Source organism: Bacillus sp. FDAARGOS_1420, from assembly GCF_019344915.1.
GTDB lineage: Bacteria > Bacillota > Bacilli > Bacillales > Bacillaceae_G > Bacillus_A > Bacillus_A mycoides.
Window position 1 is genome coordinate 115,344 of record NZ_JAHWJB010000005.1, and the last position, 57,671, is coordinate 173,014.

General features: G+C 34.8%; 40 protein-coding genes and 23 pseudogenes (1 of these 63 only partly in view). 50 read left to right on the forward strand and 13 right to left on the reverse strand.

Annotated features, from left to right (window positions below; translation table 11 throughout):
• On the forward strand, positions 1–802 hold the 3' portion of the coding sequence (locus I6L50_RS33005; protein WP_219304627.1) for an Rpn family recombination-promoting nuclease/putative transposase. It extends 92 nt beyond the left edge of the window; the window shows 802 of its 894 coding nt (coding positions 93–894); its start codon lies off the left edge, out of view; its stop codon occupies positions 800–802.
• A gap of 271 nt (positions 803–1,073) precedes the next feature.
• Here I6L50_RS33005 and I6L50_RS33010 read toward each other — a convergent pair whose 3' ends face one another.
• The 3 genes and pseudogenes from I6L50_RS33010 to I6L50_RS33020 all read right to left on the reverse strand — a co-directional run bounded on the left by I6L50_RS33010 (position 1,074) and on the right by I6L50_RS33020 (position 3,311).
• A complete protein-coding gene (locus tag I6L50_RS33010; RefSeq protein WP_374108461.1) occupies positions 1,074–1,430 on the reverse strand; it encodes a hypothetical protein in 357 nt (118 codons plus the stop codon).
• Between the two features lie 148 nt (positions 1,431–1,578).
• On the reverse strand, positions 1,579–1,767 hold the full coding sequence (locus tag I6L50_RS33015; RefSeq protein ID WP_257475539.1) for a hypothetical protein: 189 nt from the start codon (positions 1,765–1,767) through the stop codon (positions 1,579–1,581).
• A gap of 768 nt (positions 1,768–2,535) precedes the next feature.
• A pseudogene (locus I6L50_RS33020) lies at positions 2,536–3,311 on the reverse strand (C39 family peptidase).
• Positions 3,312–3,620: 309 nt separating this feature from the next.
• Between I6L50_RS33020 and I6L50_RS33025 the strand changes: the two are divergent.
• From I6L50_RS33025 to I6L50_RS35360, 6 genes and pseudogenes are all read left to right on the forward strand, one after another.
• Positions 3,621–3,974 (forward strand): ArsR/SmtB family transcription factor, encoded by a 354-nt coding sequence (locus I6L50_RS33025; RefSeq protein ID WP_219304629.1) that lies wholly within the window; start codon positions 3,621–3,623, stop codon positions 3,972–3,974.
• A 1-nt stretch (position 3,975) separates the two neighbouring features.
• Positions 3,976–4,416, forward strand: coding sequence for a DNA mismatch repair protein (locus I6L50_RS33030; RefSeq protein WP_219304096.1), 441 nt, complete (start codon positions 3,976–3,978; stop codon positions 4,414–4,416).
• A gap of 100 nt (positions 4,417–4,516) precedes the next feature.
• Complete coding sequence (locus I6L50_RS33035) at positions 4,517–6,280, forward strand: SulP family inorganic anion transporter (RefSeq protein WP_219304095.1); 1,764 nt, start codon at positions 4,517–4,519, stop codon at positions 6,278–6,280.
• Positions 6,281–6,344: 64 nt separating this feature from the next.
• Positions 6,345–6,866 (forward strand): annotated as a pseudogene (locus I6L50_RS33040) (hypothetical protein).
• Between the two features lie 41 nt (positions 6,867–6,907).
• Positions 6,908–7,051: pseudogene (gene dltC, locus I6L50_RS33045) on the forward strand (D-alanine--poly(phosphoribitol) ligase subunit DltC); the annotation flags it as partial.
• A 23-nt stretch (positions 7,052–7,074) separates the two neighbouring features.
• A pseudogene (locus tag I6L50_RS35360) lies at positions 7,075–7,203 on the forward strand (recombinase family protein); the annotation flags it as partial.
• Positions 7,204–7,483: 280 nt separating this feature from the next.
• Here I6L50_RS35360 and I6L50_RS33050 read toward each other — a convergent pair.
• Both I6L50_RS33050 and I6L50_RS33055 read right to left on the reverse strand, forming a co-directional pair.
• Entirely contained in the window at positions 7,484–7,693 is a 210-nt protein-coding gene (locus tag I6L50_RS33050; protein ID WP_219304630.1) for a YqbF domain-containing protein, read from the reverse strand.
• 596 nt (positions 7,694–8,289) lie between these two features.
• A complete protein-coding gene (locus tag I6L50_RS33055; protein ID WP_219304631.1) occupies positions 8,290–8,583 on the reverse strand; it encodes a hypothetical protein in 294 nt (97 codons plus the stop codon).
• A gap of 669 nt (positions 8,584–9,252) precedes the next feature.
• On the opposite strand from I6L50_RS33055, the pseudogene I6L50_RS33060 reads away from it, so the two are divergent.
• Positions 9,253–9,937: pseudogene (locus I6L50_RS33060) on the forward strand (IS6 family transposase).
• 62 nt (positions 9,938–9,999) lie between these two features.
• Here I6L50_RS33060 and I6L50_RS33065 read toward each other — a convergent pair.
• Positions 10,000–10,440, reverse strand: a complete 441-nt coding sequence (locus tag I6L50_RS33065; protein WP_219304632.1) for a hypothetical protein — start codon at positions 10,438–10,440, stop codon at positions 10,000–10,002.
• Positions 10,441–10,489: 49 nt separating this feature from the next.
• The gene (locus tag I6L50_RS33070) at positions 10,490–11,053 is read right to left on the reverse strand and encodes a hypothetical protein (protein WP_219304634.1); all 564 of its coding nucleotides are present in this window, start codon (positions 11,051–11,053) and stop codon (positions 10,490–10,492) included.
• Positions 11,054–11,390: 337 nt separating this feature from the next.
• On the opposite strand from I6L50_RS33070, the pseudogene I6L50_RS33075 reads away from it, so the two are divergent.
• The 19 genes and pseudogenes from I6L50_RS33075 to I6L50_RS33155 form a co-directional block, all read left to right on the forward strand.
• Positions 11,391–13,049 (forward strand): annotated as a pseudogene (locus I6L50_RS33075) (M4 family metallopeptidase).
• A 366-nt stretch (positions 13,050–13,415) separates the two neighbouring features.
• Positions 13,416–13,724 (forward strand): hypothetical protein, encoded by a 309-nt coding sequence (locus I6L50_RS33080; protein WP_257475508.1) that lies wholly within the window; start codon positions 13,416–13,418, stop codon positions 13,722–13,724.
• A gap of 71 nt (positions 13,725–13,795) precedes the next feature.
• Entirely contained in the window at positions 13,796–14,248 is a 453-nt protein-coding gene (locus tag I6L50_RS35370; protein ID WP_257475507.1) for an SET domain-containing protein, read from the forward strand.
• Between the two features lie 785 nt (positions 14,249–15,033).
• A pseudogene (locus I6L50_RS35920) lies at positions 15,034–15,315 on the forward strand (IS21 family transposase); the annotation flags it as partial.
• A gap of 303 nt (positions 15,316–15,618) precedes the next feature.
• Positions 15,619–19,632, forward strand: coding sequence for a Pls/PosA family non-ribosomal peptide synthetase (locus I6L50_RS33095; RefSeq protein ID WP_219304636.1), 4,014 nt, complete (start codon positions 15,619–15,621; stop codon positions 19,630–19,632).
• 49 nt (positions 19,633–19,681) lie between these two features.
• A pseudogene (locus I6L50_RS33100) lies at positions 19,682–20,416 on the forward strand (Tn3 family transposase); the annotation flags it as partial.
• 100 nt (positions 20,417–20,516) lie between these two features.
• Positions 20,517–20,618, forward strand: a pseudogene (locus I6L50_RS35380) (ATP-binding protein); the annotation flags it as partial.
• Between the two features lie 5 nt (positions 20,619–20,623).
• Complete coding sequence (locus I6L50_RS33105) at positions 20,624–21,133, forward strand: YpiB family protein (RefSeq protein ID WP_219304637.1); 510 nt, start codon at positions 20,624–20,626, stop codon at positions 21,131–21,133.
• 12 nt (positions 21,134–21,145) lie between these two features.
• Positions 21,146–21,577: pseudogene (locus I6L50_RS33110) on the forward strand (DUF1064 domain-containing protein).
• A complete protein-coding gene (locus I6L50_RS33115; protein ID WP_219304639.1) occupies positions 21,577–22,281 on the forward strand; it encodes a 2-methylcitrate dehydratase in 705 nt (234 codons plus the stop codon). Before I6L50_RS33110 ends, I6L50_RS33115 begins: the two are co-directional and overlap by 1 nt.
• Before the next feature lie 182 nt (positions 22,282–22,463).
• Positions 22,464–22,994, forward strand: a complete 531-nt coding sequence (locus I6L50_RS33120) for an antiphagocytic M protein (RefSeq protein WP_219304708.1) — start codon at positions 22,464–22,466, stop codon at positions 22,992–22,994.
• A 9-nt stretch (positions 22,995–23,003) separates the two neighbouring features.
• Positions 23,004–23,426, forward strand: coding sequence for a hypothetical protein (locus I6L50_RS33125; protein WP_219304641.1), 423 nt, complete (start codon positions 23,004–23,006; stop codon positions 23,424–23,426).
• On the forward strand, positions 23,410–24,144 hold the full coding sequence (locus I6L50_RS33130; RefSeq protein WP_219304643.1) for a sigma-70 family RNA polymerase sigma factor: 735 nt from the start codon (positions 23,410–23,412) through the stop codon (positions 24,142–24,144). Before I6L50_RS33125 ends, I6L50_RS33130 begins: the two co-directional genes overlap by 17 nt.
• 159 nt (positions 24,145–24,303) lie before the next feature.
• Entirely contained in the window at positions 24,304–24,432 is a 129-nt protein-coding gene (locus I6L50_RS35385; protein ID WP_257475521.1) for a hypothetical protein, read from the forward strand.
• 214 nt (positions 24,433–24,646) lie between these two features.
• Positions 24,647–24,829, forward strand: coding sequence for a hypothetical protein (locus I6L50_RS33135; protein WP_219304645.1), 183 nt, complete (start codon positions 24,647–24,649; stop codon positions 24,827–24,829).
• A gap of 34 nt (positions 24,830–24,863) precedes the next feature.
• Positions 24,864–25,668 (forward strand): annotated as a pseudogene (locus I6L50_RS33140) (phage antirepressor KilAC domain-containing protein).
• Between the two features lie 809 nt (positions 25,669–26,477).
• Entirely contained in the window at positions 26,478–26,852 is a 375-nt protein-coding gene (locus I6L50_RS33145) for an ArpU family phage packaging/lysis transcriptional regulator (protein WP_219304647.1), read from the forward strand.
• 610 nt (positions 26,853–27,462) lie between these two features.
• Positions 27,463–28,218, forward strand: coding sequence for a C1 family peptidase (locus I6L50_RS33150; RefSeq protein ID WP_219304649.1), 756 nt, complete (start codon positions 27,463–27,465; stop codon positions 28,216–28,218).
• Between the two features lie 160 nt (positions 28,219–28,378).
• Positions 28,379–28,627: pseudogene (locus I6L50_RS33155) on the forward strand (SH3 domain-containing protein); the annotation flags it as partial.
• Between the two features lie 342 nt (positions 28,628–28,969).
• Here I6L50_RS33155 and I6L50_RS33160 read toward each other — a convergent pair.
• The 3 genes and pseudogenes from I6L50_RS33160 to I6L50_RS33170 form a co-directional block, all read right to left on the reverse strand.
• Positions 28,970–30,469: an insecticidal delta-endotoxin Cry8Ea1 family protein gene (locus tag I6L50_RS33160; RefSeq protein ID WP_219304651.1), complete on the reverse strand. Its 1,500-nt coding sequence runs from the start codon at positions 30,467–30,469 to the stop codon at positions 28,970–28,972.
• Positions 30,470–30,862: 393 nt separating this feature from the next.
• Positions 30,863–31,771 (reverse strand): annotated as a pseudogene (locus tag I6L50_RS33165) (cytosolic protein).
• A 787-nt stretch (positions 31,772–32,558) separates the two neighbouring features.
• Positions 32,559–32,774, reverse strand: coding sequence for a YolD-like family protein (locus tag I6L50_RS33170; protein WP_257475522.1), 216 nt, complete (start codon positions 32,772–32,774; stop codon positions 32,559–32,561).
• A gap of 453 nt (positions 32,775–33,227) precedes the next feature.
• On the opposite strand from I6L50_RS33170, the gene I6L50_RS33175 reads away from it, so the two are divergent.
• The 3 genes and pseudogenes from I6L50_RS33175 to I6L50_RS36070 all read left to right on the forward strand — a co-directional run.
• Positions 33,228–33,440 (forward strand): hypothetical protein, encoded by a 213-nt coding sequence (locus I6L50_RS33175; RefSeq protein WP_219304652.1) that lies wholly within the window; start codon positions 33,228–33,230, stop codon positions 33,438–33,440.
• Between the two features lie 22 nt (positions 33,441–33,462).
• On the forward strand, positions 33,463–33,717 hold the full coding sequence (locus I6L50_RS33180; RefSeq protein ID WP_219304653.1) for a YxeA family protein: 255 nt from the start codon (positions 33,463–33,465) through the stop codon (positions 33,715–33,717).
• 83 nt (positions 33,718–33,800) lie between these two features.
• Positions 33,801–34,273, forward strand: a pseudogene (locus I6L50_RS36070) (transposase family protein); the annotation flags it as partial.
• A gap of 6 nt (positions 34,274–34,279) precedes the next feature.
• Here I6L50_RS36070 and I6L50_RS33190 read toward each other — a convergent pair.
• Positions 34,280–35,068 (reverse strand): annotated as a pseudogene (locus tag I6L50_RS33190) (IS5 family transposase).
• Between the two features lie 62 nt (positions 35,069–35,130).
• On the opposite strand from I6L50_RS33190, the pseudogene I6L50_RS33195 reads away from it, so the two are divergent.
• The 3 genes and pseudogenes from I6L50_RS33195 to I6L50_RS33205 form a co-directional block, all read left to right on the forward strand.
• Positions 35,131–35,805, forward strand: a pseudogene (locus tag I6L50_RS33195) (IS3 family transposase); the annotation flags it as partial.
• Between the two features lie 12 nt (positions 35,806–35,817).
• Positions 35,818–35,997: an IS3 family transposase gene (locus I6L50_RS35930; protein WP_219304655.1), complete on the forward strand. Its 180-nt coding sequence runs from the start codon at positions 35,818–35,820 to the stop codon at positions 35,995–35,997.
• A gap of 887 nt (positions 35,998–36,884) precedes the next feature.
• A complete protein-coding gene (locus I6L50_RS33205) occupies positions 36,885–38,036 on the forward strand; it encodes a transglutaminase domain-containing protein (protein WP_219304657.1) in 1,152 nt (383 codons plus the stop codon).
• A gap of 1,859 nt (positions 38,037–39,895) precedes the next feature.
• Here the strand turns inward: I6L50_RS33205 and I6L50_RS33210 are convergent.
• Positions 39,896–40,495, reverse strand: a pseudogene (locus I6L50_RS33210) (helix-turn-helix domain-containing protein); the annotation flags it as partial.
• Between the two features lie 558 nt (positions 40,496–41,053).
• On the opposite strand from I6L50_RS33210, the gene I6L50_RS33215 reads away from it, so the two are divergent.
• From I6L50_RS33215 to fbpA, 17 genes and pseudogenes are all read left to right on the forward strand, one after another.
• Positions 41,054–42,103, forward strand: coding sequence for an ABC transporter substrate-binding protein (locus I6L50_RS33215; RefSeq protein WP_257475523.1), 1,050 nt, complete (start codon positions 41,054–41,056; stop codon positions 42,101–42,103).
• Positions 42,103–42,900 (forward strand): ABC transporter ATP-binding protein, encoded by a 798-nt coding sequence (locus I6L50_RS33220; protein WP_219304659.1) that lies wholly within the window; start codon positions 42,103–42,105, stop codon positions 42,898–42,900. Before I6L50_RS33215 ends, I6L50_RS33220 begins: the two co-directional genes overlap by 1 nt.
• The gene (locus I6L50_RS33225) at positions 42,884–43,714 is read left to right on the forward strand and encodes an ABC transporter permease (RefSeq protein ID WP_257475524.1); all 831 of its coding nucleotides are present in this window, start codon (positions 42,884–42,886) and stop codon (positions 43,712–43,714) included. The genes I6L50_RS33220 and I6L50_RS33225 overlap by 17 nt, the downstream gene beginning before the upstream one ends.
• A gap of 372 nt (positions 43,715–44,086) precedes the next feature.
• Positions 44,087–44,413, forward strand: a complete 327-nt coding sequence (locus I6L50_RS33230) for a hypothetical protein (protein ID WP_219304668.1) — start codon at positions 44,087–44,089, stop codon at positions 44,411–44,413.
• 228 nt (positions 44,414–44,641) lie between these two features.
• Positions 44,642–45,412 (forward strand): ADP-ribosyltransferase, encoded by a 771-nt coding sequence (locus I6L50_RS33235; protein ID WP_219304670.1) that lies wholly within the window; start codon positions 44,642–44,644, stop codon positions 45,410–45,412.
• A gap of 37 nt (positions 45,413–45,449) precedes the next feature.
• Positions 45,450–45,589: pseudogene (locus tag I6L50_RS35395) on the forward strand (IS6 family transposase); the annotation flags it as partial.
• Positions 45,590–46,028: 439 nt separating this feature from the next.
• Positions 46,029–46,717 (forward strand): annotated as a pseudogene (locus I6L50_RS33240) (response regulator transcription factor).
• A 2-nt stretch (positions 46,718–46,719) separates the two neighbouring features.
• Positions 46,720–47,641, forward strand: a pseudogene (locus I6L50_RS33245) (ATP-binding protein).
• Positions 47,642–47,749: 108 nt separating this feature from the next.
• Positions 47,750–48,520: an ABC transporter ATP-binding protein gene (locus I6L50_RS33250; RefSeq protein WP_219304672.1), complete on the forward strand. Its 771-nt coding sequence runs from the start codon at positions 47,750–47,752 to the stop codon at positions 48,518–48,520.
• Positions 48,495–50,429, forward strand: coding sequence for an FtsX-like permease family protein (locus I6L50_RS33255; protein ID WP_219304675.1), 1,935 nt, complete (start codon positions 48,495–48,497; stop codon positions 50,427–50,429). Before I6L50_RS33250 ends, I6L50_RS33255 begins: the two co-directional genes overlap by 26 nt.
• 20 nt (positions 50,430–50,449) lie before the next feature.
• A complete protein-coding gene (locus I6L50_RS33260; protein WP_219304676.1) occupies positions 50,450–51,124 on the forward strand; it encodes a lipoprotein BA_5634 family protein in 675 nt (224 codons plus the stop codon).
• A 93-nt stretch (positions 51,125–51,217) separates the two neighbouring features.
• A pseudogene (locus I6L50_RS33265) lies at positions 51,218–52,306 on the forward strand (efflux RND transporter periplasmic adaptor subunit).
• A pseudogene (locus I6L50_RS33270) lies at positions 52,303–52,955 on the forward strand (ABC transporter ATP-binding protein). Before I6L50_RS33265 ends, I6L50_RS33270 begins: the two co-directional pseudogenes overlap by 4 nt.
• Before the next feature lie 2 nt (positions 52,956–52,957).
• Positions 52,958–54,148 carry an ABC transporter permease gene (locus tag I6L50_RS33275; protein ID WP_219304678.1) on the forward strand — a complete coding sequence of 397 codons (1,191 nt, stop codon included), beginning with the start codon at positions 52,958–52,960 and terminating at the stop codon, positions 54,146–54,148.
• Between the two features lie 283 nt (positions 54,149–54,431).
• Complete coding sequence (locus I6L50_RS33280) at positions 54,432–55,466, forward strand: DUF418 domain-containing protein (protein ID WP_219304680.1); 1,035 nt, start codon at positions 54,432–54,434, stop codon at positions 55,464–55,466.
• 129 nt (positions 55,467–55,595) lie between these two features.
• Positions 55,596–56,232 (forward strand): annotated as a pseudogene (locus tag I6L50_RS33285) (IS6 family transposase).
• Positions 56,233–56,374: 142 nt separating this feature from the next.
• Positions 56,375–56,500, forward strand: coding sequence for a Fur-regulated basic protein FbpA (gene fbpA, locus I6L50_RS33290; protein ID WP_219304682.1), 126 nt, complete (start codon positions 56,375–56,377; stop codon positions 56,498–56,500).
• Between the two features lie 46 nt (positions 56,501–56,546).
• Here fbpA and I6L50_RS33295 read toward each other — a convergent pair.
• Positions 56,547–57,336, reverse strand: a protein-coding gene (locus tag I6L50_RS33295; RefSeq protein WP_374108463.1) for an IS5 family transposase whose coding sequence is annotated in 2 segments (ribosomal slippage) — positions 56,547–57,063 and positions 57,062–57,336 — 792 coding nt in all. Because the reading frame shifts where the segments join, the coding sequence is not laid out codon by codon here.
• Between the last annotated feature and the right edge of the window lie 335 nt (positions 57,337–57,671).

Sequence of the window (57,671 nt, forward strand, 5' to 3'; positions counted from 1 at the left end):
AAATGCAATCTTGCATGAATCCTTATCTATACCGATAGTATCGCTAAAAATTGAAGACCCACACCTCCATAAAGAATACGAAGAAGATAAATTATCCATACTAGATATATTAGCTACACTTCAAGATGGGACGAAGGTAAATGTAGAAATACAGTTACGAAATACACAAGAGATAGTAAAACGTTCCCTGTATTATTGGAGTAAATTGTATACATCTCAATTAGAGCAAGGGATGCCCTATCGTTCTTTACGGAAAACGATTGCGATTAATCTATTAGATTTTGATCTCTTTCCTCAATATGATGACATGCATACAGTCGGACAATTTTGGAGTCAACAACACAAGGAAGTGTTACTCGAAGATTTGGAAATCCATTTCATTGAAATTCCGAAATTGCTACAGCAATGGAGAGAAGAAAAAATTAATCCGTGGGAAAATGAATTTGCTCGTTGGTTACTTTTACTACCAGCGCATGAAGATGAACATTTAACCCACACGTTGGAGGATATAGCCATGAAACAAGACCCGATGTTGCAAAAGGCAATCCACAAATGGGAAAATATGAGTCAGAGCAGCTCTTTCCGTCTCGCATATGAAGCACGTGAAAAAGTGTTATTTGATGAACAAGCGAAATTAGCACATGCTCGTGAGGTTGGGAAAGAAGAAGGGCTTCAAGAGGGTATGGAAAAAGGGAAAGTCCAATTAATCCGTGGCATGCATAAAAATGGCATGGATATCGAAGATATTGCGAAGTTTACGAATATGGAACTGTCGGACATACTCCATATTTTAGACAAGTAAGGTGTATGGTACACTTTTTCAAATGATGAATTGGCCCTGCTAAATCTACTGAACCATGCGAATTAAAAGATTTAATTTTCAGAAATTAAACAGTATAAACTCTTTAGAAATGCTATACTTAGCCTAACCGATACTGTACTACCTTTTACTCCCTAATTTGTATCGTACATTAGGGAGTTTTTCGTATGTAACTTAGATATCTATGTCAAAGGAATTTCTTTAAAAAAACATCTTCCTCATAATATTCCTTCTTTTATGTCGTTTTATCTCATCAATGCGTTCTTTTCAATGTTTTACTCATATGAGAATCCATTACGTTTACTAAGATATCAGCAATACGTTTTCCATTTTCAAAAATAATTTGATTCTTTGTATGTACATCTATATATTGTCCTAATCCTTCGCTTAACATCACTTCTAATTGCCCATTATCCAGTATTTTTCCTGTTAAAATGGTGGGATGCTTACTTAGTGAACGATACAATTGTAACGTATCGGCTAAAGATGCCACTAATGGTCTCAGCTGGGCATCATAGTGCGGAAGCATATCCGCAGCGATTTGCTCATTTAACACAAAATCGATTCCATTATCCTTTAAATCAAACCGATATAAGAAAATCATGTACATAGCACGTCCTTTTGCACTTCATGTGCACTATAGTAGTAGATAATAGAAAGTTGAGGACATGATTATACTTAATTCCTCAACCTTCTCGACTGAATTTCAAAAAGGTGTATGTTTATTATATAACTGTATGGATCAACTTTTCAATTTATTATTTCATTTTGGCTGGATATTTCCAATCTCGCTTATCTTTTTTATCAGAGTTTATATTTGTTTTTTGTTTCTTATGCTTTACTTTGTTCTTCACTTGATTTTGTTGTTCGAATGTATCTAACTTTGTTTGCATTTTCTCCATCTGTTCTTTTACTTCTTTAAGTTCCAACTTGATTTCTGATAACAACCACCTTATTTCGGAAGATGAATATTTTCTCAATATACAATAGAATGAATTTTCTGTTTTATTAAGTGTAATTAAGAAGAATAACTGTCATTATTTCCTTCTCAAAGGACGGACTATGCCAATAGAACCGTTCTTTTTTTATGTTGATCCTTTTTATTATCTAGAAATTTATTATACTATACATTTGAGTAACTTTCATTTCATCTTTTACCTATGGGCAGACTATTTCAATAGTCTGTTCTTTTTTATTTAACAGTTCGTAAAGGTGTACTTTTACAGATATATAGAAGCATAGGGAAAGACACGTCCATAAATAGATAGATATATGACATAATTAATTCGAAGCTGTTGTATTTGTCATGGTTAGCTTGGAAAACTAACAACTTATCGAATTTCATCGATAAAGAAAAGGTGCTCATTTGAGTACCTTTTCTTTATACCAGGGATCAGGAGCAAACCGTTTAGTTGGATAATTAACTTCATAGTAATACATCCATCCCTCCACTAGCAAAACAGGAAAAGCTTATTCTCCCCCCTAATAAAGGTAGAAAAAAAATCTCCATCCACTTAAAATTTTATAGCGCCCCTCCCCCCTAGAACCAAATTTTGTGCTAACTTGCAACAAAAAAGCACATTTTTTCGTTTTAGGGTTGATTTTTTTCTTAACTTAATAAAAAAATCAACTTTTTCATGAGGGAAATCACTTAGCGTACAAAATTCATATTCTTTACTTTGGACTCTTATAGATATTAAACGAATTTGAATTCGTTAACGATACGATAAGGCTTGTTTTCCCAATGCATCCCAAGATTGAATGAAAGGTTCTTGTTTTACCTTATGCGCTTTTTTTCCGCTTAAAGGATCATTAATATAAATGTACCCATCCTCAAAACCTATAAGTACAACAGCGTGTAAATCCAGAGGAGCTGTGATTTGTTTGTTCTCATGTTTCCAAGACTCCCATCTATCCGGAACTTTGTAATCTCCGGTCGTCCAAACCACTACAGGTTTATCCATTTTGATTTGAGCTAGCACATCATTGAAAGCTTTTCCTGTTAAGTTCACTGTGCGATTGGAAGATAACGTTCCATCAATTCTTGTAACGGTTGGACGTAGACAGCATATCCCTTAGTTTTACCCGTTATATCTCCAACGAATCCTTCTTTAGGATCCCCCCATTGAATGATGTCTCTGTTTTTATTCATAGACAGCGGGATAGTATCCTTTTCGATACTGTTAGCTAACTGCATTTTATTCACTTTAATACCAGCGTACTGTAATACCATCGCTAAGCTCGTAACTTCGCATCCGTATTTCAATTCAGGTTTTTGAGATATTAATGGCACGTCTAAAATGACCTTTTCTTGTACTGAAGGAGCTGGGGATTGAAGTGGTTCGTTTTGGGATGGAGGATTTTTTGTGTTTTTGGTTAATTCAATATCTTCATGTCCAACGTTAGACTCATGCTTTTCAACTGGAGATTGTTTTGTAGAACAGCCCGCTAAAATTGAAAACAGGACATACAAAATTAGAAGTCTTTTCACGTCATTCACCTTCTTTATGTATTTCGATACATGTCATAATATCTCATTAAATATCATTTTTTATGAATTGTGTGCTTTAATTTCTCATAAAAATATTCAATACTAATGTAACTGATATTAGGGTATAACCGAAATACGTGTAAAAACGAGGCGTAGTATTACACTATGTACCTAATAATAATTTACCCATATGGGTTCAAATGTTTTTATTGAAAATTGTAAGTTCTAGAAGTATCATATACATATTCAAACATTTGAAGTTGTTTATGCTACTTCTGTGTTTGTAATTAAAAATAAGTGGGTGTTTTAATGGGAAATGAAATGCAACAATTTAAAGCTGATTTTTTTAAAGCCTTATCACATCCTTTGCGAATAGGTATTCTAGAACTATTGTCAGAGGGTGAAAGAAGTGTAAATGAAATTCAAAGCATCCTTAACAAGGAAGGTTCAGCTGTTTCTCAACAGTTAAGTGTACTACGTTCAAAAAACATTGTTGTTGGTACTAAAGATGGAAAACGAGTTTTATATTCTCTACGAGACCCTATGATTGTGGATTTACTGGTAGTTGCACGGAAAATTTTTAACAACCATTTAATCGATACGATTTCAATGTTAGAAGAACTAGATGAAACAGAACTTGAAACGATAGTTAAGGAGGATTAGGTTGAGCATTGAAGTTAAGAAAGAAGATATCATCCAACATGGGATTGAAATTTTCCACTCAATAGGAGCTCATCATGTTTGTAAAGTTTGTATTAAAAGTGGGAATTCTTGTTGTTTTTCATGCCAGCATTTACAAGATGGCGTTGGATGTCAAAAAAGAAATACAGCTTGTACAGCTTGGCTATGTGGGATTCAAGATTTTTTATGCGATCAAATCGGATTATTAGATGAATGGAATCGTTTTTGGAGTGAAATCCCAGGACAGATGTTTCGTAGAGATATTACTCCAGATAAGGTAAGGATTACATCATTTATTGATACGAAGAAGCTAGATAGTCGAGCCGGAGAACTTCTAGCGGAAAGGTTGAAATCCTACGTACAACAAGGTGGAGATGTAGGTAAATTAGATCGTCATTTAAGAAAAATGTATAGTAAATATTAGGATAATGTTTTCTCTTGTGAAAATGAAAATCTCCTCTATAAAGGAACGAGAAATACATTTGTAATCCAGATTTATTATAAATAGAAAAGAAGGGTTTGTAATGAGAGGGTTATTTACGGGAAGGTTTGAAGGATATTCATTGGGACATTTTCAAAAGGATCTTCTGTCAGGAATGATTGTCGGAGTTGTTGCGATACCGCTTGCTATGTCTTTTGCAATAGCCTCTGGTGTTAAGCCAGAGTATGGAATTTATACAACATGTATTGCTGGAATACTCATTTCGCTATTTGGTGGTTCAAAGTATCAAATTGGAGGACCTACAGGTGCCTTTGTTCCAATTCTTTTAGGAATTGTCATTACCTATGGATATGAAGATTTACTACTTGCTGGTTTATTAGCTGGAATTATTTTATGTCTTATGGGAGTTTTCAAACTAGGATCTTTAATTAAATTTATTCCACGTCCTGTAACAATTGGTTTTACGTCAGGTATTGCTGTCATTATCTTTACGGGACAAATTGCTAGTTTTTTAGGGCTAACAGGTATAAAAAAGCATGAGGAATTTATAGCAAACCTGCAGGAGATCTTTACTCATATTAGTACCACCAATTTTTATAGTGTTATAACTGCTTTGATTTGCTTTTTCGTTATGCTCATCACACCAAAAATTTTACCCAAAGTACCTGGTTCATTAGTAGGGGTTGTAATTTCAACTGTCATTGCAACTGTATTTTTCTCAGGTTATGTTCCTACTATTGGCACAGCATATGGCACGATTCCAAATACACTTCCTCAATTTGATATACCAGAAATCACAGTAGAGCGTATCAAACAATTGATTGGCCCTGCATTTGTTATTGCAATGTTGGGTGGTATTGAATCTCTTTTATCCGCTGTCGTGGCAGATGGTATGACAAATAGTAAGCACAACAGTAATAAAGAGCTGATTGGTCAGGGCATTGCCAATATTGTTACCCCATTATTTGGAGGGATTCCGGCAACTGGAGCGATCGCTCGAACAGCAACCAATATTAAGAGTGGAGCTACATCTTCGATGTCAGGAGTTATTCACGGGGTATTTGTGTTATTCACACTTCTACTATTAGCTCCATATGCATCACATATTCCACTTGCTAGTATGGCTCCCATTTTAATGGTGGTAGCGTGGAATATGAGTGAACGAAAACATTTTGTTCATATACTTAAAATGAAGACAGGAGATTCCCTTGTATTATTGGTAACATTTTTGCTTACTGTATTTACTAGTTTGACAACAGCTGTGGAAATCGGTCTTATTTTAGCTATTATTTTGTTTACAAAACGTATGAGTAATATGCTTATCATATCGAAAGTACTTCCTGATCATACAAAAAAGAATGAAAAATTGTTACCCCATGTGGTAAATAAATCTCATGATTGCCCACAAATTAGTATTTACACAATAGAAGGTCCGTTATTCTTTGGGGCTGCCCAAACATTTGAACAAAATATTTTAGCGACCATTCATTATAAACCCAGAGTTTTAATTTTACGTATGGGCAAGGTTCCATTTATTGATACAACAGGAGAGTCTTACTTTAGGAATATTGTTCAGCATTTTAAAAAGCAAGGTGGCATACTTCTCATTTCAGGAATTCAATCCGAGTTAAAGACAACTCTAGATAAGAATGGATTGTACGCTGAGATTGGGGGAAAAAACTTTTTTGATCATACCGGGGAAGCTATTAACTATGCTTTAGGACATCTGAATACAAAAAAATGTATAGGGTGTAAGCATTTCGCTTTTCATGAATGTATCGAGCTTTCTCAGCAATCTCAGGAAGCAAATACAATAAAGAATAAAGTAAATGCATTAGATTTATAAAAAATTCACTTCACATACAAAGTTTGTTTGATTTGATCTACTCTTTTAATTATTTTATTAAAAAATAAAGAAGGAGAAGATTTTTACAAGGTGTGAACAAGAAGGTTTTTCATACATCCAACAAATGATCATCAAACAGTAAGAAGAGAATATCTTCCTTACATTTCAATGTAAAACAAATTGTACGAGTAGTGTTCTTTCCAAAGAGGATAAAGAGAATTATGAAGAAAGCGTGTCATTTTTTTCTTGTGTTTCTGGTGGTGTAATTGTATGGGGAATAGATTCAAGTAAAAACAAAGATGGTGTGAACAGGGCTGAGAAAATACAACCTATCTCTAATGGAAAGACGTTTTTAACGAAATTAAATGGTTTGTTTTCGAAAGACATTCCAGCTATACAGCCAGATGTTAAAAATATTTACATTCCATTCCCTAAAGAAAAGAACAAAGGGTTTGTAATCACATATATTCCAGGGAACGATTATTTGTTAAACCGGAATAACTATTATACAAAAACTAGGGGTAGCTTTGTAATGATGATGGTACAGATTCTTTTAAATGATGTGTTAAAAAATAGAAAACTATGAAAAAATTAATGATAAATCATGGATATAGAGGAGCATAAATAATGTCTGGATTTAAAGATCAAGTATTAACTGTTTTAGAAGAAGTATGTGAAGATGATATCGTAAAAGATAACCCAGATGTGCAATTATTTGAAGAAGGGATTCTAGATTCTTTTGCTACAGTATCTTTATTAGTAGAATTTCAATAACGTTTAAATATTGTCGAGAATGGAAATCTGGAAAAATTACAGCCGTCGGAGCAATGAGAAAATATGATATAAAACGTTCTTCTTTTTATAAACTAGTAAACGAATATGAAGCACAGGGAAAAATGAAATATACAGCTGAAATTGAATGATATTTAAAAAGAAGGCAATCGAGTTTCTTCCTATTATACAAGAAGTGTAATTGAAACTATAGCGCACACCTAATATTCTAAATTCTGTCTTGCAAAATTTGGCGAAGACGTGAACCCTATCAAGGGAATTCCCTTGATAGGGTTCATCTTTAAGTAACACAGGTATTTTATTTCAGCAGATGAGTACCACTTGTTAACAGTAAGTGCATAGGATGAGAATTGTTTCATGCCTTTAACTTGAATTGTAAATTACAAAAAAATACAGGGATACTAATTGTCTCTATTTTCCTAATTTTCTAAAGGAAATTGCCTCCTGTTTTTCTATGCCTTGAGAGAAAGGAAGAATGGTATCTTCTTCATGTACCTGAAACCAATCGTTCTTTCGTAGATATTGATATTCCCGTTTTGTAATCTTACATTCTTTGTGTAACAGAAAACGATGACCGAATGCATAATAAGATGCACCCTTTATCAAAGTTGCGTAATACATACATTAACAGTCCTTTTCACTGCAAAGATAGATTGTACAGCCTACCCTCTTTCTATCAGGATAACTGATTAATTGGTTTTTTATACCAATTTAATGTAGAATGCAAGACAATGTTTTTATACACGCCTTGTTTAACTGCTCTTTTTATATGACAGACAAAAAGGGGGGCTTGAATAAAGGGCACCTTTTGGTTACGAAATACTATAAAATATTAGGTGTCTTTCAAGTCAATATAGGGTTGTTTCTCTAATTTATTGTAGTCTCGATAGAACAGCTCTTAGGGTTGACCTAAGACCACCTGAATCGATTGCAAACCCGTTATTAAATTTTACGAAGTATGACACGATGGAAACATTATAGCAGTGGGAGCCGGATGAAAAATATGAAATTAAGCGTTCCTAGTGAGAGACTATGAGGTACAACCAGTAAAATAATGAATAGCAGCTGACGGATGTGCGGCTGGACTCTTTACAAATGAAAAAAGGCAACCCTCATTTCCAGATGTTGAATGACGTTGCCTTTTTTTGCAATCAGGATGGAATATTTTATGGATTCCAACTGATAAGGAGTACCTACATCGTATCACATATAAGTATTTATTCCATTGCAATCGCAACCATACCGGTAGCAGAACAGCCTGTGGAAGACCCCTTATTACATTTTAAAACCAATAAATATTCGCCTTTACCCGATTTAGGTAACATTCCATTTATGCTCGTACCCTTTGGGACCATTCCGCTTTTCAATATTGTTCCATCTTTAATAATCTCATATTGTACGAGATACTGACTATTTTTTTGATTGGATACTTCCCATCCAAAATAAGAATAGTTATCTAAATAATAAGATTCTGAAAATATAGTTCGATCTGTGGGGGTTACATTTTCCAATCCTTGTGCGGATCCTGTGTTAGCCATCATAAAAAAAGATATTGAAAACAGGGAAATCCATTTTATCATTTTTTCATCGATAGGTACTCCTCTTGTATTTAGAATTGATGTGAAAAATTAGGAACCTCTATTTAATACGGTACTAGTCTCGGGTGTTCGCACTGGAAAGACTTATAGCTAATAGAATCATTGTCCCATTCTATTTACACTTTTTTAACTTTGTAACCGAAACCATACAGGATTTTTGTATTAATTTGCTTTTACAATAGCAGAAGAAGCTTGATCATTCCATGTTCTTGCTCCATCTCCCATGCTATAATCCGTTAAGTTCAAATAATTCCCATTGTTCGCTATCACCAATGCACGACCTTGTGCATTACTATGCTAATAAATAGTTGTATAATTACCGAATTTATGTGTACGTATGGAAGGCACCTTATCATTACTAGCCGCATTAAAATTAGTTAAGATGACTGGATTTCTACCTGCATTTACATGAAATTGAGCACCTTTTAAATTGATGTCATGATAAAAGGTAGAATAAATTTGTGAAGAGGATTGTAATACTTTCGAAAAATTAGGTGCAATGAGATGTTCCTTTACAGGTTCTGTTGCAAAGTTTTTGAAAGTAAGCTAAACTTTTACAAAACAGAGTGAGGAGCATCGAAAATGAGATATTTTAAAGGGAAACAATTCAAGAAAGATATTATTTTGGTAGCCGTCGGCTACTACTGTCGCTTTTCTTTAAGTTATCGCGATGTATCTGAACTTTTGAGAGAACGCGGCATATCTGTGTTCATCCGACAACTATCATGCGTTGGGTGCATGAATATGGAAATTTAATCTACCAAATGTGGAAGAAGAATAAATCCGCACATTTCGTATGGCATTTAGATGAAACTTATATCAAAGTCAAGGGAGAGTGGCGTTATCTTTATCGTGCAATTGATAAGGAAGGTCACACATTGGATATTCAACTTCGCAAAAAGTGAAATCATCAAGCTGCCTATATGTTATGAAAAGGTTAGTGAAAGCTTTTGGAGAACCAACAATTCTCATAACAGATAAGGCTCTCGCTCTACTTTATGCACTCAAAAAACTGAAACATAATGGACTTTATGTGCATACGAAACATTGTACTGTTAAGCATTTCAATAATTTTATCGAACAAGATCATAGACATATCAAGAGACGTTTTGTTAAATCCGCAGGATTTCAAAATCTCCGCCATGCTTCACGTACATGGGAAGGAATCGAAACGATTCATGCCATATACAAACAAAAGAGAAGTCAGATTCCAGACTTCTCTTTTTCGACATACAACGAATTACAGCAATTATTCAAAATTTCTTAAACGATAACCATAGTTTATAAACAGGCGTAGCTTTTTTCAAACTTTGCAACAGAAACATTTTATTAATACTCTACATAATAGGATTGAACGGGCCATTTCTCACCATTTATTTCAGCGTATGCTGTAACATATGTTCCAGAAGGCATAAATTCTCTGACTGCTGATAAGTTCCGTTCTGCTTTTGCATAGTGTTCAGTCGCACTTGTTTTTTGATTGAATCCATCGGTTGGATATGCAACTGATAATATTTTCCCATTTTCACTTTGCCAAAAAATTGAAGTGTAACTGGAAAAATAATGTTGTAACCCATCAACAGAAAAATAAGCTTTATCTCCCAAAATGGTAACCGTTGTATACGCCATAGACTCTTGCATATTTTGCTGAATGAGGTTAGCGGATATACTGTAATGACTATCAGCTTTAGTTTCTGCGGCCATTACACCTGTTGCTCCTGAAACCAAAATGCCACTTACCGTTGCCCCAACTACTAATTTTTTTAACATGATTCATCCTCCTTTTCAAAATTCGTAATTAATAATGTCGTATTACATGTTATGAAGGTAAACGGAATTGAATAGAAGATGTTGTATCAGACTCTGTAGCCCATCCTCTATATGCCCAAGACCATGGCTTATTTACGATTAAAGCATCTTTATAAAATTCTCCCTTTTCGAACACATATAAATCATATTCGTTTCCTCTAAAGTTAAGTCTTGCATAGAATTTTTTACCTTGTAAACTATGTTGATAATTAGAGTGTGCAGTAAACATCATTACGTTATAGCGATTACTTACAATATCAAACGTAGAATCAGTGAGCTCTCTTGTGATATTTTGAAACACTGTATTTTGAAGCACGGCATTCACTTGCTTCTTTATCTGTAATGTGTCCGTAAAAACAGTCAACTCCCATTTGTTTACTGGCGATTCTGGATTGTTTATACCTAATTGGGGAGAATCACCACCATTAAATGAAACCAGCTGCATATCTTTTTGTATTCGCTCACTTTTTGTTGTTTCTTGTGCAGCGTGAGTTTGTAGAGGGAGGATACCAAGAGAACTTCCCCCAATTAAACTTACCAACATAATATTTTGGATGTTTTTGAATATAGCCAATATACTTCCTCCTTTGTTCAGTTTTGTTATAAACATGGGCCTAGTATATAACGAAAAGAATGTGGTGACTACAGAGAGCATATTGAGAAAAATATAAATTTGTCCTTCTTTATATTTTTGAGTATATTAGTTTTCCATCTTTATAAATGAATGTTCGAAAATATAAATATGAATAAAGTTTTCACTTACCTTTCACCCACCCCTACCTTTATTGACGAATTTTACAATTTATTCTATGAAAAGAACTATTATCGACAAATATACCTGTATCCGAAAGGTTCGAAAAATGATAATATTCTGAATGTATTGTATTCCAAATTTGTAGGAGGTATTAAGTATGAAAAATACTCAACTAGGAATTGGTTTGTCTCTAGGGCTTGTATTCACTAGCCTTTCTTCTATTTCTGTATTAGCTGAGCAAAATGTATTATCCACCGAAAAATTTAATGAGGAAGTAGATTCACCAGAGTTTATATCTGGGCAACTTACATCGCCACATGCTAATCAAGATGAAAAGATCATTTTTTCCTATCTGAATGCAAATAAAGACAAATATAAATTAGGAGATACATCAGCAGAAAAATCTTTCATTGTTATATCGAAGTAAAAGGATTCTTTAGGATCTATAATTATTCGATTGCAGCAAGTATATAATGGTATTCCAGTATGGGGATCTACCCAGGTCGCACATATTAAAAACAATGGCATTCTAACCGTTTTTTCGGGAACAGTACAACCTAATCTTCACCAGCAACAATCTATACAGACTGTGCCCTCTATTTCTCAAAATCAAGCCATCTCTATCGCCGAAAAAGATTTAGGATTCATCCCCAAATATGAAAAAAAGCCAACTGCTGATCATGTCATATATACAAATAATAATCACGCAGCAAATACGTATGTAGTAAAATTAAATTTTCTTTCTCCACAACCTGGAAATTACTTTTATTTTATAGACACGAAAACTGGCGATATTGTCCATAAATTTAATACGATAGACAATATTCATAGTGAACAACAGGTTGGAAGGGGTCCTGAAATTGAGAAAGATGTAAAGCAAGTGGGAACAGGAATTGGTGTGCTGGGGGATACGAAATCCTTACATACGGTATTAGCCGGCTCTAATTACTACTTAAAAGATATGACACGTGGGAAGGGAATCTTTACGTATGATGCAAAAGATGCTGACAATATTCCTGGTACACTCTGGTATAATTCCACCGGCTCATTTATAAATCCTTACGATGCCCCTGCAGTAGATGCACACTACTATGCCGGAAAAACATACGACTATTATAAGTCTAACTTTAATCGAAATTCCTATGACAATATAGGATCATCTATTACATCCTCTGTACACTATGGTACAAATTATAACAATGCATTTTGGAATGGACAACAAATGGTTTATGGAGACGGGGATGGCCAGATGTTTCTCCCGTTATCTGGTGCTATTGATGTAGTTGGACATGAATTAACACATGCTGTAACGGAATTTTCTTCTAGTTTACTATATCAAGGCGAGTCTGGAGCCTTGAACGAATCTATTTCTGATATTTTTGGTATATTAATTCGGTTTTATGATAATCGTAACCCTAATTATGAAATTGGAGAAGGGATTTATAAACCAGGCACACCTGGCAGTGCTCTTCGCTCTATGGATCACCCTGAAAAATTAGGATATCCAGACCACTATTCAAAACGGTATATAGGACCGAGTGATAGGGGAGGTGTACATAAAAATAGCTCTATCATTAATAAAGCGGCTTATTTATTGGCAGAAGGTGGCTTGCATTATGGAATAACAGTTCCCGGAATAGGCCGAGATAAGATGGGTGCTATCTATTATCGTGCAAATACATCATACTTCACACAATCTACTACCTTTAGTCAGGCACGTGCAGCGCTGGAACAAGCTGCAGCTGATTTATATGGTACAGACTCCGAAGCGGTAGATGCTGTAAGTAAATCATTCGATGCAGTTGGCATTCATTAATTATAAAATGAGATACTCCTATTTTTTCAGTTTGGGAGTATTTCATTTTTATGAATGTAATGACGATATTTCCTAACTTTTTTAATATCATTTTACAAAAGGTGGAATATTTTACGTCATGATTTTTATTTATCAAGATATTTTACAATTTTTAAATAAAAAATATTTATACATTACATAAATGGCAGTATGTTCTTATATTTCACAAGACAAGTTTTAAAAACTATAAATATTAGGATGGGGTACATTTTTATGCAAATAGCCAAAGAGGTGTCGAATCCTGTCTTGTAGTAGTTGTTTCCCTTTTCAATCTGTTCATATATCCTTTAAAAGGTAACTATTAAAACATATATGGAGGGTCTTACAATGAAAATAATAATGGGATTAGTTTTCGCTAGTACAATTGGAGTAGGGGGGATGTTTTCCTCCACACCTTCTGTGAGTGCTGCCGATTTACAGCCAGTGCATACGGAACACGTTGATTCTTTTCATTTACAACTTAATTTAACAGAAGAATTTCCTCTGAGTGGCAGGAGTATTGATGTTCTTTTTGGCGATACATCTGCAGTCACGTTAAAACGACATATTATTAGTTTTACTAAACCGGGAACTTACGTTGTAAAAGTTAACGGCTGTATTTCAGACGAATATTATACATTTGTAGTAGGAAATTAAAATCAATTCACCTTTAAAATTAGGAATCAAATACATCTAAATTCAAAAACCAAGAAATGAAGGTGGTATTTATGAATCCAGAAAATGGAAAGACGAAAAATCGCTTTTATCCTAAAGAAATTCCGATATTTTATAACGAGCCAAGTACGGAAATGTTTGAAATAGTTATAACTCCTATTTTTAATAAAGGTGTCATTTCAAAAAAGGGCTTTACGCAAGGGGATTGTTTATTTAAATTTGCTGGAAAGGTTCAAGACTATCAGACATTATATACTTTACAACTAAAAGAAAATATATATATAGAAGATCCTTATTTTATGGGAATGTTACTCCATTCTTGCGAACCTAATGCAATTGTTAATATGGATGCGCAGGAGGTTTATGCGCTTCAAGAAATAAATGTTGGAGATTATATTACGATTGATTATTTAAAAACAGAGGATATGTTGTTTCAATCATTTCAGTGTGCCTGTGGGTTACCTAATTGTAAAGGATATCTAGTAGGGCGTAATATAAAAAAATAATGGTATAAAAAATAGGGCTCAGGTGCGAATGAATAAAAGAAAAGATAGAGACCTAAATTCCTAACGGAATCATCCCTTATATTATAATTCCAAACACATGGCAGATGAACGGATTCTGATTTTATAAAATATCTTGTCGAATGTTGCTTGTGTGTAAAGATTCCATGTCACTCAATATAAAAATTGGCTTGTTTTGATGCCTTTGGGCATCTTTTTTCCCTTTTAGTTGTTTAACGCGATTAGATAAGCTGGATTCTTATCAATCGCACTAACACAAGATTTCACAACACGAAAAGACCACAAAGATTTATTAAAAAATTACTTTGCAGTCTTGTGATTTCTCGTTTTATTCAGATAATACTCAATCGAGGTATGGCAACCAAAAGCGAACTATGGGGCCACATACCCTTTTAATTAATTGGCCATTTGGTAAATTGGCATACCAAACTGTAAATGCGGAGGCTGTCTATTTGGATAAATTCCATATTTTCCAAAACGATTCACATGAGCTGTGATATATGGACTCAACTCACTTAATACTTTTTCGTGTTTAGTGCAAAATGAAAGAACCATGAAAGTACAGAGTCGAACAACGAGTTTGTACTTAAATAAAATGCAAAAAATAGGCCTGTCAGCTCTTAATAAATCCCTTACTGTTTTCGTTACCAAGCGAAACAGGAGGACCTAGACAGGATGCTGACAATGCCCGAAATTCATTATATCAAACATTTGAGAGAAACAGAGGATTTTAAGCATATCGGAAATTGCAAGAAAAGTAGGAAAAGAAAATAGAGAAGTCTACACCATATGAAAGATTAGAACATCCAGCAGGAGAAGCACAAGTGGATTTCGGGAATATAACAGTTGTAAAAGACGGTGTATACAAAGCATTAAAATACTTTTACTGAACTTCCCGTACAGTAATGCAGCATTTTGTATACCCATTACCATCTGAGAATACAGAATGCTTTTTAGGAGGCTTAAAACAATTATTTCATCCAGCTGGTGGTGTACCAATGCATCTTCGAATTGATAACTTATCTGCCGCTACAGTCACAGTAGGAAAAGAGGAACGTTGAACTGAAAGTCAGTTGCGACATATAGAAACAGAATTAGCAGAGATTAAAGACCTCTTAAAACAATTATACGAAAAATAAACAGGTGTTATTTTGTTTGAAAAAATAGAATTTTTATTAAAATTCACCACAAGTTCATAAAGAAAACATACATCATAATTATACTGAAAATTAGTAATCATTAGATTATTAAAGTGACTACCATCCTATTATCTCAATACGTAATAATATTAGCACCTCAATTGATACAGGCACTGTTCCTATAGTCTTATATTTTGGAAAGGAATGAATCGTATGAGGCCTATACTTGAAAAACCTAGAGGTACATTCTTACCGCCTTCAGAATGGAATTATGGTCAACGAAAATCGAAACTTCTTAGAGAAGAGTGTTTACATCAAGTATTTGAAGAAACGGTGGATCGTTATGAAGCCAGATCTGCTATTATTTATGATGATAGAACTGTGACATATGGAGAACTAGAAGTTCAGGCAAACCAGTTAGCGAGATATTTACGGTACAAAGGAATTGGCTGCGGTAGCCGTGTAGCAATTCTCCTAGAGCCTTCTATAGAATCTTATATTTCAATGTTAGGCATTATGAAAGCGGGGGCCGCATACGTACCACTAGATCCGAGTTATCCAGAAGACAGGGTACAATATATTCTACAAGACTGTGATATTACCGCAGTTATTATGACCGAATCAATTACTACTCAGTACCATCTAGCATGTCTAGTTGTATTATTGGATCAAGAATCTGTTTTGATTGCAAATGAAAGTACAGGGCGCTTAGATAAAGAGGAAACACAAGTACAATATAATGACTTATCCTACATCATTTATACATCAGGTACAACAGGACGCCCAAAAGGTGTGTTAATTGAGCATCATACTGCAACTCATGTTGTCAGGGCTTCACAAACGGTTTATAACGTTTTACCATCGGATCGAGTATATCAAGGATTTACAATTGCATTTGATGCTTCTGTGGAGGAGATTTGGATGGCGTTTTCAAATGGTGCAGCACTTATAGTTGGAACACGTAAACTACAGCAAAGCGGAATGGATTTGCCAAAGATGTTGACGAAGCTTGGTGTGACCGTTTTGTCTTGTGTACCAACGTTACTTGCAGTGTGGAAAGAGGATATTCCAACACTTCGTTTGTTAATTGTGGGGGGAGAAGATTGTCCAAGTCATATTGTAAAGTATTGGTGTCGTCCAGGTCGACGTATGATGAATACGTACGGTCCGACGGAGGCAACAGTAATTGCTACTTACACAGAATGTGATCCTGGTAAATCAGTAACAATCGGTAAGCCTCTTCCTAATTATACTGTGTATATTTTAGACGAACAGATGAATCCGGTTTCAGTTGGAGAATCTGGAGAATTATATATTGGAGGGGCCGGATTAGCACGTGGCTATAACAATAGAGAAGATTTAACAAAAGAAAAATTTGTTGATAATCCTTTTTGTGAAACAGCTTTTGATTCTCCCCGTTTATATCGGACAGGAGATTTAGTTCGTTTTAACGAGCAAGGAGATATTGAGTTTTTAGGGAGAATTGACAGTCAGGTCAAAATTCGTGGATATCGAGTTGAACTTAGCGAAATTGAAACTGTTATTATGAATATTCCTGATATACGCAATGCTATTGTAAATGTTTACGAACAAGTACCCGGACTGCAAGTATTAGTTGCCTATCTGTTGTTGGAGGAAGGAAAAAGTATAGATAGGTCAATTGTACACAATCGTTTAAAAGAACGTCTTCCTGCATACATGGTACCTTCATGTATCGAAGTGCTTGATGAGCTTCCAACTCTCGTAAGCGGAAAAATTGATCGTAAGAGTTTACCCGCGCCGACAGAACAGCAAAGACTTCATAAAGAGCATATAGCCCCTCGTAACAAAACAGAAGAAGTGATTGCAAGAGTATGGCAAGGAATTTTTCAGCAAACTACGATTTCTATTACAGATCATTTCTTCAATGATTTAGGGGGACATTCCCTATTTGCTGCACTTGTTGTGTCAAAGCTTCGGGAACATAGTATGATGACAGGGATGGCTGTTTCAGATATATATGCACATCCAACAATTGAACAACTGTCTCATTTTATACAATCACAATACAAAAGTGAAACAAAACACTCTGTTAGTAAAGGCATAGGTCCCGTTTCAGACGGTGTATATAAAAGAAATGGATTTATGCAAGGCGTAAGTATATATGTTCTTACTTTGCTTGCCTCTTTACCATTTGTACTTGTGTACTTACATTTAGCCAATAGCTCATGGAGAGATGAACAAATTTTCCTTGCTGTAATCTCCATGTTTGCTATCTATTGTCCGTCTATGATTATTATTTCAATTGCGGCCAAGTGGCTTCTAATCGGACGCTTTAAAGAAGGCGAGTATCCACTTTGGGGAAGTTATTATTTTCGGTGGTGGCTTGTTCGACGTATTCAGGGACTCGCACCTATCCGCTTCTTAACAGGCACTCCGTTTTTAAAATGGTATTATCGCCTGATGGGGGCTAAAATCGGAACGGATTGTTATATTGGCACACAACACATGTATACGTTTGATTTAATTGAAATTGGAAACAACAGTAGTATTGGAGTAGATGCACAGTTTCTTGGCTATACAGTTGAAGGAACTACACTGAAAATTGGTAAGATTTCAGTGGGAAGGAACTGTTATATTGGATCAAATACGGTTATTTCCCCCCATACAATCATGAAAGACCATTCACAATTAGGGGAACAGTCTATGCTTCCCTCTAATGTACTTATACCACAAAATGAGCGATGGATTGGATCTCCGGCACGATTAACAAATATAAAAGACGAACATGTAGAAACAATGTTAATTTCTTCTACAAACTATAACAAGGTTTATTGTTTCGGATTAGGAGTACTCTATGTGATTGGGCTAATTATGCTAATGCTCATTCCAAGTATGAGTTTTTTACCAGCTCTTTTGCTAATGCAAGGTTTATTTTCAAATATGGGGGCTTGGGAATTACTTTTAGCACCCGTATTTTCGTTCATTTGTGTTCTTACATTATGCATTGAAATTGCATTACTAAAACGAATTATACTCGGCAATATAAAGGAAGGACAATATTCCTTGTATAGTGGATTTTATATACGAAAATGGTTTGTAGACAAGCTACTTACGATGAGTTTATTATTTAATAACTCACTCTATGCGACGCTTTACGCAGCACCATTTCTACGTATGCTCGGTGCGAAAATCGGAAAAATGGTTGAAGTTTCTACCGTTACAAATATTGCTCCGGATTTACTTATTGCAGGTGAAGAGAGTTTTATTGCTGATTCCGTTTCTATCGGCACGCCCAAAGTATTTCATAATCAAATTTATATTGCTAAAACAAGAATTGGAAGTCGAACGTTCATTGGGAATAGCGCTCATATTGAAGGAGGAAAAACTATTGGAAATAGTTGTTTAATTGGCGTTATGTCCATTCCTCCTGAAGAAAAAGAACCTTCTAATGACACATCATGGTTAGGTTCTCCATCTATATTTTTACCAAAACGAGACATCAATACGACCTTCTCGGAGGAAGAAACATATCATCCCACGAGGAGCCTTTATATAAAGCGCCTGATGATTGAATTTTTCCGTATTACGCTTCCAGGTTCTTTTGCTATATGGATTAGCAGCTTTTTATTGTTTACACTTCGGGAGGAAACTCGCTATCTCTCCGTTGGTGGGATAATTGCTCTATTTCCATTTTTTGTTGTACTATCCGGTTTGTTAGCGACAGGAGTAGTCGCTCTTATAAAAAAACTGCTCATTGGCCGTTATGAGCAGACTGCGAAGCCACTATGGAGTACATTTGTATGGAGGAGTGAATTAGTTACAGCTTTATACGAAAATGTGACTGTTCCTTATTTGTTAAATCTGTTTTTGGGTACACCGTTTGCTCCCTATATTCTTGGCTGGTTTGGCACGAAAATGGGAAAGAGAGTCTTTTTGGATTCCACACACATTTCAGAGTTTGATTTAGTTCAAGTCGGAAACCAAGTAGCCATTAACTTAAACAGCACACTGCAGACGCATTTATTTGAAGATCGTGTTATGAAAATGTCGAATCTTGTTATTGGTGATAATTGTTCTATTGGTAACGGTTCTGTTGTTTTGTATGATACGATTATGCAACAGGGGGCATCGCTCGGAAATCTTTCCCTTATGATGAAAGGAGAAACATTTCCTGCTAGTACACAATGGGAAGGAACCCCTGCTCAATATCGGCATGCTACGGAGCGGAAAACTATCGAGGGTTGATAATATCGGTTTATTTTCTAAGCACTTGGCCTAAAATCATTGTCTTTAGATTGAAGAACATTATACAGATGCCGAGGGTTTTGTTGATCATATATTTGGAATGTGCCATATGTTAGGGTTTCGCTTTTCACCACGAATTAAAACGATTGATCATCATAAAATATATACATTATCTGTTCCAACAATATATGACCATATTAACTTCATGGTTGGCGGAACAATTCAGGTAAAGAAAATACGTGAAAATTGGGATGAAATATTACGTTTAGTTAGCTCTGTACGACAAGGAACAGTTACAGCTTCCCTGATTTTAAAAAAATTATCATCTTACCATAGACAGAATAGTTTATCTATCGCACTTCGTGAAATCGGCCGAATAGAAAGAAGTTTATATATGTTAAAGTGGATACAAGATCCTGAACATAGAAGAAAAGTTCAGGTTGAATTAAATAAAGGTGAAAGTAAAAATTCTTTGGCTAGAGCTGTATTTTTTAATCCATTAGGAGAAATTCGTGACCGATCCTATGAAGATCAATTGCATCGTGCAAGTGGACTTCAACTCATTATTTCTGCGATTGTAACTTGGAATTCTATCTATATCTCTCGTGCAATTGAAACGTTACGGAATAATGGTATTCATATTCCAGAGGAATATATTCAGCACATCTCTCCATTAGGCTGGGAACATATCGCACTTACAGGAGATTATATTTGGAATTTAAATCAAGAATTGAATTTTGAAAACTTACGGCCACTACGGAAAAATAGAATAAAACAGAAATAAAAACACAGGGAAAATAATTTTCTCTGTGTTTTTATTTCTTAATAATATGTAAAAATATTCCTTAACGTACAATTTTCTTTTTTCGGTCGTGTGACCCCCGTTAGGTGAAAAGGTAGGCTTCGCAGCAAATAGTCGGTTAAAGGGTATGAGTAAAGATTATATGGTCGCTGTAGAAGGTGAAGATTATCGTGAGAAGGAGTAATTGATATGAGTAACGTGTCGGTTGAGAAGAAATTGGCGTTTATTGACTGGGTATGGAATCAATTAGAACCTCAAGAGCATAGCGCATTTCGATTGCTTTACAGGTTGGGGCAACATGAGAAGTTTCAAGAGAGAATTCGTTTTGTAGAAAATGCGAAAAAATATTCATATGGCATAGAAATGTCGGCAACATGTTCCGTGAGAAGTGGCTTTACATTTTTTGGACCAACAGGGAAAACCAATGATTCGGGTGTAGCGTTTCATTATTTTAGTGCCCAGGACACAGAAAGCAAGATACACATTCAAATAAATTTTAAAGGCAAATACAGTCATGCTTTATACATGGCGGTATTGGAAGATGATGAGCCTTCACTAGAAACGGATTTACCTGATGAAGAGTATGTGAGCGTAGAGGAAGCTATTACATACATGGAGAATTTCGGCAAGCGCCAACTCATCGATTATGCACTCGACACGAAGGATGAAGCACTATTTAAAAAGCTGGTTATGAAATAAGGGTGAATGAAATTGAGTAAATACAACAACAAAAAAGTGAACCTCGATGGCTACGTATTCGATTCACAGGCCGAAGCAAATTGTTACGAAGGCTTAAAAATCCGCAGTGCAAGAGGCAAAATACAAGGATTTGAACGGCAGCCCGTATTTAATTTACAACCCGCATTCAAGAAACATAACAAGAGCTTTAAAGCGATTACATAAATAGCGGACTTCTTAGTGTACTTGCCAAATGGTGAGGTAGAAGTCATAGACATAAAAGGCATGGTTACGGAAACGTTCAACGTGAAACGAAAGTTGTTCGAGTATAAATATCCACACTTACAGCTCATTTTGCTGAAGCATGTGAAGAAATACGGTGGTTTTATCACGTTAGATGAGTACAACAAGTTACAACGAGTGGAGAAGAAAGCGAAAAAACAGAATAAAGGGAGCGGATCATAATGGCATATATCGAATGTAAACCAGTGTTAAAGAAAGTGAACTTAAAACCTGATGGGAAGAAAGAGATTGTGTTAGAAGTAACAGATTCCTCATTGCAAGGGAAATTGGATTCTCTGTCTGAAATGATTGATGCCAAAGTGTTTGTTTCACTAGAGTCCATGCAAGTCAATTTTAATGTCACGATTAATGCGAAAACAAATGAACTAGTTACGCAGTACGAAGTCGATGAAAAAGGAATGGTACAAGAGGTAAAATCAACATTCGAGCAAATAGAAGCGGATTTAGATATGCCAGAAGAAAAGATTCAGACTCGTGAAGAGAAAGAACAAGCGGACCGTGAGATTATCGATGCTTTTATCATTAGCGGTTTAGCACCAAACTTCGAGGGCATGCCGAATAAACTTCCGGATATTGTGAAACGTCGCCTAGAGGGTGAATCGTACTTGAAATTGGCAAATGAACTGAGCATGTCCTCAGGACAAATTATCGAGGTAATCGATGAATACCGTAAGCGTGTAGCGCCATTAGCGATAAAGTGGCATGAGTGGAAAGAACAGCAGCCAGAACCAACAGAGGAGACAAAGGGGGAAGAGAAACCGGAGGAAGCCCTTGAAGTGCAACAAGAAGGGAAACAGGAAACTGAGAATCAAGTCTCGGAAGAGTTCGAAATAGCGGATGAGGACAAGCCTTTCGATGAAGCTTGATAAGAAATCCATCCGGATTCAAATATTAGATCTACAAGATGAGAACTGCGCGGGTTGTGAAAAAAGTGCCAGCATACAGGAAGTCAGGAAATCGTAAGACTTCCTGGTGTGCGGATAACTGTAGGATTGGGAAGCGAATCAAACAATTAGGCGACAGCTTACTGGAAGGGAGAAATGAAACGATGGCAGAGCAGATGGCTGAAGAAAGAAATTGGGATGTATTATGTGAGAAGGCTGAGAAATTACAGGAACAGAAGTTATCTTGGGCGAAAATTGCAGCCCGTCTTGGTGTGAGTGAAAGTACACTGTATCACAACGTCGCAAAACGACGAGAGAAAAAAGAGGGCATTAGGAATCGCGCTAAGAGGTCGGGAACGAAAAAGGGTATAAAACCATTAGTCGAGGGTGCAAAAGTTATTAGGGAGAAAAATGAACATTCTGAAGAGAGAGATAATGGAACGGGTCAAACGGAATTAAAAGCGGAACTTGAAAAGTTAAAAGAACAATTTCAAAATCGTGAGGAAGAATATACAACTTTACTTAATGAACGCAACCAGTTGAGCGAAAAGAAATGGGAACTGGAAGCTGAATTACGTAAAGTACAAATCAGAATCAGTGCGGCAGAAGAAACAGCAGAAAGGGAACGGAAACATCGCTTGGAATTACAAGCAAAGGCACAAGCACTAGGAATCGCATTAAAAGCAGTATTGTAGGTGTTTCACATGAAACTTACTAAAGAAGAACGCATCCGACTCACCTATCAAATTGGAGATATTATCGAACAGAAATGTAGACGGTGTTATTATAACCGCTCAGATGATGCGAGCTTTAGTATCAACATTTGCGCAAATTGCCCGACTGGTCAAACATTACGCCAGTTGGGTAGATATTTTGATACAGAGCTGAGAAGTCGCGGAGGGAGACCAGGAAATATTCCGGATGGATTGACGCCAGCACGTGTGAGAGAACTCAATGACCAGGGGATTCCAGATAAAGAAATGAGTATCATGTTTGAGCGAAGTCCGTCCTACGTTGAGAAAGTGAAAAATAGATGGAGAAAGCAAGGGTCATGTGACGGACCGAATAAGGTGTCTAAGAGGCCAACGAAACGGAAAAAGGGGAAGAGGCATGATGAAAGCGATTGAAGATGTGAGAGCGATGCCAGATGAGGAGTTTATGAGTAAGTATGAAGATTTGGTACATCACTTTATCTGGAAGAGATATAAGGGCATGTTAGAAATAGTTAAAGCGAATACAGGTTTGGAGATGGAGGATTTAGTGCAGTACGGGATGATTGGTCTCATAAAAGCGAGAAGGGATTTTAATCATGAGCTCGGTTATCAGCTCTCTACGTACGCGATACCAAAAATTCATGGAGAAGTTGGAAAGTTTATTATGAATAGTCACAAGATAAAGGTGCCAAGAGACTTGTATGTACTAAGAGGGAAAATGATGAGGCAAGGATTGATGGAGGAAGATGGAGAGACGATTTGTAAACAACTGGATGTGGCTCTTCCAGAAGTGAAAGAGGCATTACGATATCAACCCAATACAAAGTCTCTGCAAGATGTAATGTATACATCGGCGAGTGGTGGTAATGAAGAAATTCTGTTGGAAGACATGCTGGAAGATACACAAGTAATTGAAGAGACAGAGCAAGTCGAGAATCACATGGTGCTTCAATCATTTTACCAAACACTGCAGCAGCCAGAATTGATCGTGTGGGATCTGCATTCGAAACATAAAACGCAGCAAGAAATTGGGAATAGAGTAGGGAGATGTCAGGTGCAAGTAAGTCCAATATTAAAACGAATTCAGAAAAGAGCCACTGAGTTTGGGAAAGAGCAAGGATTAGGGAAATGAATTATACAAATGCAGGTATAAAAATGATGGCTATTTTAACGTGAAAAAGCCCTATAATAGGGCCAGGTAAATGCTATCGCATATCGTATACAGCAGTATATGCACGTCTCGGGATAATGCGGAAAAAATAGGTATTTCGACAGAAGTGAGGTAGATGTAATGGAGACATTTTTATGGATAGCCATCTTTATTTTGCTTGGCCAAATTGTTTGTATAAAGATGGATGTAAAACAGCTAGAGGAACGTTTAGATTGTTACAAACAAAGATTGGATATACAAAATGAATAGATAGATGAAATTTGGCGGTACACTAATAAATTTTAACCCAAAAGCTATTTTAGCATGGAAATTTAAAAGGACCCACTGGGGATGGGCCCTTTTAAGGAAGCTAAGTATATGGATACTACCTGTATATTACCAAAAATGGAGTCTTTGTTCTATATGGTGGTGTTGGGAAAGTTTTTAATAAAAATTTCACTTTGTAGAGAAATGAGGATGAAACGTGGGGGAAGTTGAATTTAATCAAGATAGTTTTGGACAACAGTTAATTATTACAGGTTTAGCAAGATCAGTTGAGGAGGAAGGTTTAACACCGCATGAAGCGTTTGATATTTCAAGGCTCATTCAAAATAATACATTTCATGCGTTAGCTGATATACACAAGGAATACAAAAACAACAAATAATAACGTCACTTTTGTAGAAAATGGGAAATGAAAAATGACCAAAATGCAAACATTCGCACATAACATGTTCGGCAATTTAGAGATTCTTATCAAGGATGGAAAAGAGTACTTTCCAGCGACAGATGTTGCGAAGGTATTAGGAGATACGAATCCCACAAAAGCGGTAAGAGATCATTGTAAAAAGGACGGGGTAACGTTTCGTTTCGGTGGTTATTCCAGAGAAAAATCAAACGGTTGAAAAGAAATTTATAAATGAACCCAACTTATATCGTCTAATCGCTAAATCCAAACTCCCACAAGCGGAACAATTTGAAAAATGGGTATTTGAAGAAGTGCTCCCAAGTATTCGAAAACATGGGGCATACATGACACCGCATACGATTAACGCATTACTACAAGACCCGGATTTGCTCATTGGTCTCGCGTCACAACTCAAACACGAGCAACAGGCAAGGCAAGTGGCAGAACAAAAGGATCTTATGTTGACACAACAAGTTGCAGAGCATGCATCTAAGATTACATACCTCGATCAAATTCTTCAGTCAAAAGATACGGTAACAGTATCACAAATTGCAGCCGATTATGGGTTATCTGCAGTTCGATTAAATAAAATCTTAAAGGATGAAAAAATACAGTATAAAGTAAACAACCAATGGCTGCTATATGCCAAACATCAAAATAAAGGGTATACGAAATCGCAAACAATTGATGTGACACATTCAGATGGTAGTAAATCCGTAAAGATGAATACACGTTGGACGCAAAAAGGCAGATTATTTATCCATGATATGTTAACGAAACGAGGGATTATCCCGGAAATGGATAGGGAAGCGGTTTAAAGCTGGAGTTAGAAAAAATGGCTTCATAAAATAGGGTGAATTTGCGTTTGATTTTTTTTAGAATGCCATAGGTATCGGGTGAGTAATAACGTGTTGAAAAGTAGAATAGGATGCTTAAATTAGAAGTAGGAATTTAAATAAAAAAGAGGAACTCTTTTGTAAGAGTTCCTAAGGTAGCTGACAAGCTAACAAGAAAAGAAATAATAATGTATATGTAGTATAACGTATTAACGCAAATGTATGCAAAATAAAAACAGCTAATTTTACTTAGCTGTTTTATGGGGAAATTTTCTCATACTTTCTCATACTTGTAATAGTGAAGAAAAACTCCCTTGGATGGCGTACGTATAGTATGAATCAACTTCTTCATTTTATACGCAAAAAAATAAAACGAGCACTTGTGCCAGAGTGCCCGTTTTTGAATCCCTGCAATTATTGTTATGTGTATCATAAACAAGTAATGATTTGAAAAGGAAGAATATTATATACGGTAAGGGTTTGTAATAAAAAGATGTAAAAAGACACTTTCGAACTGTGTCCTTTTACGGAGTGGTAGTGGTGGACACCATGAAGGGATTTCAGGAAATAAAGTGAATGAGCATCACCTCAGAAGAGGTAACGACATCTATAGTATATGAATGCGTTGTGGAATGGTGATAACGAAAATAAAAAACAGCTAGCTAAGCCAACTGTTTTTTATGTTTTGACTAAATTGGGAGAATTTTAGTCATGATTTAGAAGGGAACTGCCCTATAAGGGCTTATCTGTATTATGGATATAATTCGAAATTTTATGCAGGAGGGTAACGCATGAATCAATTATCTTTTTTTACCTGTGTAGATGAGAAAGAAGTACGTCCTTTTGTGATAGAAGAATTGAAGAAGTATAAGGTGTTACGCGTGCGCTTTCAGAATCAGCGAGAACGGAGGGAATTGGGAGTGGATATCCTATTTCCGGAGTTGCGAAAGATGGATATGCATGAACTGAAGTATAGACAATTACAACGAGCGTTTGAACATGCGCTAGATCAGGAGGAACAACGAATACTCGAAATGAAATATATGAGTGCGACAGAGTTAAACGATGATTACATTTATACGGTACTAGGGATGAAGCGCGGTAAGTTTTACCGGAAACGAAAATCAGGTATTCTTAACTTTGCGACGGCATTAGAGATGATATAAGAAAAGAATGGAACTTTTGGGTTACTGTTTGGGGCACTAAATCGGGTACCTTTTTTAGTTGGAATCGGAGGTACGATATTCTTACAGCTACTGTTTGGAAGACAGTGGACTGTGGGGATATCGTATCCACCATCATATGAGTGATGTGAGTGGGCCCCATTATCAAAACGTTACCGAAGAACGGGCATGGGCGGTAGGAACCCGCGACAGGACGAAAAGGGCAAATCACGTTTATATTCTAAACTAAATGGATTTGTTTATCTTTTAAATACCGTAATTTGAGTAACGATAGCAGGGAAAAAACATACAATAGGGCATGAAATAAGCTCCAATGCCTTATTTCATGCTCGTAACATAAAACCTTTCTCGAGAGCACTCGCGGAAACGGGTGCTTTTACTATGTCACCTTTTGATTAGGATAATCATATATTTGGAATGTGAGTTATGTTTGGGAATCTTCTTTATTGTATCAAGGGCATTCGAAAAATGATTTTATTATATATAAAGAGGGACGCTCTTTGATGATGAGGTTTGGCATTAAAGAATACAAATCAGAGATTCGATGAAAAAACTCATGTTTGATAAATATATTGCAAGGGAGCGAACATGTATGAAAAGAAAGTATCCTTTAAAAAAAGAGCATCGCGATTTACGAGATGTGCATTATTTTTCTACCCACTATAAAAATCCCGGGGATCTTCCAGTAAGTGTGGATTTACGAGCAGGGCTATCACCAGTAGTGGATCAGGGGCACCTAGGGAGTTGTACGGCAAACGCAATAGTAAGTGGTTTGGCGGAATATAAATTATTACAACAGGGAAATCCTTTAGTCCGTTTAAGTAGATTATTTTTATATTGGGAAGAGCGTTATATGGAAGGAACAGTAGATGAAGATAGTGGAGCTTATATTCGAGATGGTATGAAGGTGTTGCAACAGATAGGTACTTGTCCGGAAGTTGAATATCCGTATGTTATTGAAAATTTTAGAGATATGCCGACTCCTAGACAAATTACAGATGCTGCTGCATTTAGATTGATTAATGGGTATTCACGAGTAAATGATTTACTGACATTAAAATCAGCATTAGCTGAAGGTTTGCCAGTAGTTGTTGGATTTATGGTATACGATAGTTTTGCATCGGAAACTGTTGCCGAAACAGGAATTGTCCCTATACCGGATCCAACACAGGAAAATCAATTAGGTGGACATGCTGTTTTAGCAGTAGGTTATGCGCAAATAGAAGGTGAAAATTATATTATTATACGTAATTCCTGGGGGGAGAATTGGGGAGACCAAGGCTATGGATATATGCCAGAAGGATTTTTTATCCCAGATTTTGTGACAGATATGTGGGTAGGGCAATGATATACAAATAATACAAGTCGGCATGTTTGCAGGGGTAAATCCAACACGGCGTTCCAAACGTATGTTGTGGGACAAGCCAAATACAATTTAGATGAACGTAGTATTACTTTGAGAGCATCTATTTAAGGTGCTCTTTTCTATGCACATGTAGAAAAGAGGAAGGGTGCAAAACGCATATAGCGGTGGTGGGAATGCAGCTCCATCCACACAATCGTCTAACAATGGTGTAGGTGTCGTCACAATAACAGCGGATGTATTACGCGTTCGCAGGGGACCAGGAACGAATTATGAGATTGTGAAAAAGGTATACCGAGGCGAACGATATCAATCTTGGGGGATTCAAAATGGTTGGTACAACGTTGGTGGAGATCAATGGGTTTCTGGGGAGTATGTGAGGTTTGATGGGTAGTTATATACTGTGTAACAGGTATGCTAGCGAAGGGGTGGGAAATCTAACGAATCTTGGCGAGGAAATGATTCGTTCCAAAACTATCCAATTCTCGAATAATAGCGAGACGTAGGGGGATAAAGAAAAAAGCGAGTCTCTCTAAACGAAGAAAGTTCGCTTTATATAGAATGGTTATATAAATTGAATTTGTTGATTTATTATATGGAAGTAAGCATGTAAATTTGTTTCGAATTTAAAAAAATAGAAATCTCAGGTTGGGAGATTTCTATTTCACTTAGTTTGTTAATTGGAGAAAAATCTGAAATTAAAAGGTATTCTGCATCTGTAATTTATAGAGGATAATCAATTATCTCCCCATGTACCATTCTCATTGAAGTAATGCTCTATGAATTTACCTTCTTTATTTTTAACTGTTGCTTTCTCATTATGGAGCATACGACCAGTGAATCCCTTGAAGTTTTTATTGCCTTCTTTGTTATCAAAATAGAACCAAGCATCATGACTCTCATGTACTTGCACCCATCCAGTCATCATTTCACCTTTTTTAAATGTTGTTCCATCACCGTTTGTAGTGCCGTCAGCAGGGCTAAAGTAATAGAAGTCTTTGCCGCGTATTTGCATCCATCCAGTCACTTTTTCGCCGTTTTTAAATTCTGCGCCGCTCCAGTTTTTAAAGCCGTCGTAAGGGCTAATGTAGTATGTTTCTCCATTTGCAACTCTCATATTATTATCGAGATAGTACCCATCCACACTTGGCGTCGGAGGATTTGAATCTGTTGGTACTTTTCCCAGTGCCGTGAGCAAGAATGCCTGATTGCCCGCTGTTAGGTTTTTAAGAGCTATAAGCCCTTTGTAATAATTGATATCGGCATTAGCTTTCAATGTGCCACCCGTTTTCTTATGGAAATCTATTGCGGTTTTATTATAAGTGTCGTTTACATATTTAACATATTTTTCTCCAAGTTGCTTAGTAGTTAGGTAGGTTGTTTGATCATTTTGCAGATGATTTGCAAAATAGTTGTTAAAGTTTTCAGAATCCATCTTGATTCTATCATGCTGAACTGCATTTTTTTCCATATATCGGAAGAATGCTAGTTGAGCCGTTGCGATATTGACGAATAAAGGCAGCTCCGCTAATTCATGGCCCGGTTTTTGACTTTGATCTATAAGCCTGTTGAAAAGAGAGTTAATTATCTTTGCCTGAGTAACGTTGCCATTTTGTATACTATCATAGTAAGTCCCAGATGGAGATATTGTACCATTTACTGAATCTTGAAATGTTTTGAGCTCTTTCTGCAGTGTTAATGCATCTTGTTTTAGTGTTGTAAGATCATAGTCCTTAATTGCTCCATCCATCAAAGCATTAATCGAATCCATCATTTGTTTCGTCTTATCTACCGTATTTTCTGACCATAGTAAACCAATGATTGGAGAAATGAATGCTCCTCCATATGGAATTAATGCTGTACTGAGCATTGTCACACTTCTAAGTGTATTATTGAAATTTCCGGAATTTAAATCTTTATAAACTGTTGGTAATAGTTTTTCTGCCATACCAAGTGTGGTCTTATAATTTGCTGCACCTGTTGTTTTTCCAAGATCTTGTGTCCATGTATCAAATTGTGCTAACGGATTCAGTTCTTTCTTTTCATCTTCATAATAAGTACCAGCACTTTTTGGCTGAACAGTATTTTGTTGTTGAGTGGCATTCGTGTCTTTTTCTTCAGCAAATGCAGAAGCAGTACTTCCTAATGTACTTACTCCTAACGTCATTGTTGCGACTGTTGCAAGAAGCGCTTGTTTGTATTTGCGTTTTGCATGTTTTCGATCTTTGTGCTTCATGGTAAAACCTCCTAAAATATAAATAATGGTTTGATAATTACGATAAATTGGCTAGTTCTTTAAGTGACATTTTAGAAAAATTAATTAGGTTTCTTTCAAGTTACTAAAAATCAAATCATGGATATGCTAAAAGGATATTTACTATGCACACTCCTTTCAATTATCGTCTAGAAAAAAGGAACGCAGGAAGTGAAAAAATGAAATGGTTGGATATGCGTGAGCCTATAAACATAAGTGCAGCCATATAATTTTTGTTTATCATTCCATATAGTGATGTTCCTGTTATTTCTAATTGTACGATATCATTTATTCAAGTAATTAATTTGATAAATTGTTCGTTTGCTAAAGTAATAAATTCGTTGTGGTATTGAAAGATGTGATAAATATCGTTTTTTAATATGAGTATATATTTAAGAGCTTGTCGTCAATCATTCGCTGAAAAATCTCCAGATTGTTAGTATGTATATGTGCTTTACGCTGTACCATAATATGTATCTCTCTAAAGCTATCAATGTAGTTATAGACCATCCTTTTGAACGTTCGAGTAAAGTATCCAATAGGATTTTTCATCGATTTTCCACTATGCTCATATGCATGCGTTTTAGAGAACAGGACAGAAGAAGCATTCGCAAGAAGGTTGTGGAAGATAGCCGTATCTGCTAGTAAACCACACTTTTTGGCAGCCTTCTTTGCAATGTTTCTGGCATTTTTGAAAGACTCATTAATCACATTGGGTGAAAAAGCAGTTTGTAATTCCATACGCATAGATTGTGGCACACGATAATCGATGAAGTCTAAATCATGTTGAAAAGATTGCGAAACTTCCTCTTTACGTTTATTTATATCTTTTATCTTTTGTTTTAAGGTTTTTGTAGTTGTTTTTTTGGTGTGACAAATTTCAGTATTTTTAGTAGGGTCTTCTGTGACAAGTTGTTTTTCTACAATGATTGGTTGAATGATAATGATATTACTCGTTTGTCTCATGTCACTCTTACGTTTCATTTCTAGTTGTCTGATAATCCCTAGAGACTCTAAGTGTAAGCATGCACGAATAACTGTTCTACGACTAAGAAGAAGTGCTCCAGCAATCTTCTTTTTTGATTTTAAAAAAATGCCAAAGTATTTACAAGAATGGCTGTGTAAATGGTTGAGTACAGCCAATTGATTTTTATTTTATTGATCAGCAAATTGTTCTTTATATGCGCGTACAGTGTCATTTAGTTCTTTGAGATTTTGGAAAGATACTAAATTTTCATACGTTTCTGTACTAGCAAGAATGGTAATTGTTTGTTTCTTTTTCATAAGGGCTCGTCTCCTCTGAAAATAAAAAAGCAACAGTATGCCACAAAATGTAAGAAAACTGTTGCGGAAGAACCCTTATGCACGATAAAATGAGGTACATAAAGAGTTACAGCAAGTGTTTGCCTAGGTGATTAGGCGGACGGTTAATAAAGTGGTGAGACACCTTATTAACACGCTGTGCTCTTTTATTTTTTATTAGTTTAATTTTGAATTATTTCGGTAACGAATTTGGTCACAAATGACCAGAAACATGTCGCCATTTATAAAATTAGATGTAGCACAAAGCTGCGTAATATAGCTGTTTTGTACAGTTTTAAGAAATTAAAGTTTTATACAAAATAGATGGTCATAGTGTCCTGTTTTATCTAAACTAGGCGGGATATAATTGCAAAAGTTTGTAATGAAACCATAGAAATAAAGTTCTAATTAAAAGGGGCTCTATTTCTATGATTGGTACTTCATATGTGATTTGAACTGTTCTTAATACCTCTCCATCCACAAATTCACGATGTACTTAACATTCTTGAAATTTTAAATTCTCATCAGATTTATGCATGTTATAATTGAAAATTGCTTTTTCTAGTTCTGGAAAGCCCTAACCTTTTTTCTCTAAACCAATATACTCAAAGCCCAAAAACTTCCTAAAATGATAGATAAGCTTTTTTTGACTTATCATTATAACTCCTCCACCCAATAATTTTTTAAGCGTTATGCATATTTTATATCTGTTACATGATTAATTTTTATATACAGTACATTATCCTGTTGGTTTCTAATTCTTAATTCATTACAAATCATATCGTAGTAATGGATATACTTTATTTTGTTTTTGAAATGAAATATTAACTTGTTTATTTTCTGCAATTGCACAACATACAATACCATTTATAAGATCTAATTTGTGTTCATCTAAACTAGGTACCGGTGCCGCATTTTGTTTTTCATACAATTCATTTAAACTTTCAAACTGTTTTTTTATTAATAAAAACGGAGCCCATCGCATCAGGCCTCTATTAATTATGATTTGTATTTTTCCTTACTCTTTATGCCCACCTATTGTTTGTTATTCAAAGTCTTAGATAGTTTAGATGAATTTATCTGGGGATTGGATAGGAACAATGATTTTTTTTAAGTTAATGCATATATTTTATTAAACAATGGAGTATGGAACTTTGTCTTAGCAGGAATAGTCGCCATTATAAAGAAAGAAAGAAAGAAACAAATAATAATTGCAAACATAAATTTGTTACTGATTATGTAATAGTCTCCTTTATTTATTTTCGTTATAGGAAACAAAAGATATCTTTTTACAAGTATTTTTAACTCATAGTGTCAGTCATAGCAATCATCTAATTAAGAAAAATTCTGTATGTACTTGTACTACAAATACGTATACATCTACAAGAGCTAAAAATCAGGTAATAAATAGGGTGAAAACAAAGGGAGTGAAGAAACCATGATACATCGATATGAAATAGAATTTTCAGTAATGTATGGTGGCAAAATAACAGATTTACAATCTACAATCATTCCAGCACGTTCTTTAGAAGAAGCAAATGAAAAATTACAATCAGAAGTAAAACGAAGATTAGGTGCATGTCGTGTGAAAATTGATACTGCAAGTTTATATAGTTCAGAGGATAGTCGATATGTAATTGAACTAAAATAAAATTATAATTGGAGGAAGAAAGTTGAAAAAGTATATTATATTTTTGAACATTTTAGTCGTATTCATGATTGTATTAACAGGCTGTAGCAGTATTAAACGTACAGGAACGGAGGAATATTATGTCCAAATTGATACGAATGGTAAAGAGGTAATACATGAAGGTAATGGAGGAGAAAAATTTAAAAGATTCGAATATGAATTAAAAGGATTTAATGAAAACGGAGAAGAAAAGGAATTAAAATTTGATGCAGAAAAAAACTTCGAAAAGAAGCTTTGAAGTGAACCCGAATAGTGGTACATGAAAAAACACCTCCTGAATTCGCATACTAAGTATGCAAATTCAATGGAGGTGTTTTTCGTTTGAAGACAAGAGTTCATTACCCAGAAGAAATAAAGTGGAAAGTGATTGAGATGAAAAAGGATGGTTATTCAAATCGTACCATTATGGAAACACTCGGCATTACAAATGTTTCCCAAATTAAGACATGGATGAAATGGTATCGTACAGCTCAAACATATCGTTTTCAACAACCTGTAGGAAAACAATATTCTTATGGAAAAGGGTCAAAAGAGCTAAGTGAATTGGAACAGCTACGATTAGAAAATAAACATTTAAAAACAAAATTACTTGTATGGGGAAAGTATCTGGAAATCGAAAGGAGCTGAAACCACATACCGTTATTACCCTATGGAATGAATTAAAAACAAAAGTAACCGTACAAGAACTGTGTAAAGTATTAGAGTTACCACGTTCCTCATTTTATCGTTGGTTACAGATAGCCGAACGCCCTAAAGACGAGATAGAAGAGAAAGTAAAGAAAATCTGCCTTAGAACCTGTTTAAAATCTTTTTAATAAAATTGCTACACCTGCCAATAAGCGACTCTGTCTGCTATTTTCAAGTGTTCGTTCACAGTTCTTCCACAGTCTGCGGTAATTTTCCAACCAAGCAAAAGTTCGTTCCACAATCCAGCGTTTGGGTAACACGACAAACTTGTGAAGTTCAGATCGTTTGATGATTTCAACCGAACAATCAATCGTTTCTTTGATGGATTGTGCAAAGGATGGCCCCGTATATCCGCCATCACAAAGTATATTTGTTACTTTTCCCAGTGTTTTCTTATGCCTTTCACACATTTGGATCGCACCTTCTCGATCAGTTATATTCGCAGTTGTTATTTCAATCGCATGAATAAGACCGTTCGTATCTACAGCGATATGACGTTTGATTCCTGACACTTTCTTTCCAGCATCATAGCCTTTTTCACCAGCTATCCATGTGTTTTTCACGCTTTGTGCATCTACGATGCAGAAACTTGCCTGATTCTTACGTCCATCTTGCTCACGATAGGTTTCAACCAATTTTTTTATGCACTTTTTCGAGAAGGCCTATGCCCTTCTCGTCTACTTTCCGCCAAATCTGATAGTAGAAATAGACTGTTTGCCAGTTTGGAAAGTCACTTGGTAAGTTACGCCATTGGCATCCTGTGGTAAGCACGTATAGCACACCGCAGAATACCTCGTACAAATCAACTGTGCGTGGACGCGTCCTTTTCTTGCGTTTTCCAAATCTTCTCGAATAAGTTCAAACTGTTCACGTGAAACGTTACTTGTATAATTATGTATCATAGAAAATATCCTTTTTTGCACAGATTATACCATAGATTCTAAACAGGTTCTTAGGCATAATGCGGCATGAATATCGAAGAGTGACCGTCATTCTTCGAAAAATGGGGCTATGTGTCAATCATAAAAAAGTATTACGGATTATGAAACTATATCATATACTCTCAAAAGTGCGTCGTAAGAAAAAGAAATATATCAATGGTGCTGAAACAGTCGTGGCCCCTCATCGATTGGAACGTCAATTTGAAGTATCAGCCCCAAATGAAAAGGGGTTCACAGATGTGACTTACTTATTATTTGGAGAGCGTACCTTGTATTTATCGACGATTATGGATGCCTTTAATCGTGAAATTATTAGTTATATCATCAGTGAGTCACAAACACTAACATTAGCGATGAAGACATTAAAACAAGCAATGCGAGGAAGAAAAATAAAAGATGTGATCCTTCACTCAGATCAAGGGAGTATTTATACAGCGAAGGAATTTCAAGCATGTGCCAAAGAAAACGGCATTATCATCAGCATGTCCCGGAGAGAAAATTACCATGATAATGCCGTCATGGAAAGCTTCTTTGGTCATTTAAAAAGTGAAGCTTTCTACTCACAAAAGATAACAAAAGTATCCAACACAACTGTGCGAAAGATTGTGCTAGAATACATTCATTACTACAATTGTGTGCGAATTCAAGAAAAATTAAACCACCTATCCCCTAAAGAATTTAGGGAACAGATGGTTTAGGTGTTTTGATAGGTGTCCCGTTTTCGGGGTTCACTTCACTTTAAGGCGGAGTGTTTTCATTTACACTCCTTCCATAAAGCGGATGAGGTCAAACTTGCCGTGCGTAAATATATGCACTTTTATAATCATCAAAGATTTCAAAAGAAATTAAATAACCTGAGTCCATATAAATATAGAACTCAGGTTGCTTAGTTGCGCTTTTTTAATACTGTCTACTTGACAGGGGTCACTGCATGTTTTTCATTTGAAGGAAAAAGTAAATTACTTCAGAAAAATAAAGGATTTGACTAATTTTAAAATTGAAACATATCATATGCGCATGTATTTTATTATTGAATTAGATTCTAGTCTTACATATTTGTTCTAATGTTTTGTGTGCTAATTTATTGAAAATATGAAGAAAAGAATTTGGAATGCTTTTTTACAGGGGAATCTTTATTACGAAATGTTTTAGGTGAAAATCATTTATTCAAAAAATAACTTGGCTGATAATCATCTGAATTTTTTGTCGTTTTTATTGAACGGGAGTTTTCTACTCTATGAAAAGGGGGGATCGAGATGGGATAAATGTATTTAAATAGATATGCTATTAGTCAGATGTGATTATATTTATAGCATATAGATGATGTGATGAGAATTTTCATGTGAGACTAGGGTAGGTAAAAGTATTTGGGATAATAAATGATTCGCTTTTTCCTGTTTCTAACCTTTGTGTGATGATAGTTGAAACCCAAAAATTTATTGTATTCAAACCGAAGGGATGATTCTTAAGGCATACAGTAGTTATTTTTATTTTAAAGGGGTATAGGGGATGCATATGGTGAAAAAAAATACATTTGTTTATAGAATTAGTCTGTTCAAAACAAAAATATTTCTAGGGATCAGTTAGTTTGATCTAAATATAATTTTTAGAGGGCGGGTTTCAATTATACTCACAATGTTCCGCAAAAAAAGATACAAAATATACCTAGGAATATTGTTATGAATTTCATTTCGAGTTATTGTCCAGCAATAATCAATTATAAGATTTAGCTTTTATTGTGATTTTATATTAAATTTTCTAATCAGGAGATGATAAGGTGAAAAAAATTAATAAGCATAGGTCTACCATTACTATCTGTTCCACACTTATATTCGGGGCACTTTGTATACCATCAATTTCTTACGCAAATACAAAACAAATCGCTCCCACATCTAGTGAATCTATTGAAGCAGTTCAACAAGAATTACAGAAACACCTGGATAACCGTGAAAAAAATAATGAAATCAGGTATATAACTACAAATTTTAATAGGGAGGAAGTTTTAGATAAGTTAATAGCGGTATATAATAATTTATTAGAAAAAGACGATTATTTGAAATATACTATAAAAAGAACAGACTTCACCATGCAAGGTGAATCAGGGGCTTATACAATGACATTGAATACCACGTATCGCGAAACAAAAGAGCAATCACAACATGTAAAAGAACAATCAAAATTGATAGTGGATTCTATTATTAATCCTCAAATGAATGATCATGAAAAAGTAAAAGAAATCCATGATTACGTAGTCAAACATGTTTCATATGATAAGTCTCTTCAATCCTACACTGCTTATGAAGCTGTAGTTAACCGCTCTGCCGTTTGTCAAGGGTATGCACTATTGACGTACCAGTTATTAAAAGAAGCTGGGATTCCAGCTAGGATTGTGGAAGGGACAGCAAACGGGGAATTGCATGCTTGGAATCTTGTAAATATTGAATCTAAATGGTACCATCTAGATTCAACTTTTGATGACCCTACTCCAGATAAGGAAAATCAGGCCACATATTCTCATTTCAATCTTTCTGATGAACAAATTAAAAATGATCATCAATGGAATCATGATAAATACCCAGCGGCAACAACGAGTTATTATGATGAATTAATGAATAAAGTACAAATAAATGACGAAAAATTAACTAGCTACCAAAAATTACTAAAAGATACTAATCTCATCTATTTAAAGTCAGAGTATAGTGCTGAAAATTACGAACAATTAATAAATAATATACAAAGTCAGTTTATATCGCAACCGGAAAAAATAACTTTACGTTACAATAAAAGCGTTAATAATACAATAAAAGATGCAAAATTAGTGCTTAATACAATTACTTGGCCCGAAGGAGCCAAAAACGTATCATTTGAAGCTGAACCATTTAATCATCATCAAGGTTCTTCATTATTAACAATTGTATTTACTTATTAAGTTCAATATTGTTTAAATTTAGCACGCACCGGTTTTTGTGCGAAAAAATAATGTTTAAAAATTTTTTTTATTTTAAATAATGGTATGTTTCTTTGTACTGAACCCGTTAATCATAGTATCTTTTTTGCCGTTATAATTATTATAAGTCTAGTAGTCAATGTATCTAAATAATTATTTAGATACAAAACAAGCTAGATTCAAAAATGCAAATGAAGTCAGCTTATTTTTAATAATGTATAGATAAACTTTACATCAAAATTTTGTGGAATATTAATAGAGGTAAGTCATAATTTTTCGAAATGATATAAAGATTGCATACCTATCAACTCAATTAAATTAAATATTCTTATCGTTTTTTTATAATAAAAATACTTAGGTATTACACATACTTGCCAGCAAAGGGCATAGTATTGTTAAAAAATATGGTGAATATGCAAGTTTAAGCCAAAAGGAAATGGTCAGGTTGAAAATCTAATCATTTCCTTTTTATCGTTTTCCGACAGAAGACTCCTTCCTCAAAAATGTGAAATGCCAGTAAGGGTAAGTCTACGATTTTGTATACTGCAAGTATACGATGCAAAAGTGGGGGCAACCTATGTTGGTAAATAAAAGCTATCCTATCCCTCTACTCTGTCGAGCACACTCAATAAAAAAAGAAACAGGATACAATCTGGTTAAAGGAAGTAGATTGTATTGCCCATACATCCACATTAAAAACCCTGCAGATGCTTTCTCATATTTTTTTAAGAAAGAAAACGATATGCCACGTTTTAAATCTAAAAAGAATAAGATTCCATCCTACACAACGAAGTAAACGAACGGAAAAATTACGATTGCAGGCAACAAAATGAAATTAGCAAAGCTTAGTGTGGCTTGCTTTGCTAGAGTCAGGGAGTAGAAGATTGTATTGTAAATGCAACAATTTGAAGCGATTCAAGTGGTAGATATTTTGTATCTATCTTGGTCGAAACAAAGGTACAAAAATAACTAAAGCTGAGCTTATATGTGGAATTGATGTTGGATGTTTTACCATTCTTCCTGATGGTAAAACATCCAAAGCCCAAAAAATCCCCACATTCGTCCGTATATTAGAAGAAAAGTTAGCAAAGGGACAGTGTGTCCTTTTTAGGAAAATGAGTTGTACGTATCTATGAACATGTGGAAAATGCAAGAGAAAAAATGTGCATTTTAGATTTCAAGATCAATATTGTGTGAGGTGTATTTTCTATAACTATATCCGTATATATACTATTAATGATTGTAAAATCATTAAAGAGAGAATGATAGCATTGATAAGTGTTTATCAGTAGAATATATTAACCAAAATTAGGCAAATGCAACATGAAAACAGTTGCTAAAAAAATACAAATGATAAACTTACAAGAGTAAGAAGTATAGAAAAAAGGTAGGAGGGGTGTAAATGCATAGTATGTTTATTTAATTAAGGGATGGGAGATCTAAAGACTGTAAAAGAGGTAGGATGTAACGTGAGTTCTTTGTGTAGAGAGTCCAAGTAACGAAAAATATTACACCTGGATAAAGGTTATCTATAGGTCGTTTATAATAATTAATTAAATATAGGTAATTTTACGCTAAATTAATTTTCGGAAAATCATAATACTACGGTGTATTGGTATACTAAAATAAAAATATCATTTCAAGATAATAGAGCTCTTTTCACTACCCGTGCAAGGAGTTCTATTAGTTGTGATAGAATGCTTCTATTTTAGTGTTTGTTCATTTAAATATTCTATGGTTCCTATTAATTATATCTCAGACCCCGTATAGTGTGCTCTTAATTTATGAAACGCCCTGGAGAATCTATTTTGACACTAAGAATGAATAGTATTCGTCTGAAATACAGCCGAGCTAACTCCCTTATCAGCGACACCAAAATGAGTAGCTAACTCTTGAGCCTTATGATGAAGACAGTTTTTACGCTGGTTCACTCCTTTTTTATGTAACTTAGCCACACGGATACGTTGTTTATTCTAACTGATAGCACATTAGTTCTTCTTGGTATTACTCGTTGTGGCTTTGCTAGGTGGTCTAACGTAATGATTTAATTATATAGTCTAGTGGTATCTCTCTATGTTGTTTGATACGTACCATCTTGATATGGCTATTCCGCAACATTTACTACATTCGTTGTATAAGGCTTTCTTATCTGCTTTAAATATTGGGAAGTAATTTTGCAAACTAAAGAAATTCTTATAGGATGTTTAAACGTTTAATTGAACGTTGGCCAATGTTGCTAATGAATCGACTTCTTTTAGCCATTCCTACTCTGCTTTGTATTTCGCAAGAGTAGGAAATTTTTGTTTCTTCAGTTCTTTCTCGCTCAGTGAGGGTTTTATATTATACATAAAGCATAAGGACCCAAAAATTTTCCGTTTTAGATTTGCTTGTTCTTCTGTTGAATACAGAAGAAATTTGTATGCTTTATTCTGTTTTTCCATATCAGTTCATCTTTTTTTGCCCAAAATGGTTCTACTTTATCTATGGCGGCGATCACATAACACTACTTGATTATCTATATCTATTGTTATAGCCTAAATTCCCTCCTCCTCGTCTCGTCCCCCATACCATCTCCCTATATCATACATGAATCGAATTAAATATATATAAATTACAGATTAAATTCGATATTTGGAGTGCAAATATATGTTAATGAATAGAGGGGGAAGAATTCTCATTTTAACTTAAAAAAATTAAAGCGTATAACTGGTAAGCGAATATTATATAGAATACTTTTGAGAAAAGTATTTTTTGAAATAATAGTAGTGGCAAGGGTGATATTCTTTTAAAGACGTATTAAATATTGGGATTAGGAGGAGAGGGGTATGGTTTGAATAATTATTATGAGTAGGTCAATTGTCTTGGGGAAGCTATATTATTTATCATAACGATTTACTTCCTATCACGCGTCATTAAACATGATCAATTAATATAGAAATTTGATCATTAATAGTTGGGGTTTTATAGGAAAACAGTAATGCAATTTTGGAGGGATATTTTTGATTTTAGTAAATATAATAAAGAATAAAGTGAAATTTTCATGTATAATGTTGCTTTTTCTGAGTACAATAGTTGGCTGCAAAAACGGTTCAAGTTTAAGTAAACAATCTCAGCAGACATTTCAAAATCCTGTAGAAATTGGTATGCTTAAATTAAGTAGTTCAGCACCTATCTTTATTGGGATTGAAAAAGGTTTTTTCAAAGAAGAGAATATTGATTTAAAACCAAAATGGTTTGATGCAGCTCAACCGATTGCGGTCGCTACAGCTGGAGGGAATTTGGATATTGGTGCGACAGGAATCACAGCAAGTTTATATAATATGGCTGGAAGTGGGAAAAAACTAACAATTGTAGCGGATAAAGGAAGGGAAGTTCGTGGATATTCTTCTAATGCACTTATGGTCTCTTCAAATTCCAATATTAATAAGGTCGAAGATTTGAGAGGGAAAAGAATTGGTATTACTCAAACAGGTTCTACCTATCATTATATGATAGGACGGTTATTAGAATTACATAACTTATCTTTAAAAGATATTGAATTGGTTTCATTGAATAGTGTGAATGGGCTAGTCGAAGCTTTAAAAAGTGGACAAATAGATGCAACTTTACTAACAGAACCTCATGCTTCTAACGCATTAAATCAGGGATACGGAAAATTATTGGTATCCGTTGGAGATGAGATGGATTATCAAACTTCAGGAATCTTTTTATCTGAAGAATTTTTGAAAAATAAAGATTGCGCAATTAGATTTCTTAAAGCATATGTGAAATCTACTCGCTATTATCATGATGCTATCATTAAAAAACAAGGTAGTCAATATGATGAACTAATTTCTATCATTTCTAAGTATACAAAACAATCCAAAGAGACAATACAAAAAGGGTTACCTTATATAGATCGAGATGGTAAAATATTACAAACAGATATAAAAACCCAAATATCATGGTACCATAAAGAAAATTTAATCGAGAAAAATATAGATAGTAACGAAATAATTGATACCTCCTTATTAAATGAAGCAATAAAAAAATTGGGGGATTCAAAGTAATGAAACTTATTGTTGATAATATTGGAAAACAGTTTAAATATAAAAACAATCAAATACGAACTATACTAAGTGATATTTCTTTCACAATACACGAAAATGAATTTATAGCTATTGTAGGAGCGAGTGGATGCGGGAAATCAACACTATTAAATATAATAGCTGGGCTTTTAGAATCCACAAGTGGGCAGGTTTATTTTGAAGGTGGCGCTCTCAAGCGAGAGCCACGTATTGGGATGGTATTTCAGGAATTTGCACTGTTTCCATGGAAAACGGTTTATAAAAATGTCGTATTCGGATTAGAAAACTATTTGACGGATTCTAAAAAAATAAAAGAGCTTGGCAATTATTATATAAATATGGTTGGACTTCATGGATTCGATTCTTATTATCCGAAACAATTGTCCGGAGGGATGAAGCAACGTGTAGGAATTGCTAGAGCACTTGCTGTTGAACCAGATTTATTAATTATGGATGAACCTTTTTCTGCATTGGATGCACAGACACGTCTCATTTTACAGGAAGAACTTTTGAACCTTTGGCATAATCAACCACTAAAAACAGTATATGTGACACATAGTATTGAAGAAGCTGTTTATTTAGCGGATAGAGTGATAGTACTTTCTAGGAAATCTGGAAACATAAATTCTATCATCCCTATTCAATTGCCTAAAATGGATCGTAAAAAAGAGGCGTGTAAGATAAAATTCAATCAATATGTCGATCAAATTCTTCAGCTTATATGTGAGGATGCAAGGGATGTTGTAGAGGGACGGGGTTATTTTGAAGAATATAAATAATAATTTCAATCATTTTGTTCAGCTGAATAAGAAAATGAATATCAATAGCCAATTGGATTTTTTGCAAAAAGATACTCCTAAATATGTATCTTTTTATAGCATAATCAGTACCGTGCTAATTTGGGAAATATGTTGTAGAATGCAATTTATTCCACCCTTATTTCTTCCGGCCCCTTCAGCTATAGTTCATGCAGCAAAAGATATGACTACAAGTGGAGAATTAGTTCAAAGTTTAACGGATAGCCTCTATCGAATTGGAATAGGTTATATGATTGGTAGTATATTGGGGATTATAACAGGGTTAATCCTGAGTTTTTCTAAATGGATGAACGCTATTCTCTCACCATTAATATATATAGTATATCCAATTCCTAAAATCGCTTTATTGCCTCTAATTATTCTATGGCTAGGAATTGGAGAGTTTCCTAAAATTACCATTATTGCTTTGGGAGTTTTTTTTCCTGTTTTTATTAATATATTCTCAGGGGTGAAAAATATAGATTCTAATCTTATAAAAGCTGCCGTATTATTTAAAGCCAGTCGTACAAGATTATTACTTGAAGTTATGTTACCAGGAGCATTACCTAGTATCTTTGCGGGCTTAAAAATAGCATCTGGTACGTCTCTCTTACTTTTAATTGCCGCAGAAATGATTGCCGCAAAACAAGGTATTGGCACATTAATTTTACACTATGGTAATCTTATGCTTACTACTAAATTGATGGTGGGAGTAATAATTCTATCGATATTAGGTTTATCATTTAATCGTTTATTGACCTGGATAGAAACATGGGCACTGTTGCAAAAAAAATAATGTATATAAAACCGATCTAATCGATTTTGGCATACTAGGGGTATTATCTTATAAGTTTGGCTGCAAATATGTTTAATAGATTAAAAATCGAGCTGATTGTAGATATCCTTTTTACAATTCTAGGTAAGTTTCGCAATTCAGTGTATGCTGGAAAAAAGCAGTTCAATCGCAAACTACTTTTGCGTTTATATAAGATATGAATGGTTTCGATGCCTTTTAAGATAGTGGGAAATGACTTTTTAATTTTGATTAGTATCTGACGATGTAAGTTGCCTAGATATAAATTCCGGTGAATCCACTTTCTCATTAAATTTTTCGTTGGGTATAGACAATCCAGAGTCGACTGTGAATAAATAGGAAATGAATGTGTTGATGGATACATTGCAGATAAAAGAGCAATTGTATGCTGTGTTTCAAAATATTATAAGAGAGCTCACTGATTCTACGTTTGCTATTGCAAACAATCGCTATAATGTCATGATGTTTAATGCACATTCTAATTATCAACATAGTTTACAAGGGGAAAAATTTTATGCGAGAATTAATTTTAGAGGAAACGAATATGATTTATATGTGTTCGAAAGGGGAGAATTTTATAAAGATACTCTCATTGAAAATAAAACCTGGTCTTGGGCATATAAAGGATGGGATATAGAGTCTGATACAACATCTTCAATTCAATTTCGTTTACCTTACTAGCATTTGAAATGTATATTTTCACAATATATATGCGGATTCCAAAAAAATATAAAAAGGGTATTCCATTTTTATATTGTATATAATTCATAATTACAATATTATAAGAATTTAATGTATATTTGACCCGTATATAAGTATATTGAAAAACAGATTATTCCGATTCTGGAACTCTGTTTTTTTCTTTTATTATAATAGTAGTACACATGTGTTTTGGGGAGGGCGTATATCATGTATATAAACAAATTATTAAAATGGTTACTCTGCATCGGGATAACGATTTATACACTTATACCGACAGGGAATAGCGTTACATCAGCAGAGGGAATAGACATAGATACTAAACAAAATTCTATTTTTGAATTATATGGGGACGAATGGCTAAGTACGTTAACTACGGATGAAAAACGTGCTATCACGTACTATACTGGGCCGAACTACGCAGATATAAATTATTATTTAAGAAGCCAGCAACAAGAATTATTGCCAGAATCATCAGTATCTAAAATGGAATTGGACACTAAAATAAATTTAATAGATTCTGCAATAAATAAAGCGGTCTTGAAAGAGGATATCACAGTGTATAGAAATACGGGAGAGCAAGAATTCCAAGAGGCTAAATATTTTTTACAGCCAATATGGGGACCAGATTTCAATTCTGTAGAAGGAATTACAACTTTTGAAGAATACATAAAAAAAGCCATTACACTTATACAAAAAAATATAAATAATACGTATACCGCACTTGCATATACAAGTACATCTTTACAGACAGGGGTTGCCTTTGGTCGTTCAGCCATTCGTATGGAAATAAAGGTACCAAAAGGAACCCGTGCACCATATATAGATTCTATTTCTAATTATAAAGGGGAAAAAGAAGTGCTTTTACCAAGAGGATCACATTTTAAAATAACTGGTGCATCTACAGTTCAGGAAAGAGGACAAAATACATTGATTATTAGAGCGATATTAATGAATTCTATTGCAAAGTTTTCTAAATGAGATTACACGCTAAAAAAGGAATTATGGAGAATCGGCCATGAGGTATGTTAAAGGGAAGCCGTTCAAGAAAGATATTATTTTAGTAGCTAAGGGCTACTATTATTGTTTTTTAGCTATCGTGATATATCGAAATTTTTGAGAGAGCTTGACATATCGTTTCATCCAATAACTATTATGTGTTAAACGTGAAAGCAAAAAAGCGTGTACAACAATTATTAACGATCGCATAAAAGTCAGCTGCAATCATACCAATTTTTCACCTGTTAACAAATTTTGCGCTAGAATGGTTTACCTGCTATGGATTTGAAAAAGGGCCTAATTTTTTGAATATCAAAAAATTAGGCCCTTTTTGCGTATAGAAATATACAATTTTTTGTACGAAGAAACATATTTATCTGAATTTTAGTAAAACAATAAAAATGTTGGGGTTTTGTCACGTTAATCAATAGGAAAAATGAGCTCCTATCTGTATGCTAAGAAAAAGGTATTCCAGTTACTGAAAAAGGATGCTGAGAGGATAATGAATACTCTTTTTTGGGGAACTATAACAAAAAGTTCTTCCAAGAAGTATGTGAGTTAGTCTAAAACAAGATTCATTTTAAAGGAAAACGAGCATATGCATAAAATCATGATAGTAGAAGATGATAGGGAAATTTCTGAGTTACTTCAATCCTATATGAATAAATACGAATATATAGGGATTATTGCACAAGATTTTGAACATGTCTTGGACCAATTCAAAGATATTAAGCCTGATTTAGTGCTATGAGATATAAATTTACCGTATTTTATTGGTTTTTATTGATGTCACCAAATGAGAACGATATAGACTTGTGCCATCCTTTTTATATCGGCACGTCATGGGAGAATGGAACAAGTGATGGAATTAGAGCATGGGGCAGATGATTATATCACGAGGCCGTAATGGCCAAGATTAAAAGTCATCTTCGACGAATGTATGGTGAATATGCCCCAAAAGTAAAAGAGCGAGTGATCCAACAAGCAGGTTTACAATTGTATCCAGAAAAACTGGAATTAAAATTAAAAAATTAGAAGAGTATACTGACGTACAACGAAGCGCTAGTAATAGAAGTTCTCCTACAAAGATGTCCGAACATTGTCAGTCGGGAGAAAATATTAGAAAAAGTTTGGGATGAGGATATGTATGTAGATGATAATACACTTCGTGTAAATGTTGTACGTGTTCGAAAAAAATTAGAAGAACTAGGAATTAAAGATGCACTGGATACAGTTCGAAGGGCTAGATATCGCCTAAAAATAACCTGGGATAACGATGGAGTATGATAATGACGTTATTTTTACATGAACATATACCTTTGGTTGATATGATAGTGGTACAATTGATTGCCATTTTGATGGTGTATTGGCTGGATGGTTATGGTCATGTGCTAACAGCTTTATATAGTGTATTTTTAGGGATTTGTTTTTTTAATTGGTTATTTCATATATCGTTAGCATATTCATCGTAGCTATTACCATACATTGTCTCATCCTTCTCGGACATGGCAGGAATCATTACAAAAGATAAATGATACGACACGCCTATACCCATAGCCTTTAAACAGGTATTAGAAGCGCAATATAACCAATGTCAAAGCCAATTAAAGATATGGGAACATAAACAAAACGAGCATTTGATATTTATGAATCAAGGTACATCAAATGAAAACACCTGTATCTGTCGAGGTATTAAATACATAAGAAGAGCATGAAGAGGCGTTTGAACAAGAATTTCGTGTGGAAAGAGTATCATTAAAAACACTCGTTCAAGAGGTGATTGATGCAAATAAACGGTTTTTTATCAGAAACTATGTGTATCCGAAAGTGAAAATTACACAAGGTTACATCGTCGAAACAGATAGAAAGTGGCTTAGATTTATGACCAATCAAATTCTGTCTAATGCGATTAAATATTCTGCTGGAAGTAGGACGAATATTACAATTGCTGTTTTTGAAAAAGATAAATCGGATGTTTTGGAGATACAAGATTATGGCGTAGGAATTCCAAAGGAAGATTTTTTAAGGATCTTTCGTCCATTTTATACAGGGGAAAATGGGCGGAAATTCAAGGAGTCTACGGGAATTGGATTATACCAAGTGAAAAATATTATAGAAAGATTGAATCACAAAATTGAAATAGAATCTGAATTTGAAAAAGGAACAAAGGTCCGAATTATTTTTAAGTATGCGATTCGAGGGTCTGGTTAAGTCGGAATATTCAGTACTCTTACGAAGTTGTTATGGAAATCGATATGAGAAATACATGGTTCCCGTTACACTTAGTGTATAGAAAAATTAAAAGGAGAGAGCAACAAAATGGAAATATTCAAAGTAAATGAACTTAGTAAAACCTATACAGGGAAAATATCCTTTGAAGCGCTTTCTAATATTAATTTAAATATTAATAAAGGAGAGTTTGTAGGGATTATGGGTCCTTCTGGCAGTGGGAAAACAACCTTATTAAATATGGTTGCTACCATTGATTCTCCTACATCTGGAGAGGTGTTGATTAACGGAAAAAATCCGCATCGCTTATCAGCTAATAACCTTGCAGAATTCCGAAGACGTCAGTTAGGGTTCGTATTCCAGTCTTTTAATCTGTTGAACACATTGACAGTAAAGGAGAATATTGTTCTCCCTTTGACTTTGGATGGTATGGATGTCAAACACATGAATAAACGTGTAGAAATAATCGCAGAAAAGTTAGGTATTCAAGAAATATTAAACAAACGCACGTATGAAATATCTGGTGGGCAAGCACAAAGAACAGCGATTGCGCGTGCTCTAATTCATAAACCGCAACTTGTACTAGCAGACGAACCAACGGGAAATTTAGATTCCAAAGCGGCTAGTGATGTTATGGCACTACTACAACAATTAAATAAAGAACAGGAGGCAACGATGATGCTAGTCACGCATGACCCAATGGCTGCGAGTTATTGCGAGCGCATCGTATTTATCAAAGATGGTAAGCTGTATAATGAGCTATACTGCGGAGAAAATCGCCAGCTGTTTTATCAGAAAATTATGGATGTACTTGCTTTATTAGGAGGGCGTAAGGATGAATTTTCGACAACTCGCGTGTAACAACGTTATGCGTAGCAAGCGAACCTATACCGCGCATTTTCTAAGCAGTACTTTTTCCATTATGATCTTCTTTACGTATGCTTTATTATTGTTTCACCCGAACTTACAGGGAGGAGTACCTTCTGAGAGTACAATGATGGGGAAACTCGGAACAATCGGGATGCAAATTTCTCAATCCCTCATTTTCCTTTTTTCTTTTTTCTTTCTTTTGTATTCTGTCAGTGCATTTTTGAAAACAAGAAAAAAAGAATTTGGGATTCTTATGATGCATGGCATGTCTCCGTCACAGTTGAATACATTGATATTTTTAGAAAATATGATAATCGGAGCCGCATCGATTATTTTTGGCATTCTGATTGGACTAATTTTTTCAAAACTGATTTTATTACTAAGTGCCAATCTATTAGCGATTGAAACAGGTCTCCCTTTTTATATGCCCATCAAAGCAATTGGGATGACTGCTGGCGCGTTTCTAATTTTATTTTTATTGATTTCACTGTTTACTTCAAAAATGATCAAAGTTAACCAGTTGATTGAATTGATGAAATCCGAGGACAAGCCTAAACCAGAGCCGAAAGCGTCTGGGGTACGAGCCTTTCTTTCTCTTCTTTTCACTGGGATTGGATATGGTTTCGTGTTTTACTTTGTGTCAACGGTCAGAATGAATGTGAATCCTATACCGTTGGTTAGTGGGGTGGTATGTACCATAATCGGCACATATTATTTATTTTCTCAATTGAGTGTCTTTATTATCGGCAGGTTAAAAAAGAAGGAACGTATATTTTTTAAGAAAACAAATCTTCTCACTATTTCGGAATTAGCGTATCGCATGAAAGATAATGCCACGATGTTCTTTATGCTAGCGGTTGTTTCCGCCGTATCTTTTACAGGAATTGGGACATGCTTGTCAATCGGGGATTCGGCATTATATGAAATGAAAAAGCCGCCATTTGCATTCACCTACACTTCATATAATGAAAATAATCAGGAAGAAGCACATATTACAGAAATAAAGAAACAGCTTACAGATGCGGGATTTTCTTATCAAATGGGTGCTGTAACGAAAAAACATAGTGAAAATGGTTTCGCAATGCTGAAGCTAAGTGAGTATAATTCTTTAGCAAAAGCATTGGGGCACCAAACAGAAACATTCCAAAATGAAGACGAGACGATCTTAGTTCCTACATCTGCTTCAGCAGTGGCAAAATATCAAAAAAGAGAGGGGATTCCTTCTGAAATATCCGTAGTACAAGGAGAGAAAAATCTTTCATTCAAAGTGAAAAAAGCTGTTCCCTATCTAGTGGAACCAGATGGATATGGCGTTACTCTTGTTGTTTCAGATTCCATGTATGATGTGATTCCAAGCGGAGATGATAAACGTACTTTTACAGAGTACGGGTTTACTGTGAAAGATTGGACAGAAACAAAAGATATAGCAAAACAATTAGATGAAAAATTCATGAAGACAGAAAAAAAAGACTCAAAATACAGCTTTCGATCCTTGTACACGGAAAATCATATGTTTAGACAAGGAAACGGCATCTTATTGATTTCGAGTGTATTAGTAGGTATTGTATTTTTCACCTTTGCAGCCAGCTTATTGTATTTCCGTCTGTATGCAGATTTGGAAAGAGATCAACGACAGTATGAAATGATTGCAAAAATAGGATTAAGTAAAAAAGAATTAAAACAAATTGTTACACGGCAGCTGTTATTGATGTTTTTACTACCTATACTCGTAGCGATCATTCATAGTGGAGTAGCATTTCTAGCTTTGCAACAGTTACTGAAATTTTCTATTTTAAACACTTCTATTTTAGTACTTGCAGGTTTTATTGGCATACAAATCCTTTATTTCTTTATGGTGAGACGTGGATATTTACGACAATTGTATACAAAAGCTTTATAAATGAAAAAGGAGTGAAAAAGATGAAAAAAATACTATCTATATGCGGAATGGGATTACTTGTGATTTCAATACTTGGTGCGTGCTCCCTATTTGGAGGAAACAAAGCGCCATTAAATGGGTTGATGTTACTAGGTGAAGAACAGACATTGAAGAAAATAGAAACTGAACATAAAAAAGAGATTAAATCCGCAGCTTTCTATAAAGTGAAACAGGAAGAAAATAATGGTATGAAAATGTTTATTATGAATGAAAAAACCGCAAAGGAAATTGTAAAAAGAGGGATACTAAGAGAAAAAGATGATGATGGATATATGAGCACCTCTACGCCACTTTCTTCTTTACCAAAAATAAAGGACAAGGAAGCTTTAGTATTTGCTGATCCAAAACATAAAGATATAAAAAAGGTAGAAATGAGTGGAACAGAGATACAGACAAAATATAAAAGTAATTCTGATTTTGGATTCCCAAAGGATAAAGAGGAATTATTACTGGTTGTAGATAATGCTATGTTTCAAAAAATTCCTTCACCAGAAATTGATATGAGCATAATAGAGTTAAATAAAACTTATGGAGAAGATAAAGCGATTACTGCTGATGATATAGAGGCAGTGCAGGCCCAAAATGAATTAAAAAAATTAACGAAATCGATTCAAGATGATGTGAAAGACGTAATCTGGATTTCTATTATGAAATAATAAAGATCGTTATCAAATAAACTATAGTATACTCAGTGAACCGATTTCTTATTGTTTAAGGAATCGGTTACTGTATGCCTCATATGTGTTAAAATGTATAATTTACCTTGGGTGACATATGTGGGGATTGCAATTGGATCCTAGTTCACTTTCACTGGTGATGATCCGCAAAACATTAAAACCTATGAAACATATAAAGTTACAGAGAAACATATTGTAAATACACAAAAAATTGGTGGAGAAGTTGTTCCAAATGGCATAGAAACCATTGTATTTGATCCATCAAAAGGGAAGTATCAGCTATCTGTTAAAGCAGGAGAGGAAATAAAAAAAGGGCAGTTGTTATTTCAATACAATGATACGTCTATCAAACTAAAAAATAGAGAAGCGGATAGTCAAAAGAGGTTAGTCAAAGGAGAAGTAGCCATGTTGCAAAAACAACTGAATGCAGCAAAACAAAAATTACAACAGGATAAAAATGCGGGTGGTGAGAAATCGATATTACAAGCAGATGAACAATCCGTACAAGAACAAGAAGTACAACTGGAAAAGCAGCAATTAGAAGTAGAAAAAGCAAATCAAATGTCACAGACAAATAAAGAAATGATGGACGAATTAGCTGTCACTAGTCCTGTTGCGGGTATGATTGAAAAGATTACGAAAGAGGTAGATGAAAAAACAGGGATGAATGGGATTACGATTCGCACAGATGGCCCGTTAAAAGTAAAAGGACAACTAACGGAATATGAACTTTCTCAAATGAAGGTAGGACAAGAAGTTTCTATTACATCAAAAACAGTACATGGAAAAGCATGGACAGGAACGGTAACAGAAATTGGAACGACACCGGTAAAGAGCATGGATGAAAATAAAACGATTTCTAATTATCCATTCGTTGTTACATTAAATAATTCTGAAGAATTACAAACAGGTTTTCATGTATATGTCATCAGCAAAACAGGGGAAGCAAACGGAACCATTGTTCCGAAAAGTAGCATTGTTAAAAAAGAAAAGAAAAATGTCGTATTTATTGTGAAAAATGGGAAAGCAAAAGAACAACCTGTCCAGATTGAATTCGAAACAGATCATGAGGCGAAAGTTTCTGGTGTAAAAAAAGAGGACCGCATTATTTCTAAACCAGAAAAAGACGTAACGGATGGTATGGAGGTTGCTGCTCAATGATTGATTTAAAAGGTATTACCAAATCCTTTCAAAACGGAGGAGAAACGTTTCAAATTTTACATGATATTGATATAACACTTCATTCAGGTGAGTTCACTTCCATTATGGGCCCATCTGGTTCTGGCAAATCAACACTCATGAATATCATTGGTTGTTTAGATAAACCGACCACAGGCATGTATTCATTAGCTGGAAAAGATACTTCCCGTATGTCGGACACGAAGCTTGCGTATGTTCGAAATAAAGAAATCGGATTTGTCTTCCAAAACTTTATGCTTCTTCCGCGTTTAACAGCATTAGAAAATGTCGAACTTCCACTGATGTACGCTGGAATAGATAAAAAAGAAAGACGTGAACGTGCATTAGCGATATTAACAAAAGTGGGACTTGCTGAGCGATGCAATCACTATCCGAATGAGTTATCAGGTGGGCAAAAGCAACTGTACATCATCCTAAATTCATTTTAGCTGATGAACCAACTGGTGCACTTGATACGAAAACAAGTGCACAAATGATGGAGCTCTTTTACAAATTAAATCAACAAGGCACCGCCATTGTTATGATTACACATGATCGTGAAATTGGAAAAGCAGCCGCACGCCAAATTATTATTCGTGACGGACATATTGTCCAAGAGGGGAGGGATTGATTTTGAATACAAATGAAAATATACGCATGGCTATCTCTTCTATCTTTGCACATAAAATGCGATCTATTTTAACAATGCTGGGCATTATTATTGGAATTAGTGCAATCATCACCATTATTGCAATGGGAGATGGAGTAAATAAAAAATTAAAAGCAGATTTGAGTAAAAATAAGAATGACGATATAACCATCTATTATGATAATAGAGATGGGGATGAAAATAATGCAAAGATTACACCTGACATGAAAAAACGTCTAGAATCGTTACAAGGGGTTAAAAGTGTCTACCCCAATGCAAGTACAGATACAAAAGTATACGCTGGAGCAAAAGATATATCGCTGAATGTAAATGGTGGCACAGGTAAATTTATGGAAGATAATAAATTAAAAATGATTCACGGACGTGAATTCCATGTTCAAGAGTTAGAACAAGCAACGTCTGTTGTTATACTAAATGAAACAGCATTTCAAAAGTTATTTCCTAAATGGACAAATGATTTATATATTGATATCAAAGGCAAACCATATAAAGTAGTCGGTGTCTATAAAAGTACATTTGAATCTGACTATAATATGGCATTTGCTGAAGGATATACATCTCTTGACAATATCGCTGTTCTTTCAGGAGTAGATGAATATCAGTCGGTTACATTAAAATTACATCTTTCCAGTAATCAAAAAGAGATAGAACAACAAGCAGTATCCATCCTAAATGAGATGAAATCGCCAAACTTTAAATATGCGTTTAAAACAGATCATCATAAAGAAGATGATGAAGCGATGAAAGACATAGATGATTCCTTAGGGACATTAAAACTGGTGTTTGGTGGGATTGCAGGAATTTCATTAGTCGTCGGTGGAATTGGTGTGATGAATATTATGCTGGTATCCGTAACGGAACGTACACGTGAAATTGGAATCCGTAAAGCGCTAGGCGCAACACGAGGGAAAATATTGATGCAATTTTTAATCGAGTCTTGTATTTTAACGGGCCTTGGTGGACTCATTGGATTTGTATTGGGTGTGCTTTTTTCTTGGATTGTTGCATTTTTTGGAGAATGGCCTCTTGTTATTTCCATTGGTTTAGGACTTACGGCAGTGGGCGTGTCTATGTTCATTGGTATCTTATTTGGTTTCCTCCCAGCGAATAAAGCAGCAAGATTAGAACCAATCGAATGTTTACGATATGAGTAGAAGAAAGGGCCCTTTCGATTAAATGTAAGAGAGTATATCAAGAAAATAAATATATAATGATTCGTATGCCAACGTTTTTAAAAATTGTTTGTTTAATAATTTATGAAATAGTTGAAATAAGAATAGCACGGCAGTTGAGAGAGCTATTATATTTACTGCCATTTGGTTGTTTCTTGATTTTAATAAGAGATAAATCCTAATACTAGCTGTGTCTTTATTTCAATATTTTTAAAATGAAATATAATCATTTTAAGAGTAATCCATATGCAAGGAGAGAAAACGAATGAAACAACTACAAAGTTATAATAGGATAGATACATTAGACTATTTACGTGGTTTTGCTCTATTGGGAATTGTTCTCATGAACATACTTCCTTTACTTTCTATGAAAAATCCGGCAGTTGACACCCTGGATTTTTCCTATCAAAGATTTCTATTTTTATTTGTAGAAGGAAAATTCTATACTATTTTTTCATTTCTATTTGGAGTAGGCTTTTATCTCTTTATGACTAGAGCAACCACTAAAGGAATGAATGGATATCTTTTATGGTCAAGGCGTATGTTTATATTGTTTTGCATGGGATATATACATGGTCATTTTCAAGGTGGAGAAGTACTTAAAGAATATGCAATATTGGGAATGTTTTTGATGATTTTTTACAAAATGAAAAAAATCATCATTTTAATAATAGGGATAGGAACACTAGCATTAGCATCTTTTTTGGTATTAGGAGCAAAGCCGTTATTAACATTACCGCTTATGCTAATGGGATTGGCAGCTGGACAATATTGTATTTTTGAAAAGATATCAGAATATAGGAAGCAAATCGCTATTTTTACAAGCATAATGTTGTTTGTAAGTTTAATAGGGGTTGTTTACCAATATACAAAAGTGCCATCTATACCATTACCAATGATAGCTGTGTATGGGACCGGGGACTCCAATATTGAACAAGCAAATCAGTTCATAAACTTAGGGATTATGCTAGGCCCTATCATTTCCAGTGTTTATGTGGGTGGACTCATTCTGTTGTTACAGTTTAAATGTATGCAAACATTATTACTGCCCTTAAAGCTTTACGGACGTATGGCATTAACAAATTATTTAGGACAGACCTTCCTAATTTTAATTTCTGGACATATATTTCATTTGTTTGAAAATATCACATATATCCAATCCTTCTGTTTGTGTATTTTCATTTATATAGTCCAAATCATATTTAGCGTAACTTGGATGCGATTTTTTGTAATGGGACCATTGGAATGGTTCTGGCGGCTTATTACTTATTGGAAGGTGCCACAAATTCGCAAAAATTGAAACTATATGAAATATAAAACCATGCTTTCTAAATAATGGTTCTGGTGCAAAAAAATGAAGATGCTTGCAAGTAATCTCTAGATTTGGGACATACTGATACTATTACTCTATAAAGGGTGTGTGATTAGTATGGAAAAAGAACAGACATTCAAGTGGAAACATTATCAGTCAGATATTATTCTACTAACTATACGTTGGTACCTGCGGTACAATCTCAGCTTTCGCGTGGAAGAAAGAGGAGTATCCTTAGCGCATACAACCATTATGCGTTGGGTTACCCAAGTTGGATAAGCGGATCCGACGTCATCTGAAGCAAACAAACGATTCATGGAGGGTGGACGAAACGTATATAAAGGTAAAAGGACAGTGGATGTATTTATATCGTGCTGTTGATTCTGAAGGAAACACGATTGACTTTTATCTGAGTAAAACAAGAAATCATAAGGTTGCAAAGCGTTTCTTTAAGAAAGCCTTGCAGTCTCTTCATGTTTCTAACCCTCGTGTGATTACAGTTGACAAAAATCCAGCTTATCCAATCGTTATTGAAAAATTGAAGAAAGAAAAAAAGAGGCCTGCAGGCATCCAAACGAGGAAACTCAAATATTTAAATAACATGGTGGAACAAGATCATCGGTTTATTAAAAGACGGATACGCTCTATGTTGGGGTTCAAATCATTCCAAACGGTCTTGTCTATTTTTAGCGGTATAGAAGCTATGCATATGATCAAAAAAGGACAACTTAAATCCAGGGAGCATTCTGTTTAAAATCAGAATATATGTACCGAACAGGTGTTTGACGTAACTGTTTAAGAGCTGATTCCGATAGGAATCTATGCCTTGTTTGGTCTTTGTTCATTATTTGCACCAAAACAGTAAATAAAAGGTTTTATTTAAGCTAGGAGGAAACATGAAAAACAAAGATGTACTCATTGAACAATTGATAGAGAAAGACATATTTAAATTGCCGGATGGTCGAGATTTGTATGAAGGGATGGAGGAGGAATTGTTAAAGCTGCTGGAAGAAGCGATGTAAAGTTACATAAAAAAGAACTCCTGTGAAAGAGTTCCTAAGAACCTGTTTAAAATCTTTTTAATAAAATTGCTACACCTGCCAATAAGCAACTCTGTCTGCTATTTTCAAGTGTTCGTTCACAGTTCTTCCACAGTCTGCGGTAATTTTTCAACCAAGCAAAAGTTCGTTCCACAATCCAGCGTTTGGGTAACACGACAAACTTGTGAAGTTCAGATCGTTTGATGATTTCAACCGAACAATCAATCATTTCTTTGATGGATGGTGCAAAGGATGGCCCCGTATATCCGCCATCACAAAGTATATTTGTTACTTTTCCCAGTGTTTTCTTATGCCTTTCACACATTTGGATCGCACCTTCTCGATCAGTTATATTCGCAGTTGTTATTTCAATCGCATGAATAAGACCGTTCGTATCTACAGCGATATGACGTTTGATTCCTGACACTTTCTTTCCAGCATCATAGCCTTTTTCACCAGCTATCCATGTGTTTTTCACGCTTTGTGCATCTACGATGCAGAAACTTGCCTGATTCTTACGTCCATCTTGCTCACGATAGGTTTCAACCAATTTTTTTATGCGCTTTTTCGAGAAGGCTTATGCCCTTCTCGTCTACTTTCCGCCAAATCTGATAGTAGAAATAGACTGTTTGCCAGTTTGGAAAGTCACTTGGTAAGTTACGCCATTGGCATCCTGTGGTAAGCACGTATAGCACACCGCAGAATACCTCGTACAAATCAACTGTGCGTGGGCGCGTCCTTTTTCTTGCGTTTTCCAAATCTTCTCGAATAAGTTCAAACTGTTCACGTGAAACGTTACTTGTATAATTATGTATCATAGAAAATATCCTTTTTTGCACAGATTATACCATAGATTCTAAACAGGTTCTAATATCTAAAATACGATTGAATATTCAGAAAAAATATAGATTGAATGAACCTGTTTATGCTATCTTAGCGTAACCGATATTGTACTACCTTTTGCTCCCTGATTTGTATAACAAATTAGGGAGCTTTTCGTGTGTTTCATGTTCTACGACTCTTTTATCCGCAGGTTTCTATATAAAAATACCTGATTGAAAATAAAGGTTTTTTTGTATGGTTCTGGTGCAAAAAAGAAACGTTTTGAAAATGGTCTTTCGAACGTCGCTATACTGGTACTACTACTTAAAAA

Excerpts from the sequence above, each read along its gene's own strand:
- I6L50_RS33010 (WP_374108461.1), bottom strand. The coding sequence starts at position 1,430 with ATGTACATGATTTTCTTATATCGGTTTGATTTAAAGGATAATGGAATC.
- I6L50_RS33025 (WP_219304629.1), top strand. The coding sequence starts at position 3,621 with ATGGGAAATGAAATGCAACAATTTAAAGCTGATTTTTTTAAAGCCTTA.
- I6L50_RS33035 (WP_219304095.1), top strand. The coding sequence starts at position 4,517 with ATGAGAGGGTTATTTACGGGAAGGTTTGAAGGATATTCATTGGGACAT.
- I6L50_RS33050 (WP_219304630.1), bottom strand. The coding sequence starts at position 7,693 with ATGTATTACGCAACTTTGATAAAGGGTGCATCTTATTATGCATTCGGT.
- I6L50_RS33065 (WP_219304632.1), bottom strand. The coding sequence starts at position 10,440 with ATGTTAAAAAAATTAGTAGTTGGGGCAACGGTAAGTGGCATTTTGGTT.
- I6L50_RS33080 (WP_257475508.1), top strand. The coding sequence starts at position 13,416 with ATGAAAATAATAATGGGATTAGTTTTCGCTAGTACAATTGGAGTAGGG.
- I6L50_RS35370 (WP_257475507.1), top strand. The coding sequence starts at position 13,796 with ATGAATCCAGAAAATGGAAAGACGAAAAATCGCTTTTATCCTAAAGAA.
- I6L50_RS33095 (WP_219304636.1), top strand. The coding sequence starts at position 15,619 with ATGAGGCCTATACTTGAAAAACCTAGAGGTACATTCTTACCGCCTTCA.
- I6L50_RS33105 (WP_219304637.1), top strand. The coding sequence starts at position 20,624 with ATGAGTAACGTGTCGGTTGAGAAGAAATTGGCGTTTATTGACTGGGTA.
- I6L50_RS33115 (WP_219304639.1), top strand. The coding sequence starts at position 21,577 with ATGGCATATATCGAATGTAAACCAGTGTTAAAGAAAGTGAACTTAAAA.
- I6L50_RS33120 (WP_219304708.1), top strand. The coding sequence starts at position 22,464 with ATGGCAGAGCAGATGGCTGAAGAAAGAAATTGGGATGTATTATGTGAG.
- I6L50_RS33125 (WP_219304641.1), top strand. The coding sequence starts at position 23,004 with ATGAAACTTACTAAAGAAGAACGCATCCGACTCACCTATCAAATTGGA.
- I6L50_RS33130 (WP_219304643.1), top strand. The coding sequence starts at position 23,410 with ATGATGAAAGCGATTGAAGATGTGAGAGCGATGCCAGATGAGGAGTTT.
- I6L50_RS35385 (WP_257475521.1), top strand. The coding sequence starts at position 24,304 with ATGGAGACATTTTTATGGATAGCCATCTTTATTTTGCTTGGCCAAATT.
- I6L50_RS33145 (WP_219304647.1), top strand. The coding sequence starts at position 26,478 with ATGAATCAATTATCTTTTTTTACCTGTGTAGATGAGAAAGAAGTACGT.
- I6L50_RS33150 (WP_219304649.1), top strand. The coding sequence starts at position 27,463 with ATGAAAAGAAAGTATCCTTTAAAAAAAGAGCATCGCGATTTACGAGAT.
- I6L50_RS33160 (WP_219304651.1), bottom strand. The coding sequence starts at position 30,469 with ATGAAGCACAAAGATCGAAAACATGCAAAACGCAAATACAAACAAGCG.
- I6L50_RS33170 (WP_257475522.1), bottom strand. The coding sequence starts at position 32,774 with ATGCGATGGGCTCCGTTTTTATTAATAAAAAAACAGTTTGAAAGTTTA.
- I6L50_RS33175 (WP_219304652.1), top strand. The coding sequence starts at position 33,228 with ATGATACATCGATATGAAATAGAATTTTCAGTAATGTATGGTGGCAAA.
- I6L50_RS33220 (WP_219304659.1), top strand. The coding sequence starts at position 42,103 with ATGAAACTTATTGTTGATAATATTGGAAAACAGTTTAAATATAAAAAC.
- I6L50_RS33230 (WP_219304668.1), top strand. The coding sequence starts at position 44,087 with ATGGATACATTGCAGATAAAAGAGCAATTGTATGCTGTGTTTCAAAAT.
- I6L50_RS33235 (WP_219304670.1), top strand. The coding sequence starts at position 44,642 with ATGTATATAAACAAATTATTAAAATGGTTACTCTGCATCGGGATAACG.
- I6L50_RS33250 (WP_219304672.1), top strand. The coding sequence starts at position 47,750 with ATGGAAATATTCAAAGTAAATGAACTTAGTAAAACCTATACAGGGAAA.
- I6L50_RS33255 (WP_219304675.1), top strand. The coding sequence starts at position 48,495 with ATGAATTTTCGACAACTCGCGTGTAACAACGTTATGCGTAGCAAGCGA.
- I6L50_RS33260 (WP_219304676.1), top strand. The coding sequence starts at position 50,450 with ATGAAAAAAATACTATCTATATGCGGAATGGGATTACTTGTGATTTCA.
- I6L50_RS33280 (WP_219304680.1), top strand. The coding sequence starts at position 54,432 with ATGAAACAACTACAAAGTTATAATAGGATAGATACATTAGACTATTTA.
- fbpA (WP_219304682.1), top strand. The coding sequence starts at position 56,375 with ATGAAAAACAAAGATGTACTCATTGAACAATTGATAGAGAAAGACATA.